Raw genomic sequence first — 57,542 nt, 5'->3', positions numbered from 1 at the left:
AGACCTCGGCCACGGACGGGTTCGTGGCGCACAGCTCGACGATGCGACCGGACAGGTCACCCTCCGGCCAGGTCGCGGACTTGGCGGACGGCAGCACCTCGAGGGTGGCCTCGATCGGAAGGTCGACCTTGGCCTCGGTGCGGCCGTGCGTCAGCGCGTAGGGCCGGACCAGGCGGGGTCCGGCGCTCTCCTCACGCTCCTCGGCACTCATCGCACTACCCCGACATCGGGGTCCGGGCAGCCGCGTCGATCATCTGTCCGACGCGGTCGACGAGGACCGCCATCTCGTAGCCGACCTGACCGATGTCGGAGTCCGTACCGGTCAGCGCGGCGAGGTGGGAACCGTCGCCAACGCTCATGAGCAGCAGGTAGCCGAGCTCCATCTCGATGACCGACTGGAGCACGGTGCCGCCCTGGAAGAGACGAGCCGCACCCGAGGCGAGGCTGGCCATGCCGGAGGCGACGGCCGCCATCTGCTCGGCCCGCTCCGGCGGCAGCTGCTCACTGGAGGCCATGGGGAGCCCGTCGGCCGAGACCAGGATGGCGTGCGACACGCCGGGGGTCTCGGTCGCGAACTTGGCCACGAGCCAGTCGTACTCGCCCTTGGGCTGCGCCATGGCGTCAGTGGTGAACATCGGCTTCCTCTCGGTGTGTTCCGTCTTGTGCCTCGGTGCGTGCGGCGCTCACACCGTTCTTGTGGCGGTTCAGGTTGCGGCGGATGGTCTCCGGGTCGCGGCGCGACCCGGTGGGGGTGACCGTGGGCGTCTCCGGCGCCGGCGCCGGCGCTGCGGCGTCCATGGCCCCGGGGATGAGGTTGCTGCCGGGCCTGCGCATGGGCAGACCTGCCGAGCTCTCCTGCACGGGCTGCTGCTCCTCGATGCGTGCGGCGGCGGACCAGGCCTGGTCGGCCTCGGTCGGCGACCAGTTGTCGGCGGCGGGCTGGGCGCTCCCGTCGGTGAGCCAGTTCGACATCATCGCCCGGAAGATCGGGGTGTCGTTGAGCGGACCGGCCTGGGCGGGCTCAGCGTCGGACGAGGCGTCCTGGGCGACCGGCTGGGCCGGCTGCTCCTCGACGGGCTCGGTCTCGACGACCTCGGCCACCGGCTCGACGAGCTCCGGCTCCGAGAGCTCCGGCTCGGGCTGGACGTCCTCCGCCACCGGCTCGGTGAGCTCCGGCTCGGGCTGGACGTCCTCCGCCACCGGCTCGACGAACTCCGGCTCGGACTGCTCCGGCTCCGACTGGACGACCTCGGCCTGCGGCTGCTCCGCCTGCGCGACCGGGGTCGCCTCGGGAGCGGGAGCGTCCTGGGCCGCAGCCTCCGCCGGACCGCGGCGACGGGCGCCGAAGAACGAGGAGGAGTGGGCCCGCACCGCCGGGCGGCGGGTCCGCGGGCCGGCGGCCTCGTCCGACTCCGGCTGCGCCTGGTCGGCGACGGCCGAGCCGGTCGCGCCCGGGACGCGGGTCGGCAGGGCCTCGCCGGTGTCGGCGGACGGTGCCTCCGTCTCGGCCTCGGTAACGGCCGCCTCGCCGACGGTGGCGTCGGCCACCGGCTGCTCGGCTGACTGGACGTGGGACGCGTCGTCACCGTCGTGGGGGCCGTCGTCCTCGCGGGCGACCGGCTCCTGCTCCTGCGGCTCGGGAGCCGCCGGGGCGGCCTCCGGCGCGAGGAGCTCGGCGACCTGCTCGTCGGCGAGGGCCTCGGCGACCCACTCCTCCGGCACGGTCATGTCCGTGGTCTCCGGGGCCTCGACGGCCGCAGCAGGCGCCTCGGGCGTGGCCGACATGGCCTCGGTCCCGTCGGTCGTGGCTGCCGACGCCTCGGCGCCGTCCTCGTCGGTGGTCCCGTCGACCGTTGCCTCGCGGGCCTGGGCGGCCTCGACGAGCTTGGCGCGGTGGTCGAGCCAGGCAGACAGGTTCGACGGCATCTGGCGCGGCTCGTTGGCCTCGGCCTCGAGCCGGGCGGCCTCCGCCTGGGCCTTCGCCCGGCCGGGGAGCCAGCTCATGAGGCGCGAGCCCTTGGCGGCGCTCGGGGCGGCCGACGGCGTCGCCGGGGAGTCCTGCTCGCCCTCGGGCGCCACGGAGGGCGTGTCCTCGAACTCGCGGAAGGCGGTGATGCCGGTGGCGCCCGAACGGCGGACCGGCAGGCCCGACGGCGAGAGCTTGGGCGCCGAATCCTGGGCCGGCTGCTCCGGCGCCGCGTCGGCGGCCGGGGCCTCGGTGGCCTGTGCCAGCGCCTCCTGCGGCGTGGCGTCGCGCTGGGTGGCGTCGGCGCTGCCGTCGACCTCGGCGCCGTTCGTGCCGGCGCCGTCGACCGCGGCGTGGCCGTTGACCTGGGCGCCGTTCGGCTGCGACCCGTTGGTCTCGGCGCCGTTGGTCGCCGAGCCGTTGGTGGCGGAACCGTTGGCGGAAGCCCTGTCGGCCGGCGGCTCGGCACCCTCGATGACGGGCTTGACCGGAGCGGGCAGGGCGGTCGACGCGTTGGGCCCGTGCGCACCCGGGGTGCGGGTCGGCAGGACCTTCTTCGTCGCGCCGGGCACCGGGCTCGGACCCGCGAGGCTCGGGGCCCCGCTCGCGCCGCGGACCCGGGTGGGCAGGCCGGCCTTCGTGGTGCCGCCGACGGCGGGCTGGGCGGGAGCGGCCGGGGCGGCCTCGACCGGCGCCGGGCTCGGCGCGGCCTTGGCGACCGGGCGCGGTTGGCGCTCGAGGGTCGAGCTGTCGGCGAGGAGGCCGGCGGGCAGGTGGACCGAGACGGTGATGCCCATCTTGTCCTCGCCGTTGCGGCGGAGGCGGACGGCGATGCCGTGGCGCTTGGCCAGGCTGCCGACCACGAACAGGCCCATCCGGCGGGCGGTGTCGGCGGTGATGTCGCCACCGTTCGCGAGGCGGTCGTTGAGCGCCGCAAGCTCCTTCGGCGGCATACCCAGCCCGTGGTCGCTCACCTCGATGAGCAGGCCGCCCTCGGGCGTGCGGGCGCCACGGATCGCCACACGGGTCGTGGGCGGGGAGTAGGCCAGCGCGTTGTCGACGACCTCGGCCACGAGGTGGATGAGGTCGGAGCCGACGGCGCCGAGGACCTTGTCGTTGGAGGTGTCGCCGATGTCGATGCGCTCGTAGTTCTCGACCTCGGACACGGCCGCACGGACGGCGTCGGAGACCGCGATGGCGCCCGAGACGCCACGACGGGTCGACGTGCCGGCGAGCACGAGCAGGGAGTCGGAGTTGCGGCGCATGCGGGCCGCGAGGTGGTCGAGGCGGAACAGGCTCTGGAGGCGCTTGGGGTCCTCCTCGTCGCTCTCGAGGCGCTCGATGAGGGTGAGCTGCTGGTCGATGAGCGAGGTGCTGCGTCGCGAGAGCGTCTCGAACATGTGCCCGACCTGCACCCGCAGGCGGGCCTGCTCACCGGCGAGCGCGAGGGCCTGGCTGTGCAGGTCGTCCACGGCGCGGGCGAGCTGGCCCATCTCCTCGTGCGTGGTGACGGGGATCGGCTCGAATGCCGGGGGCTCCTCGCCGTCGCGCATGGCCGTGACCGCCGCGGGCAGGCGCCGGTTGGCGATGTCGAGGGCACCCGACCGGACAGCGCGGATGGGGGTCAGCAGCGAGCGCAGGAGGCCGATGACGATGACCAGGGCGGCCAGCAGCGCGATGCTGATGAGGCCGGCGTTGACGAGCGCGTCCTTCTGGTGGGTCGCGGCCCGGTCACGCAGGGTGGTCTCGAGGTTCGTGAGCTGGGCGTCGGCGAGGTCGGAGTAGCCGGTGTTGCTGCGCTCGATGATGCTGCCGAGCTGGGCCACCGCGTTCTTGTCGAGCGACTCCTGCTGCAGGGCGTAGTAGCGGCGGCCGTTCTCGTTGAGGAGCTGGCGGACCGCGGTGCCCTCGTCGGCGGGGGCGTTGGAGACGAGCCGGGTGAGGGCTGCGGTCTCGGCACCGACCGAGCCCAGGGCGCGCAGCTTGGAGCTGGCGTCGTCGGAGTTGGCCAGGTTGAGCTGTTGGGCCGTCATCGCGCGCTGGGCCGAGATCGCGTCCTGCAGGTTGGCGACGATCTTGGCGGAGCCGGAGTCGTCGGCGAGGCCGAGGTTGCTGACGGCGCTGGAGAGCAGGGTCGCGGTGCTACCGGACTTGTCGATGATGACGCCGGAGAAGCTCTGCTGGGTCTTGGCCGACCGCACCGACTGACCGAGGGCCAGGGCGGACTCGGCCTGGTTCTTCACGGCCTCGGGGACGCTGGGCGACTTGATGGCGATGCGCAGGTTCGCCGCGGCCGACTCGTACTTGGTGATGGCGGCGATCTCACCGCCACCGCCGATCGCGTCGGCGGCAGCGAGGTGCTGCACGGCGAGGTTGTAGTCGACGATCGGTCGCAGGACCAGGACCGTGTCGGCGGCTCGGGTGAGCGAGCGGGCGGCGTCGAAGTCGGTCTTGACCCGCAGGCCACCGAAGACGAAGGCGAGGATCACGGGCAGTGCCAGCGCAGCGGCGAGCTTGCGCCGAAGCGGCCAGTGACCGAACGACCAGCCGGGGGAGACACGGCCGGCCGCCGACTTCAGTCTGGACACAGACTCACCTTCCTCATCACGACACATATCGGGCTCAGTGCAACCTAGAGCCGCCTACGGGTGGCCGGGGTAGGCCTGCACAGGCACTTGGCACCTTCGGACTCCGCACAACTGACCAAACGGACTAGTGCCTCTCGGTGCGTCCGCTCGCGCCGTCCACGCAGCGCCGAGTATGGAGGTCCGACGGCCCCTGTGGGGGCTTTCGAGGGCGCCGATCTCCCTGCGCGGGAACGCCGCTCGACCCGGCGACCGGTTGCGGCCGCGGCAGGTGGGTATCGTCCGGGCATGGGCCACCTGGACGACGCCGACGCCGACGACGGCCGCCACGAGACGCCGACCGAGCGGCTCGACCGCAACTGGGACGAGCTGCTGCAGGAGCTGCGGGTCGCGCAGACCGGCGTGCAGATCCTGGCCGGCTTCCTGCTGACGCTGCCGTTCCAGCAGCGGTTCACCGAGGTCGACCGCTCCAACCGCGTGGTCTACCTCGTGGCGTTCTCGCTGGCCATCGCCGCGACCGCGTTCCTCGTCGCCCCGGTGAGTGCCCACCGGCTGCTGTTCCGCCGGCGGGCCAAGGCGTCGCTCGTCCGCTTCGGCGACCGGTGCGCGCGGGCGGGCCTGGCGTGCCTGGCACTGAGCGTCAGCAGCGTGACGTTCCTGATCTTCGACGTCGTCGTCAGCGCCTCGGCAGCCGTTGCCGCGGCGGTGGTCGCCTTCGCCCTCTTCCTCACCAACTGGGTGGCCCTGCCGCTGGGCTTCCGGCGCGGGCACCCGGAGCACGGCCCGCGCGGCTGAGCCCGCCCCGGCCCCCGTGAGGCCGTCCGGGAGGTGCGTCGCGCGCCACTAGCATGGGCGTATGCCGCGCCAGGACCCTTCGGAGTCCGGTGGCGAGAGCCGCAGCGAGCGGTTCGCGCGCCTGAGACGGCGTCGACGGCACCAGCACCTGGCGCTCGCCCTCACCACCCTCGTGGGAGTCGGCGCCCTGCTGGCGGACCGGCACGACGGCGGCGACCGGGCGGCCCCGGTGTCTGCGCGGGGGCAGGCACCGGCTGCCTCCCCCTCGATGACGGCCACCAGGGACGGGCACGCGGCCGGGGGCGACTCCGAGGCGGCCTCCGCCGTACCGGCCGCGACCGCGACGACGGGGACGGACGCGTCCTCGACCGCCGACAGCGCACTGCCGATCTCGGCCGAGATGGCCCGGCAGGTACCGGCCGGCACCCGGCAGGTCGTGGTCGTCGCCGGCACCGGCCTCGACAGCAGCACGGCCCGCGTGACGTTCTACGAGGCCGACCGGGACAGCGGCTGGTCGACGCTCGCGTCCTGGCCGGGGCACGTCGGCCGTGCCGGCTGGTCGAGGAAGCACGTCGAGGGCGACCTGCGGACCCCCATCGGGGTCTACCGCCTCAGTGACGCCGGGGGGCGGCTCCCCTCCCCTGCCGCCCGGCTGCCGTACCACCGGTCGGGCCTGTTCCGCGCCCCCGAGTCGGGTCCCGGCTTCGGCGACTCGGCCGCGGACGCGTTCGACCACGTCATCGCCATCGACTACAACCGGGTGGCGGGGCGCTCGCCGCTGGACCGCGAGCGCCCGCTCGGGGCAGGGCGCGGCGGCGGCATCTGGCTGCACCTCGACCACAACGGTCCGACGCACGGCTGCGTCTCGGTGCCCAAGGCCGGGCTCCAGCTCCTCCTGCGCCGGCTCGACCCCGCGCTCCAGCCCGTCGTGGTGATGGGGCCCCGGGACGTCGTCACGGGCTGACCCGCCACCGCGCTCCCGAGCTCGTCACCGACAGGTCGGTCACCAGCGGGCGAGCAGCAGCTCCAGGACGGCGGCCTCGACGTCGCGGTCGAGCTCCAGGCCCCGCAGCCGAGCAGCGGCCTCCGCGCCGCCCTGCGCGGACTGCACCAGCTCGAACGCCGTGCGCTTGGTGTTGTACTCGATCCGCGCGCGGTCGAGGACGGCGCGGACCTGCTCCACCGTGCGGTCCCACCCGAACGGCCGGAGGTCCTCGACCTGCACCGTGAGGCCGTCACCCGCGGTCGCCGCGCCGAGGTCGATCCGCGTGCCGGCTGCGGTGGCCTCGGCCGCCAGGGCCTCCCCGTCGCTCGTGGCACCGGCCTCGCACCCGAGGAGCAGCAGGCTCCAGGTGCGCCTGGCCGGCACCAGGTCGCTGGCGCCGGACGGGCTCGCGACGACCAGCGTGTGGCTCGCGTCGTCCCACGTGAGGGTGGTGACAGCGGTCCGGGGCTGGGTGCTGCCGTCGTCCTCCACGAGGTCGAAACGGCCGTCGGCGCCGGGGGCGAGGACCACCTCGACGTGCTCGGGAAGGTCGGTGCCGACCGCCGCGTCGTCCGCACCCGCCAGGGGCAGCAGACCGCCCGCGCGCAGCAGCACCGGCAGCGTCTCCATCGGGCGGTGCAGCCGGACCTGGCGCCCCCCGCGGTAGGCGGTGCCGGTGAACAGGTCGGTCCACTCCCCCGCGGGCAGCCAGGCGAGGGTGCTGCCGAGCCCGAGGACGTCCTGCTGCGGGCTGGTGACCGGCGCCACCAGCAGCTCGGTGCCGAAACGGAACTGGGTGGGCACGGCATACGCCTCGGGGGCCTGCGGGTCCTCCCAGTACATCGGCTCGACGAGCGGGGCGCCGTCACGAGCGGCCCGAGCGTTCATGGTGTGCAGGTAGGGCACGAGCCGGTGCCGCAGCCGCAGGAAGGCGTCGATGGTGTCGCGGGCCTGCGCCGGGAAGGTCCACGGCTCCTTGCGGATGAACGGGTGCAGCGTCGAGTGCAGCCGCATGACCGGGGAGAAGACGCCGAGCTGGACCCACCGCACGGTGAGGTCGTCGTCGCGGCTGCCGTACCAGTGGCCGCCGATGTCGTGGCTCCACCAGCCGTAGCCGATGTTGGAGGCGGTGCTGGTGAAGTACGGCTGGAAGGCGAGGGAGTCCCAGGTGATGTGCGTGTCACCCGAGAAGCCGACCGGGTAGCGGTGGCTGCCGGGCCCGGCGTAGCGCGAGAACGTGATCGGCAGCCGGCCGCGGCGCGCCGAGTCGTTGAAGTGCTCGAGGTTGAGCACCCACAGCGGGTCCACGCCCGCGGTGCGGCTGTGCGCCCCCTGCTGCCAGTCCAGCCACCAGAAGTCGACGCCCTCGTCCTCGAGCGGGTGGTGCAGCACCTCGAAGTAGGCGTCCATGAAACGGGAGTCGGTCGGGTCGAACGCGACGGTCTTCCCGGTGGCGGGGTCGATCCCCATCGCCCTGGCCATGGCGGGGTAGGCGTCCTCGAACGCCCGCACGCCGTCGGCCGGGTGCACGTTGAGGGTCACCGCCAGCCCCCGGCGGTGCAGCTCGGCGAGGAATGCCGGTGGGTCCGGGAAGAGCTCGCGGTTCCACGTGTAGCCGGTCCAGCCGGTGCCGTACCGGGGGTCGATGTCGACGAGGTGCCAGTCCATGTCGAGGACCGCCACCGACAGCGGCACCTGCTCGGTCTCGAAGGTGTCGAGCAGGTCGAGGTACTCCTGCGCCGAGTAGGGGTGGTAGCGGGACCACCAGTTGCCCAGGGCCCACCGCGGCAGCATCGGCACGGGGCCGGAGACGGCATACAGGTCGCGCACGGCGGCCCGGTAGTCGTGGCCGCGGACGAAGACGTAGAGGTCGACCGAGCCCTCGGGGCGCGGCACCGCGCGCCCGTCCTCGAGGAGGAACGACGTCGAGTCGTCGAGGACGGCGATGCCGGTCCGCGAGACGACACCGGGCCCGAGCGGCACGGCTCCGTCGACGTCGTCGAGCGTGCGCGCGGTGCCGCCGAGGTCCTCCACCGGCTCGCCGAACCGCCACTGCTGGGTGTGCGGGTGGTCGACCGGACCGACGACGGTCACGAGCAGGCCGCTGGGGCTGAAGGGCTGGCCGTCGTAGTCGAGGTGCAGGCACTCGGTGGTGAGCTCGAGGCGGCCGTCGTGCCGCCGGACCTCGACCTCGGGCACGGGCAGGCGCCGGTTGACGGCGAAGACGCTCGCCCGGTCCTCGAACCGGCCGGACTCCGACCACTCCAGGCGCAGGAGGCCGGGGGTCAGGACGGTCACCCGCCACCGGTCCCCCGTGACCACCGCCGCCGGGTCCGCCACGGGGTCGCCGGTCACGGCCAGTCGTGCGCTCACGGGCACCGTCCTTCGTCGTCGGCCGAGCCCGCAGGTGCGCCCGGCGCCGAGGTCACGCTAGCGGCGTCGGCGTGCTGCGCGCGCGTCAGCGGCGCCCGCGGTGCGCAGCGATGGTGCCGCCGTGTGCGTGGCAGTCGGTCGTCAGTGGTTGCGGAGGGCCGCCACCAGCTGCGACTTCGTCATCCGGCTGCGGCCCTCGATGCCGACCTCGGCAGCCCGCTTGCGCAGCTCGGCGACCGTGCGGTCGTCGTAGTCCTGCCCTGCACCGCCCTTGCGCGACACGGCGCTTCGGGACGTGCCGGCGGCGGCGTTGGCGATGCGGGCGGCCTTCTCCTTCGAGGCCCCGTCCTTGCGGACCGCCTCGTAGACGTCCTTGTCCTTGACGCTGGGACCGGGGTCCTTGCGAGCCGGCATGGCCTCTCCTCTGGGTCGGCACGAACTCCTCCTTCCCGCGCCTACCCCCTCGTGGCCGGCGTGAAACCACCACGACGTCGCAGGTGGGGCCCCTGCGACATGCATGCCTCGCCGGGCGGTGGGGGTATGGGGCCGTTGTCGGCCGCGGCCGGCGGGCCGGGGCGGTTGAACCACCAGCTGCCCCGGTCCAGGCCGCCCGGCGACCCGATGCCCAGCTCGCCTCAGAGCTGGCCGGTGTAGACCACGTCGTCGGCGATGTCGGCCAGCTTGCGGTTGGTGTCCTGGCTGCGCCGGCGCAACAGCTCGAAGGCAGCCTGCTCGTCGAGCCGGTGGCTGGCCATGACGATCCCGATCGCCGTGCCGATGCGCCGGCTGCTGCGCAGCGCGATCTCGAGGTTGTCGGCGCGCTGCTGGTCCTCCGCGGCCTGCACCGCGATCGCGGCGTGGGCGGCGAACACCTCCGACACGAGCACGTCCCCCGGGGTGAAGGCGTCCGGCCGCACGGCATACACGTTGAGTGCGCCCACGGTGCCCTCCCGCACGAACAGCCGGTGCGACAGCATGCTGCGCACGCCCGTCTCGGCGGCGACGCGACCGGCGAACCGTGGCCAGCGGCCGTCGTGGCCGAGGTCGCCGGTCGCGTAGGACTCGTGGTCGAGCAGCCCGTCGATGCACGGGCCCTCACCCGTCTCGCCCTGGATCCGGTCCACGGTCTCGGGCAGGTCGCCCGTCGTGGCCAGGGTGCTGAAGACGTCACCACGACGCACCGTGATGGACGCGTGGTCGGCGCGGATGATCTTGACGGCAAGCTCACACACCGTCTGGAGGGTCCCCAGTCGGTCGCCCTCTGCCTGGACGGCGTGCACGAGCTCTGCGAAGTACCGGGCCAGGTCGTGCTCTGGCGCCGGGACGAATCGACTCATCGAAAACGTTCTCCGAAGAAGCGACGGTTCGCCCGACCGGCACGTTGTTTGGCCGCTGGCGCTCCCGCGGGGAGGACTCTACTGAAAGCGGACGACGGCGTCGCAGCAGGTCACCGGCGCGCCCTGGGGAGGCGACTGTCCCCGAGGAGGCTTCCCGAGGCGCGTGGGGGGCGGCGCGGGCGGCAGCGGTGGCGGCCGCTCGGGAGGTCAGGCCCCCGAGTCCAGGGCGGCAGCCTCTGTCGCGTCCTGTGTGTGTCCGTCCTGGTCCCCACGGCTCGGCAGGTCGCCGGTGAGGGCCACCTCGGCGGCGATGTCGCGCAGCTTGCGGTTGAGTTCCTGGCTGGCGCGGCGCAGGCGCTCGAAGGCCTCGTCGGAGGAGACGAGGTCACGCGCCATGAGGATGCCGATCGCCGTCCCCACCTGGCGGCTGCTGGTGAGCGCCGCCTCGAGGTTGCTCACGTCCTGCTGGTGCACCGCACTCTGGACCGCGAGGGCGGCGAAGGGTGCGAAGACCGAGGCGGTGGCGAGGTCGGCGGCCGCGAACGCTCCCGCCTTGTGCGAGTACAGGTTGAGTGCCGCCTCGTCGTCGCCGCCGATAGGCAGGCGCAGCGCCAGAATGCTGCGGACGCCGGTGTCCGCGACGCACCGCGGCGCGAAGTCGGGCCAGCGCTCGTCGGCGCCGAGGTCCTGCACCAGGGTCGCCGCGTCGCCGGTCGCCGCGTCGAGGCAGGGTCCCTCACCCGTGTCGTACTGGATCCGGTCCACCTCGGTGGGCAGCTGGCTGGACGAGGCCACCGTGGTGGGGCGCCGGCCCGGACGCAGGAAGGTCACCGAGCAGGCCTCGCTGTCGGGGACGGCCTTGGCGACGAACCGCACGACGCGGTCGGGGTCGGGCGGGGTACCGGCTCCGTTGCCCAGCGCCGTGGCGAGCTCGGCGAACTCCTCGCCGAGCACCGCGGCCCAGCCCCGACGATCTTCCGTCTGCTCGGCCACCGGTCACCTCTTTCCTCGCTGCCCCCCAACACGACTTGCGCACGAACTCGAGGGCCCAGCCTAATCGGTGCGCGCGACGCCCGATATGGGTGCTTGCGGTTGCCGGATCCCGTATCGGGTGTTTGAGTGGAGGCGGCAGAGTGGTCCAACAGTGGCGCCAGCCTTCCCTGCCGGAAGGACGTCCTGATGGACACCGCCCCTGTTCCCGCACGTCTGTCCCCGGTCGCCAGCGAGCCGCAGGCCCCGGTCCTGCGCCCGGCCGAGCCGTGGGACACCGCCCCTCGCGAGGCACCTCAGCAACCCCACCACCACAGTGCCGCGCACGAGGAGGCCGAGGAGCTGCTGCTCTCCCTCGCGGGACAGCTGTCCACCGAGGACCGCCGCGAGCTGGAGCGCCGAGTTGTGCTCCTCACGCTCGACCTCGCCGACCGTGCCGCCCGCCGCTACCGCGGCCGCGGCCTGGAGTTCGAGGACCTGCGCCAGGTCGCCTCGCTCGCCCTGCTCAAGGCCGTCCGCGGGTTCCGCCCCGGCCGTGGTCCGAGCTTCGCGGCGTATGCCGTGCCGACCATCTCGGGGGAGCTCAAGCGCTTCTTCCGGGACACCGGGTGGGCCGTCCGGCCGCCGCGCCGCCTGCAGGAGACGCGGGCCCGCGTCCTGCGCTCGGAGGAGGAGCTGCGCCAGGACCTGCAGCGCGAGCCGACCCGCGACGAGGTCGCGAGCGCCGTCGGCGTCGACCGCGCCGGGCTGGAGGAGAGTGCCGAGGCGGCCTCGTGGTTCAGCACGAGCTCCCTCGACGCCCCCGCGGGTGAGCACGCCGTCGAGGTGCCCGACGGCGTCGATGCGTACGCCGACCTCGACCGCAGTGACGCCCTCGGCCGCGCCCTGGACACCCTCGACCCGCGCGAGCTGGCGATCGTCCGCATGCGCTACGTCGAGGAGCGCACCCAGTCCGACATCGGCGCCGCGATCGGCGTGAGCCAGATGCAGGTCTCGCGCCTGCTGTCCGCCACGCTGGAGCACCTGCGCACCACCATGGTGGAAGCGGACGCCGTTGCCTGAGGCGACGGTTCCGAGGCAGAGGCTCGCCGTGCAGGCCGACGTGGACCCCGAGGCCGTCGCCTTCGCCAGGGAGGTGGGCCGCCAGCACCGACGGCTGCAGCGGCTGATGCAGGAGGTCCTCCGGGCCGGCGACGGCCTGTGGGAGGGCGCCTGGCAGCAGCTGCGCGCCTACCTCGCCGCCCACGAGGCCGCGGAGCGGCTCGTGATGCACCCCATGTTCCGGGCCAGGGACCGCGACGACGTCTCCGTCATCGACCGCGTGGCCGAGGAGGAGGACATCGCCCGCGCGATGACCACTCTCGAGGGGGTGCCGCGGGCGGACGGCTGGTTCCGGGCGCCGATGCTCGCGCTGTGCGAGCTGGTGACCGCCCACTCGCACCGGGAGGAGCACGACGAGCTGGCCGGCTTCCTGCACCGCATCACCGAGGACGACGCGGTCGAGCTCCTGGAGGTGCTGCTGCTGGTCGAGCGCGTCGCCGGCACGCTGGTGGAGCAGTGGCCCGACCACGCGTTCGCCGCCCTGCTCGACCTCGCCGAGGACGAGCTGGACCGCCTGCTCCTGGCCTCACGTGGCCGGGGGCCCCGCACGCCCTGAGGATCCCGCGTCCGGTCCGGCGTCCCGTCGGCGGGTGCTCAGTCGTCCGACGTGGTCAGTCGTCCGACGTGGTCAGGTCGTGCGGTGCGCCGACCGGCTTGGACTCGGGTGAGCCGCGCTCGCGCAGGTAGATGGCGAAGACGGCCATGGTGCCGACGGCCAGGAGCTCGGACTGCCAGTTCTGCAGGGTCCGGCCCCAGAAGTCGGCGGATGCGAGGTACTGGCCCATCGACAGGGGCTCGAGCAGGTCCCGCAGCCGCAGCTCGTTGGCAGCGACCCGGCCGGCCACGGCCTGCGCCGACCACGACAGGAAGAAGATGACCGCCATCACGAGGGTGAGGGAGTGCGAGTACAGGCTCGTGCGCCAGCCACCCACCCGGGCCCAGGCCGGCGACTTCGCAGTGGCCCACCGGCCGACCTGCTGCTCCCTGTCGCTCTCGCGTCCGCTCTCGCCGGGCTTCTTGGTCTCCGACGAGCCGCGCTGCACGAGCCAGACCGTCAGCAGGATGTAGAGGGTGAACTGCAGGTACTCCGACTGCCAGTTCTCGGCCACGTCGACCGCGAAGGACGAGGACGTCACGTACCGCCAGTAGGACAGCTGCTGCAGGCCCGCGGTCCGCGCCTCCGCGTTGTACCCGACGAGGCCCCAGATCGACTGCCCCAGGAGGGTGAGCAGCAGGAGCACGCCGAAGACGATCGACAGGTTGTTGTCGCGCAGCGGGCGGCGCGGCGCACCCTTCGGGTCGGATCCCGTGGTCACCGGCCCAACCCGCCGATCACGAAGAAGAAGGCCAATCCCGCCGCGATGAACACGGCATACGCCCAGAACGCACCGCGCACGTCAGCCTCCCGAGATCTCGCAGTCGGCGGGCTGCGCGAGGTCCTTCGACGTCCGCCTGCACCCCGCAGCCATCACGCGCCACCCGTCGCGGAAGAGCGACAGGAAGACGACGTCGTCCCGCAGGACGACCTCGGCGCTGTGGCCCTGGACGGTCGTCCGCACCACGTCGGTGTCCTGCCCCAGCTGCACCTTGCCCAGCGCGGTGGCGCAGTCCCCCGAAGGGTCCGTCTGCGCCACCGACTTGCGGGTCGGGTCGACGAGCCGCGCGCAGGCACGGCCCGGGTCGCTCGACGCGTCGCGGACGAAGGACACGGCCGCCTTCCGGGCCGCCGGCTCCAGCGATGTCGCGCCACAGCCCGCGAGGGACACCACGACGGCGCCTGCCAGGGCAACGTGCCGCACACGCGGCATACAGGGAGGGTGCACGGCGCTGAACGTATGCCGTTGCAGGGCAAGCGCGCTCGCGACACGCTGACGCCCGCGGGGCGGGGGGCTGTCGCCCACTGGTGGTCAGTCGTCGTCGCTGTCCTCGGGCACGCCGCCGCTGGCCGTGTCGTTCTCGGCGCCGCCGGACGCGCCCTCGCTGTGCGAGCCGGGGCCGCCGTCGGGCTTCGTCGACTCGGGCGCCGGGGCTCCGGCCTCGCTGGTGGTCTCCTGGCTGTCGGCGTTCTCGTCGTGCGCACCTGTCGATGTGGTCATCGGTCGGCCTCCTTCGCGGTCGGTGCCCGCGGCGGACTCGCCGCAGGCACCTTCACCTACCCGTACCGTCCGGAGGCAAACGCCGTGCCGCGTCAGGGCGGGCCGTCAGGCGCCCCGGGCGACGAACGCCACCCAGTCGGCGTCGTGCAGGTCCTCCAGGCTGTCCGCCACGTGGGCGGCGCCGGCTGCCTCGAGCTCCTCGGCGCCGAAGCCGCCGGTCCGCACCGTGACGCAGGCGGCACCGAGGGACGAGGCCGCCTCGACGTCGTAGGGGGTGTCGCCGACCACGACGGCGCGCGAGCCACCCGCGGACTCCAGCGCTGCGCGCAGGATGTCCGCGGCGGGCTTGGACTCCTGGGCGTCCTCCGACGTCGTGACGGCGGCGAACAGGTCGCGCACGCCGAGCGAGTCCAGCGCCGCGTCGGTGTACTTCGGCTTGCCCGAGGAGCCGACGGCGAGGACGAAACCCTGGCCGTGGAGGCGGCGCACGAGCTCGGCGGCGCCGGGCAGGGGGTCGACCTCGGGGAGCAGCTCGTCGTAGCCGGCCTCCCACAGCTCGCGCAGGCGGTCGCCGTGCTGCTGCTCCACCTCCTCGCCGGCGACCGCGGTGACGAGCCGGTCGCCACCCATGCCGACGGCCCGGTGCACGCGCCACAGCGGGACGTCCACCGAGCACTCCTTGAAGGCCCGGTGCCAGGCGAGCGCGTGGTGGTAGGTCGAGTCCACCAGCGTGCCGTCGACGTCGAAGATGACGGTGTCGCCGGGGGCCGGCCGGGCTGGGTCGGCGGGGCTCATCGGGGGTTCCTCACCCGGCCACGCTAGACCGGGCGGGGCACCGGCGCGCGGCCGCAGGGACCGGCTCCGTCGTCCCGGCCCGGCTGCGCGTGCGCCGCTGCCGGCCGCGTGTCTCGCCGACCCCGACTGCGTGTTTCGCCTGCGCCGGGCGGGGTAGAGCCAGCCACCAGCTGTCCCATCCCGGAGGAGCCCCCTGTGTCGAACGATGCCATCGTCATCCTGCGCGAGGACCACAAGGAGGTCCGCGCCCTGTTCCGCGAGTTCCAGCGCAAGGACGTGACGCAGGCCCGCAAGGGCCAGATCGTGAAGAAGGTCATCGAGCTGCTGACGGTGCACACCTACATCGAGAACGAGGTGATGTACCCCGAGGTGCGCCGGCTGCTGCCCGACCTCGAGGACGACGTGCTCGAGTCGTACGAGGAGCACCACGTCGCCGACGTGCTCGTCATGGAGCTGAGCACCATGCAGCCGTCCGACGAGCGGTTCGACGCCAAGACCACCGTGCTCATCGAGTCGGTCACGCACCACATGGACGAGGAGGAGTCGGACTGGTTCCCCAAGGTCCGTGAGGGACTGGGCCGCACGCAGCTGCGCGAGCTCGGTGAGCAACTGCTGGCCGCAAAGGAACGCGCGCCTCGCTCCCCCGCGCAGCCCAGCGCCCTGAAGAAGGCCGTCGACGCCGTGGTGTCCTGACCACAGCGGGCCCGGGCCACACGAGATGGCCCGGGCCCGCCACAAGCGCGGAAGGCTCAGCGGTCGGCGGGCCGGCTGTCGTCGAGGCGGCCGCCGACGGCGACGGCCCGTGCGAGGTCGGACACCTCGGCGTCCCGCGGGGACAGCGGCGCGAGACCCCACGAGTGCTCGATCGTCGCGAGGATCGACGTGGTGTCGTAGCTCGCGTGGCTGACGCCCGAGTGCTTCATCCCGGCTGACAGGACCAGCGCGGGGATGCGCGTGCCAGGGCCCCACGCGTCGACCTTGGGGGGCGCGACGTGGTCGTAGGACCCACCGAACTCGTCGTAGGTCACCACGACAAGGGTCTTGTCCGCCTGCGGCCCGCTGGTGATCGTCCTGAGCAGGTCGACGAGGTGGTCGCTGCCGGTGTGCTCGCTGGCGTAGCCGGGGTGCTCGTTCTCCGAGCCGTAGGGCTTGACGAACGAGACCTGCGGGAGCGTGCCGTCCTTCGCCGCGGCGATGAAGTTCTTCTCGTCCTGCAGGTGCGAGCGGCCCGGGGCGCCGGCCGCGTAGTTCGCGAAGTAGTTGAACGGCTGGTGGTGGTACTGGAAGTTCCCGCCCGGGTGGCCGGCCACCGCGTCGTCCCAGCCGCCGGAGTACCAGTTCCAGCTGACGCCCTTGGCGCTCAGGCGGTCACCGATGTTCGGGTACTTCGCGTCGTCGATGAGGGGGATCTTGGCGCCGTTGCCGGACGGCACCGACGAGGGCTGGACGGTGTTCACCGCGTAGTCACCGCACGCCGTGACGGAGTCGTTGCCGCCGGTGGCGCACTTCTGGGTGAGCTGGCCGTCGACGACCGTGCCGGTCGGCGTGTAGAGCGGGTACTTCGTCACCATGCCGTTGCTGTCGAGCACCGAGTTCTTGGCACCCAGGCCGCCGCCCGAGGTGTCGAGGGGCGCGCGCGCTGCGACGAGGAACTGGTGGTTGAGGAACGAGCCGCCGAAGGCCGCCTGGAAGAAGTGGTCGGCGAGCACGTAGTTGGGCGCACCCGGGGAGTGGAGGTACTGCCAGATCGGCAGGGCCCGGGTGTCGTAGCGGCCCATCGTGAGGCCGACGGCGTCGGAGCCGGTCACGTACCGGTCCTGCTTGCCGCCGTCGATCTGGTACTGCTCCTGGTAGAAGCGGTGCACCTGGTCGCGGGTGCAGCCGCCCGGCAGGCCGGAGCCCTTGAGGACACCGTTGGGGGCGTAGACACCCTCGGGCGCGCAGGTCGTGTCGCTCGGCTTGATGTAATCGTCGATCGTGAAGGCCTTGTTGGCGAAGTTGCTCGCCGGCACGCCGTGGGCGCCGTCCTGGCAGGTGTTCGGCTGCGGCGGGGTGGTCAGGTTCACGTCGTCCTGCAGGAGGCAGCCGTATGCCGTGCCGTCCTGCGCCACCTGGGGCACCGCGGGCGTGACGGCACCGTCGACACGGTCGCCGCCGACCTTGCCCCACCCGCCGTACAGGTTGTCGAACGAGTGGTTCTCCTCGTAGATGACGACGAGGTTCGTGTAGCCGTCCGGCAGGGCGCCGGGGACGGCGTGGTTCCCCGTCCGCGCGGAGCCGTCGACGGCGGCGCCGCCCGACGAGGCGAGGGCGGTGCCGGGGAGGGCGGCTGCGGCTCCGGCGAGCAGCAGGGCGCCGACCACGGCGGTGGTGCGTCTGGTCACGTGGGTCCTCCTGGGTGCGTGGTGCGCTCGTCGGCGCACTCTGGCAAACCTCTCGGACGCTGCCCGGCCGGCTCACTGACAGATGTCACGGTCGCGGATGAACTCTGAGCGACGAACCGGCTACTCGGCCGCGGCCCGTCGAGCTGCGGGCTCGACGGGCCGCGGGCGGTCACCGGTTGTAGACGTCCAGGCCGAACCGGTTGAGGCCGGCCTGGTCCGCGTAGCCGAGGTGGGGCTGGCCGAAGAGGTCCTCGATGCTGGCCAGCAGGGAGTAGTGGTTGTACGGCGTGCTGCTCACGCTCCCCGGCTTCACGAACGGCGAGAGCACGAGGGCGCCCACGCGCCCGCCACCCATCCCGGTGATGCCCGGCAGCGGGGCGTTCGGGCCGGGGCCCTCACCGCAGCAGGCGGTCGGGTCGCTCTGCGGACCGTCCGACTCGTCGAACGTGATGACCAGAACGCCGTCCTGCTTGTAGGCCGGCGACCCGAGGATGGCCGGCACCGTCTGGCGGAGCCAGGCGTCGGCCGACGCCAAGCCGCCGGGCTCGCCGTCGACGCACGGGGAGTCGTGCCCGTCGTGGCAGAGGTTGGGCGTGATGTACGTGAGGTTGCGCGTCGTCGACGTCGAGGTCAGGTCGGTGGACAGCTGGCCGAGGTCGACGTCGTGGGAGGCGCAGTATGCCGGGTCGTCGACGACCGAGTGGAGGTAGACGAACGGGTTGTGCCTGGCGGCGTACTGGTCGCCCACGCGGGCCTTCTGGGTGTCGTCGGCGGTGTTCAGGGCCGGGTGGCGGCAGGGCGTGCCCATGTCCTCCATGTAGCCCCGCCAGGTCAGTCCGGCCCTGTCGAGCTGCTGCGGCAGGGACGGCACCGAGGCGGGGTACACGCAGCCGTCGCCCACCGCCTGTCCCGGCGGGACGGTCCCGGCCCCCACGAAGTCGCTGTAGACCTGGCAGTCGGCCTGGGTCTGGGAGTCGGGGCCCTGGCCGGTGACCTGGGCGACGTAGTTGGGCAGGCTGTTGTGCGCGGTGCCGTAGTACTGGCTGAGCAGGTTTCCCTTCGCCCTCAAGGTCTGCGACAGGTACGGGGCTGCCGAGCCGGGGCCCCAGGTCTCGTCGTAGCCCTTGTTCTCGAGGTTGATGACGAAGACGTGCCTGGCCGGCGGCAGGTACGAAGACGTCGAGCCGGCCGTCGTCGCGGCACCCGCGGCCGTGGCACCGACGGTCGACGAGGCGACGCCGGCCAGGAGCGCAACGAGCGCGGCCACCACGACGGCCGTGCGCGTCCGGGCACGGGCAGGGGTGCGCGTGGGCAGGGGGTGCGTCATCACAGGCTCCATCCGTTGGCCCTGGCCAGGTCGGCGAGGGCGTGCCAGTCCTCGTAGTCGGCGAAACCCGCCGGCGGGCAGGGCGCACCGACGAAGGGCGGCACGGCATACGTCGGCGCATGCAGGTCCGGCAGGCTGCCGAAGTCGAGGACCTCGGCGAGGTTGCGCGCTGCGGCGTCCCGCGGCGTGAGCGCCGCGAGGCCGTGCCGCCACTCGATCATCTTCAGGACCGAGGTGTGGTCGTAGACGTCCTTGGCGACGTAGCCACGCCGGGCGAGCGGCGACACCACGAGGCACGGCACGCGGAAGCCCCGCATCCCCCACTCCGGGTGGGAGTCGGGCGCGGTGGTCGGCGGCACGTGGTCGAAGAACCCGCCCCACTCGTCGTAGTTCACGACCAGCACGGTCTTCTCCCACCCGGGACCGGTCGTCACCGCCTCGTAGACCTGGTCGAGGAAGTACTGGCCGGCACGGATGTCGGCGTGGGGGTGGTCGTCGGCGCTCGAGCCCGTGCCCTCGTCGAGGAACTTCGGGTCGACGAAGCTCACAGCCGGGAGGGTGCCGGCCTTCGCATCGGCGAGGAACTGCGTGTACGGCTTGGAGATGTCGATGTACCTGCTGCCCCACAACGCGGTGAACGGCGTGTCGTAGAAGTAGTACGTGCCGCTGACGCCGGCGTCGGCCAGGCGGTCCCAGATGGTCGGCATCGTGGCGATGGTCGTCGAGTTGTGGATGCGGTCGGTCTGGGCGGCGTGCTGGTAGAAGCGGTTCGGGTAGGTCTCGGCGAGGATCGCGGAGAAGTAGCTGTCGCACACGGTCCAGTCGCGGGCGGCCCGGCCGTAGAAGGCGAGGTCCGCGTCGGTGTAGTAGCCGATCGCGAATTCGTCGTTGTCGCCTGCCTTGAGCCAACCGTCGCACCGGCCGTCGTTGTACTCGACCCGACCGCCCTCGAAGGAGTGGTCGGGGTCCGGGTGTGCGCAGCCCTGGGTGTCGGTGAGGTGGTGGGTCTGGTGCGGCACGCCGTACCGGTCGACGTAGGTCAGCCCGGCCTGCTTGCCCCGCGCGCCCGGGAGCCAGCCCAGGTAGTGGTCGAAGGACCGGTTCTCCATCATCACGACGACGATGTGCTCGATCCCGCTCCGACCCGGGTCGGGAAGCGAGGTGCTGGCCGCCGCTGCCGAGCTCTCGGGGAGTCCGAGGGCGGCCGCACCTACGGCGGCCCCGCCACCGGCCAGGAGATGTCTGCGTGTGATGCTCATGCTCTGGACAACGATGCCGCGGACCGTCTGTTTCGGGATCTCGACGGAGTTCACCGCACGTTCACGACCCTGTCAGGTGCGAGCCGTCCGGTGCCACCCGCCGGGCGCGGCCATCGAGCGACGAGCTCCTCACCGTGCGGCAGGGTCCAGGACCTGGGTGAAGAGGGCCTTCCCGTCGATGTCCTTCAGGGCAACGGTCAGCTGCTCCGTGTCGGGGTCGATGTCGACCTGACCGAAGTACTGGAACCCTCCAGTGGCGAGACGCCCGGCCGCGGCGGGGCGGCCACGAACACGGCCTCGGGGCCGAAGGTCGCGTCGAGGGCGTTCGGCCCGAACCCACCCGCGTTGAGCGGGCCGGAGACGAACTCCCAGAACGGGTCGAAGTCCTGGTATGCCGCCCGCTCGGGGTGGTAGTGGTGCGCGGCCGTGTAGTGGACGTCGGCGGTGAGCCAGACGTGGTTGCGGACACCGGCGCGCTGGAGCTCGGTCAGCACCCGGGCCAGCTCGAGCTCGCGGCCCCTGGGCGCTCCGGGGTCGCCGTTGGAGATGCTCTCCTGGTTGGGCCTGCCCTCGGTGCCGTCAGGGACGACGAGGCCGAGCGGCAGGTCGTTGGCGATCACCTTCCAGGTCGCCCGGGACCGCTTGAGCTCGGTGATCAGCCAGTCCGTCTGCTCCGGGCCCAGGATGCCGCCGTCGTCCACGGTCTCGAGGTCCGTGGTGTTGGGATCCTTGTGGCTGCGCATGTCGAGGACGAACAGGTCGAGCAGCGGACCGTAGGACAGCTTGCGGTAGACGCGCCCGAGCCGGTCCGGCGACGTGCGGGAGATGGGCAGGTACTCGTGGAAGGCCTGCCGGGCGTTGGCCACGAGGGGGTCGACCGGCGTGCCGTCGGGGTAGCCCGCGCGCCCGACCAGCACCTCGCCCGGGTACCAGTTGTTGAGCACCTCGTGGTCATCCCACTGGGCCACGATCGCGGTGGTGGCGAGGAACTCGCGCCACGTGCGGTTCTCGGGCACCAGGTTGTACTTGAACTGCCCGCGAAACTCGTCGAGCGTCATGGCGGGCCGGCTCTTCTCGGCGGTCACCACGTTGCGCCACACGCGACCGTCCGGGAGCACGACCTCGGGCTTGACCGGACCGTCGGCGTACACGTTGTCGCCGGAGCTGAGGAAGAAGTCCGCGTCGGCTGCCGCCATGGCGGTCGCGATGGGGAACCCGCCGAGCTCGGGGTTGACACCCCATCCCTGGCCGGCGATGTCGCCCGACCACAGGAATCTGATGGGCCGGCGGTCGGACACCGCCGACCGGAAGCGACCCACCGTGGGCTCGCCGGCGAGGGTCGGGTCGTGGGGGTCCACCGGGGTGATCCGGTAGTGGAGGTCGACGCCTGACGGGAGACCACCGACGCGGACCTGACCGGTGAAGTCGGAGGCTGCGGTGACCACCGGAGTGCTGGTGCGCCGCACGATCCGGCGAAAGGACGGATCCGTGGACACCTCGGCGACCAGGCGCGCAGGTCGGTCGGCCCGGCTCCAGAGGCCGACGGCACCAGCCCTGGGGTCACCCGACTGGACGCCGTGCGTCAGGACCGGACGACCACTGCGGACCAGGGCGGCAGCGGGGCGGGCCGTCGTCTGCGCGGCAAGGGCCGCGAGGCCCAGGCCGGCTGATCCGCGGAGCAGGGTGCGGCGGGAGAGGTCCGTCATGGCACCGGACGTTGCCAGCGGACGGCCAACCCCGGATGACGGCACCTGGAACCACCCGCAACACCCACGTGACGGTTTCGGAGCTCCGGGCGGCGACGGACAGGAGGCGCAGTCACCGCCGGCCGGCGTCCCTTGCTGCCGCGCCGGCACCGCCGAGGTGGGGGACACCGTGGCTTCTGTGGGGGTTCATCACAAGTCCGCGAACCCGTCGCCTGGGGCTCTTAGCGTCCGGGGGCATGAGAGCACTACGAGTTGCCCTGACCGCAGCGAGCGTCGCGACGCTGTCCCTGTCCGCGGCTGGAGTCGCCACTGCGGCCACGTCCAGCACGCCGGGGCCGGGCGTCCTGCCGCAGAAGACCCAGTTCGACCTGCAGGCCCACCGTGGCGGCATCGGCATGACCACCGAGGAGTCGCTGCCCGGGTTCGCCAAGGCCCTTCGGCTGGGCGTCAGCACCTTGGAGCTCGACACCCACATCACCAAGGACGACAAGGTCGTCGTCAACCACGACCGCAAGATCAGCGCCCAGAAGTGCCAGGACACCGCGCCCGCTTACCCGGGCGACCCGATGTACCCCTACGTCGGCAAGTACATCAAGGACCTGACCCTGGCCGAGATCAAGACCATGGACTGCGGATACCAGCAGCTGCCCGGCTTCCCCCAGCAGGAGCAGATCAAGGGCTGGCGTATGGCCGAGCTCAAGGACGTCCTGAACCTCGTCAAGGACTACCACGCCAACCAGGTCAAACTGAACATCGAGACCAAGGTGGAGGCCGGCGCCCCCGAGCAGACCGCCCCTCGCGAGCAGTTCGTCCGACGGGTCTACGAAGAGATCCACGCCTCGGGCATCGAGCGCCAGGTGACCATCCAGTCCTTCGACTGGGGCGCACTCAAGCTGATGCACAGCTACGCGCCGACCTGGCCGCTGGTCGCCCTGACCAACTACGACTTCCTGCAGGTCGGCCAGCCGGGAGCGTCGCCCTGGCTCGGCGGGGTCGACTCCGACACCTACGGCGGCGACCTCATCAAGTCGGCCAAGGCCGCGGTGCCCGGCCTGACGGCGGTGTCGCCGAACTACGGCTTCCCCCAGAACGGCAAGATCGGCGACCCGGGATTCCGCTTCTACCCCGACAAGCAGATGGTCACCGAGGCCCACGCGAACAGCCTGAAGGTCATCCCGTGGACGTGCGACGACCCCGCCACCGTCGAGGCCCTGATGGACATGGGCGTCGACGGCATCATCACCAACTACCCCAACCACGTCCGCGACATCATGGCCGAGCGCGGCATGCGCCTGCCCAAGGCCTACCCGGCTCCCTGAGCACCGTCGGATCCCGGTGGGCTCCTGCTGGTTCCGACCTCCGACAACACAGGAAACGCCCCCGGCTCGCCGGGGGCGTTTCGTGGGGTACCTCAGGAAATCGAACCCTTCTCTGTTCATGACGAGCGTCTTCTGGCCGCCACGTCCAACTGTGGCAACCGGGTCACTCGCACCAACGGCGGCAGCTTCGCCTTGCTGCGTGGACCGCTCGAACTTGTGGTGTGCCCAAAATGCGCCCACGGAAGCGGCGCCTTCTGTGCCCACACCACCACGCGGGTCTGCGGTGTGACCATCCCCGAGTCCAGTGGAAGGGCGACCGGCTGCGATGCCAGTACGGACGCCCGCGACACGGGCTTGAGAACGTCCCCTCACCGAAACCTCGGTGGACGGGTGCTCACTGAGCCGGGCCGCGGTCGCGTCATGTTCCGCTGCGAGCGGCGTCGTTAGATGCATGAAACAGGATCCGCGACACCCAGCCGTTGCTCAGAGGGTCGTGCAGCCAGCGGGAGGCGCTCACGCCAACCAAGGTGCTGGTCGGATTGCCACTGCCCAGGCGAGAGCCGAGGTGCCGGGCCGCCACGCCGACCCAGCGCACGAGGCTGAAGGAGGCACCTCCTCGGCGTGTGGTCGCTGGCGCTCCGCTCTTCGCAGTCCCGTTGCGCAGCTGCTCGCGCGCTACTTCTTGGCTGCGTGTTTTATCGCCGCATTGTTGACAGCGGTTGCTCTGTGGGCTCCCGAGTCAGGGTGAAAAACCGCTGCTCCGAGGGACCGGCGCTCCTGAACGACAAGCCGGACGTGTACCACTACGTGGCATCCCTCGACGGGATCACCCATTGTGCTGATCTCCAGAGACCGCGGGGGGAGCATGCTGAATGGAGACGTTGAGTTTCGGCGTGACGGTTCGCATCACCGCAGATGCAGAACTGAGGACCAACTCTCGGTGAATTGGGCGGCCCTGATCGCGGAACTTAGGTAAACCTAAGTTAGGTTGGCGCCATGGCGATGTCGCAAGTCCGAGTCAGCGCTTGGCGGACGGTCCTGATCCCGTCTGCGCTCGTCGTTGCCGCCGCGCACGTTCCGATCACGGAGGACCACTTCCACGAAGCGCCGTACCTGGGGGTGTTGTTTCTGGCGCTCGAAGCGGCCGCGGTGGCTCTTGCGGTCCTGTTGTGGCAGCGCGAGAGCCGGTGGGTGTACACCGCCGCTGGTGTGATTGGCGGGTTGGCGGCATCAGCTTACGGCGTGAGCCGCTGGGTGGGTCTCCCGCAGATCGGCGACGACGTGGGCAACTGGGCCGAACCGCTTGGTGTTGTGGCGATGACCGCGGAGGTCGTGCTCTTCATTGGCGGCTTCGCTGCGGCCTCTGGTCACTCGGGGGTGCTGGTCGCACGCCGCGTCGGTGCAGGCATCGGAGCGGTTCTGCTGACTGCCGGGCTGGGAGCGACGTTCGTGGCGAACGCCGCCGAAACCACCGTGGCGCACGGACATGCATCGGCGACGGCGGGCAGCGGCTACTGGGACCGCCAAGTCGGTGGCGCACCGTTCCGCAGCAACGGTGTGACGCGCACGTACTACATCTCGGCGGACGTGGTGCCGTGGAACTACGCACCGGCCGGCCGCAACGAGATCACAGGCAAGCCTTTCGACTCGGTCGCGAACACCTACGTCGCCGCAGGTCCCGGGCGGATCGGGTCGACGTACGACAAGTGCCTGTACCGCGGCTACACCGATGCCAGCTTCACCCACCCGCAGGCCCGGGCTGCTGACCAGCAGTACCTGGGCATGGTCGGACCCGTTATCCACGCCGTGGTCGGCGACACCATCAAGGTGGTCTTCCGCAACACGTGCCCCTTCCCAGCCGCGGTGCACCCGCATGGCGTGTTCTACGCCAAGGACAGCGAAGGCGCGCCCTACAACGACGGCACGACGACCGGGGACAAGGCCGACGACGAGGTGCCCACCGGCGGCACCTACACCTACACCTGGCAAGTACCTGAGCGGGCCGGCCCGGGCCCCCATGACGGAAGCTCGGTGATGTGGATGTACCACTCCCACACCGACGAGATCGCCGACACCTACGCCGGCCTGATGGGACCCATGGTGGTCACCCGAGCAGGGTGGGCGCGCCCGGACGGCAGCCCCAAGGACGTCGACCGCGAGATCTTCACCGAGTTCTTCATCGACAACGAGACCCAGTCACCGCTGCTCGCCCGCAACGAGCGACGGTACGGCACCCCACCGATGCCCCGGCCTGGTGATGACCTGGATGACGACTTCGTGGAGAGCAACCTCAAGCACTCCATCAACGGATACCTCTACGGCAACATGCCGATGATCACGGTGCACAAGGGCCAGCACGTCCGCTGGTACGTCATGGGCATGGGCACCGAAACCGACCTGCACACCCCACACTGGCACGGCAACGACGTCGTCGTGAGCGGCATGCGCGTGGATGTCGTGAACCTGCTCCCTGCCAGCATGGTCGTCGCCGACATGGTCCCCGACAACACCGGCACCTGGCTGTTCCACTGCCACGTCAACGACCACATCAAGGCCGGCATGCTGACCCGCTACCAGGTGGTCCCGTAACGCTCGGGTCTGGCGCAGGAGCGCCCGGGCGTCTGTCCACGCAGCGGCTCACTCGCTCGACACCAGGTAGCCGGCAGAAGGTCGCTGAAGGGTGCCCATTGGGGGCGAGTGCGGTGTTTCGGCCGGCATGTCAGTGGGAATACATGAGTGTTGTGGCCCGACCGGTCAACCGCACCGCCCTTGCCCGACCTCCGCGGGCCCCGACCATCAGCACGGTCACCGGCCCGTGAGGGATCAGACGGGACGGCGCCCGTGAGGGCGGCGTCGCCGTTGAGCCACCAGCGTCGGCGCCGTCCGAACCGGTCCGTCCGGTTCCAACCACGTCACCCGTGGGCGTAGCCGCCCCACGTCGCAGGGCGCCCCCGGTAAGGGTGATCTTCCCGGGGAGGCGCGCGGAGAGCTCAGGTGGGCAGCAGTTCTTCCCACCCGGGGTAGCGGTTGCGAGAAGGCCTCCCTACGACCGTCGAAGCCACACGGATCCCGGTGCCAAGTGCGTCTCTCATGTCCGCTCCCCGCGCCAGCTCTGCCAGCACGCCGGCGGCGAGGCTGTCTCCGGCTCCGGTGGTGTCCAAGGGATCAACCTTCGGAGCGGGGATACGGATGTTCTGGCCATCGGGACCGCCCGCGAGGAGTCCGCGCTCGCCGAGTTTGACGACGACCCAACCCGGCCCTTCCTTCACCAGTGCGGCCAGTGCTGCTTCGGCAGTGGACTCGCCGGTCAGGGCGAGGGCTTCCGGTTCGTTGGGAAGGAAGACGTGGACCTGCGGCAAGAGGTCGAGGATCTCCTTGACTCCCTCACCAGCCCATTCGCCGGGGTCCCATCCGGTGTCGAAGAAGGTCGTGGCTCCGGATTCTGCGGCCTCGCGCAGCAGTTCCTTGGTGCCTTCGCCACGCAGTCCTGGCAGCGAGAAGTAGCCGGTGAACAGGACCAGGTCGGCGTGACAGGCCTCGTCCGGCACGTCGCGTCGGGTGTAGCCGTTCAGGACGCCATGGGCTGTGAGGAAGGCACGCTCCCGGTCGGGAGCTTCCAACGCGATCGAGATCCCGGTTGCTTCGCCCGGTACAACGTGCAAGTCCTGGCCGAGGCCGAGCTGGTGCAGGTGTGCGGCGACCCACCGGCCGGCGTCGTCGTCGCCGACGGCGCCGAAGAGGCGGTGCTGCGCGCCCAACGCGTGCAGGGCGCGCGAGACGTTCCCAGCGGCGCCTGCGGTTCGCACGTCGATCTGGTCGATGATGGTGTCACCGCCCGGACTGGGCAGCGCGGTCACAGGGCTGGCGAGGACGTCGAGCTGGACGTTGCCGATGACGTGGATGGTCTGGGTCACGGGTCAGCTCAGCTTGATGTCGTCTTGGTGGTGCCGGAAGCCGTCGACGGCAAGGCCGCGGGTCTCGGCCATCGCCCACCCCATCAGCTGGATGGGCAGGATCTGCAGCACGGCAAGCGCCAGCGGCGAAGGGGTCTGGGGCAGGGTGAGTACGGTCAGGTTCGCTTGCGCGGGTACGTCGTGCTGGGTGGTGATCAGCAGTGTCGGGCAGCCCAGTGCGCTGGTATCGCGGGCGAGCCGGACTTCACGGCCGTCGCCGACGACGAGGCAGGCGGTTTGACCTTCGAGGGGCTCCATGGGGCCGTGGAGGTAGTTGTAGGTCTCGTGGGTGGCGGTCAGGACGCGCGCGGACTCACGCAGCATGAGCGCTCCTTCTCCGGCGCTGGCCCACGCTGCGCCGGAGCCGATGACGTCGATGCTGCGCGCGGTCTCGAACGCATCGTGCACAGCCGCCACCACCGGTTCGGCGGCAGCCAGGACCGTGGCTGCCTGGTCGGGCAGCGCGGACCAGTCACCGGCGTGGCCGCTCCAAGCGTCGCCCAGCAGGCCGAGTGCCTGCAGGGTCGCGGTGTATCCGGTGGTGTAGACGGGGCTGTCCGGTCCACTGTCCAGCGGAAGGACGTGCTCGACCAGCTCCGCCAGCGGTGACTGTGGTTCGTTGGTGACTCCGATGCGGGTGGCGCCGGTCACGTGGGTCATCGCGGCGACCGTCTCGGCGCTGCGGCCGGATTCGCTCAGGGCGACGTACACGTCTGCGTGTCCGCTGTCGCCGGTGAGCAGCTCGGAGGCCGAGACCGCGTAAGCGCGGAGTCCTTGGTGACGCCAGACAGGGGCGGCGCTGCGAGCGGCGTGCTCGCTGGCGCCGATCCCGACCAGTGCGGTCACGTCCCGCGGTGCCGGCGGTGGCAGGTCTGGGAGGGCGTCGGTCACGGTCTTGGCGCTGCGGGCCAGGGTGTCGGGCTGGGCGGTGATGCCGTCGGGGAAACGCATGGGGTGGCTCAACCTTTCACGGCGCCGGAGGTGAGGCCTCCGACGATGTAGCGCTGGGCTGCCAGCGCGAGCAGGACAGGGGGGATGGCTGCCAGGACGCCGCCGGCAGCGACGAGGCCGAAGTCGGAGGAGTACTTGCCGGTGAACTCGGCGATCGCGACAGGGATCGTCTTGGCGTTGGTGGTGGAGGTGAAGATCAGGGAGTAGAGGAACTCGTCCCACGCCAGCAGGAACCCGAACATGGCGGTGGTCAGCAGGCCGGGACGTGACAGCGGGAGGATGATGCGGACCAGCGCCCCCATCCGGGAGCAGCCGTCCACCCGGGCGGCTTCCTCTAGGTCCGCGGGCAGGCTCAGGTAGTAGTTGCTCATCGTCCACAGGCAGAACGGGGTCACGATGGAGCAGTAGGTCGCGATCAGCCCGGTCTTGGTGTCCAGCAGCTGCAGGTTTGCCAGGGCGAGGTACAGGGGGATGACCAGCGCGATGGGCGGCAGCATGTAGATCGCCAGGAACGCGAAGAGGGATGTGCGTCGCAGCCGGAACCGCAGGCGGGCGAAGGCGTACCCGCCCAAGGCGCCGACGGTCAGGGAGATGACTGTGGTGAGCCCGGCGACGATGAGGCTGTTGCCCATCGCGAGTCGGAAGTTCGCGGCGACGTTGTCCCCTGCCCCGGCGGAGGAGGTGAAGATCGCCCGGTACCGGGACAGCGTCGGGTGGGCGGGCCACCAGTGGATGCGCGCGGAGACCAGGTCTGTGGCTGGGGAGATGCTGGAGATGATCAACCACGCGAACGGCAGCAGGATGACGAGGGCCATGACGACGGCGGCGACGTGAATGGCCACGATGTAGGTGCGGCTGTGCCTCATTCGATGCCTGCCATCTGTCCTTGGCGCAGGATCCGCAGGTACATCATCGCTAGGGCGAAGACCGCCAGGACGATGAGGTAGGCCAATGCGGAGCCGTACCCGAAGAGCTGGTTGGAGAACGCCTGGAGATAGGTGTAGAAGGCGACGGTCTGGGTGCCGCTGGCGGGCCCGCCGCCGGTCATCACGTAGATGATGTCGAAGACCTTGAACGCCTCGATGGTGCGCAGGATGAGCACGACGGCGATGCTGGGGGCCAGCAGCGGCAGGGTGACCCTGCGGAAGGCGGCCCACGCCCCGGCGCCGTCGAGACGGGCGGCCTCGTACAGGTCTGAGGAGATGGTCTGAAGACCCGCGAGGATGAAGAAGACGACGATGGAGGTGTTCTTCCACACGTCCGCGACGATGACCATGTTCAGCGCCAGGAATGGTGAACCGAGCCACTGGTGCGGGGTGTCGGAGATGTGCAGCGTGGCCAGCAGGCCGTTCAGTGCCCCGTACTGCCCGTTGTAGATCCACCGCCACAGGGCACCGTTGACGATGGTCGGCAGCGCCCAGGGCAGCACCACGAGGCTTCGCCAGAACCATCGTGCGCGTAGGGGCGCGTTGAGCAGCAGTGCGACGGCGATCCCGAGGACCAGCTCGGCCGCTGTGGAGACCACCGTGAAGTACAGGGTGTGACCGACGACCGTGTAGAACCCGGGGTCGTGGAATGCGCGCGTGTAGTTCTTGACGCCGACGAAGGGGTAGGCCCCCGGCAGCGGGCTGTCCACGTCGAACAGGGACACCACGAAGGTGCGTGCGACCGGGTACAGCACGACGCCGAAGACGACCAGGACCGCGGGGGCGAGAAGTGCCAGGGCGAACCGGGCCTCCCCCCGACCCCCGGCGCGACGACGCATTGCCGGTAGCCGGCGGCGCGCCGCACCGGGCGGGGCTTGAGCGACGCTCACGAGCCGAGCATGGACGCAGCCTGGTCGGCCGCCTCGGTCAGTGCCTGCTGGGCCGTCTTCTGCCCGAGCAGCGCCTTCTGAATCTGCCCCTGCAGCAGCTGGGAGATGGGGTTGTAGCTCTTGACCTGCGGTCGCAGGATCAGGTCGCCCAGCTGCTTCTTGGCCTGAGGCACGACCTGCGGGTTGGACTTGATCACGGCGGGGTCGTCGTAGGACGTCTTCCACACCGGCAGCGAGCTGACGGCGAACTGGTTCTGCACCGGCTGGCTGGTCAGGTACGACACGTACTTCCACGCCGCAGCCTGGTTCTTGCTCCCAGCGCTGACCGCCAGCGCCATGCTCCCGTTGACGCCGGGTCGCCCGCCGGGGCCGGCCGGGGTCTGCAGCACCTTGACCTGACCCCCGACCTGGCTCTGCTTGGGGTCGTTGGCCATGCCGTACATGTAGGTCCAGTTCAGGGCCATGCTGGCCTGGCCGGCCGAGAAGACGCGGCGCACGTCCTCCTCGAGAGACTGGGTCGAGGTGGGGTTGCTCAGCCCGTCAACAATGCTCTGTCGCATGAACTCCAAGGCCTGCACGCCTCCGCCCTGGTGGAACGCCGGCTTGCCGGCGTCGTCGAGGAACTTGCCCCCGAACGCGCCCAGCAGCTGGGCGTAGTCGCAGATGAGAGCCTCGGCCTGCTGCCAGGACCAGATGAGCGGGTACTTGGTCACGCCGGAGGACTTGAGGGCGCGAGCGGCCTTGAGCACGCCGTCCCAGCTGTCGAGCTGGGAGGCATCCACCTTGGCCTTGCTCAGGTGGGTGTCGTTGAAGAAGAGGTACTTGGTGTCCAGGATCCAGGGCACCCCGTAGAAGTGGTTGTCGAACTGCGGGGTGGCGACGGCGCCGCCGAGCATCTGGTCCTTCCACGCCTGCGGCCAGCGGGAGGAGACGTCGGCGACGATGCGCTTGCTGCCGAACTCGGCCGGCCAGATGACGTCGATGAGGACCACGTCGTAGGTACCCGCGGGCGCGGAGGCGACGATCTTGTCGTGCAACGCCTCGTAGGCAACGAAGTCCGTGGTGACGGTGACACCAGGATTGGCCGCCTGGAAGGCCGAGGTCATCTTGCGGATGTCGTCCTCGGAGTAGCCGGCCTGCTTCATGAACAGGGCGCGGATGGGACCCTTGCCGTTGCCGGCGCCGCCGGCGGACCCGCCGCCCCCGACACCGCACGCGGCGAGCACCGCGGCGATTCCGGCACCGCCAGCCGCCAGGGCGGTGCGACGGGTCACGTGGGTGGCGGACAGCGCAGCCAGGGCGGAGGAGGAGTTGGACTCCATGACAGCCTCACTTTGTTAGGTAGCCTGCTTTACTTCCGGCGAGTATGCTCAGCGTCTCGGCCGGTCGTCAAGGGAAGGCGCAGGAAAAGATGCAGCTGAGCACGGGGGCGTCGAGCGCGCAGCGGGTCCTTGCCCACCTCTTGGGTCAGGTCAAACCCGTCACTCGGCCGGAGATGGCTTTGGCCTGCGAACTGTCCCGTCCTACCGTCCTGGCCGCCGTGGAGCGGCTCGAGGAGCTGGGTCTAGTCGCTGCCTTGGGTCAGCGCAGTGGGCTTCCCGGCCGGTCCGCGACCTTGTACGAGGTCCCCGTGGCCGCGGGCGTTGTCGCTGCCGTCGACATCGGAGGCAGCAACCTGCGCGTGGCGCTGACCGACGCGCGCGGCAACCTGCTGGTGGAGAGCCGTGACGCCACCTCAGTCAGCGGCGGGCCTGCGATCACTGCCAGGGCCGCGGAACTACTACACAAGGCATATCGGGACCTACTCGACCCGGGGCCTATGGGCATGGTCGCGGTTTCGGTGCCGGGTGTCGTTGCCGCAGACGGGAAGACCGTGCACTACGCATGGAACGTGGGGCAGCCGGAGCCGTTCGACTTCCACACCCCACTGGCGCAGGCGTTGGAGGTTCCAGTGCTGCTGGACAACAACGTGAACCTTGCAGCCATTGGGGAACTGTGGCAGGGCGCCGCTCAGGATCTCGACACATTCGCCGTGATAGCCGTGGGAGCCGGCGTCGGCGCTGGACTGGTGCACAACGGCGACCTGCTGCGCGGTGCGCACGGCGCCGCCGGGGAGGTGGCATCGCTTCCGTTGAGCGCCCACTTCAGACCTCAGCAGGCGGGGTCGCCGGACGAGGCCGGCGGCATCATGCTCCTTCGCGCGGCGCAGGACAGGAAGGACTGGGGTCGGCAAGGACCGCCCGCAAGCGTGGAGGAACTGTATGTGCGGGCCGCTCATGGCGAGGCGCCCGCCCTGGCCCTGGTGGAGGAGGAGAGCCGGCGAATCGCGCTGATCGCGGCCTCCATCTGCGCCGTGATCGATCCCGAGGCGATCATCCTCACCGGTGGCGTCGGAGCCAACGAGACCTTGGTGAAGCGAACTGGTCAGCTGGTGGCGGAGCTTGCCCCGTTTCCCCCGGAAGTGCTGCGCTCCGCATTGGGTGACCGGGCCAGCCTCGTCGGCGCCATAGCGGTTGGCATCCGCGCCGCTCAGGCTGGTCTCATCAGTCTCGCCGGTGAGGCCCCCTCTGGGTCGCATGTGTTAAGCAGCACTCCGACTTGGCCCTCCCCCGTGCGTCGACTACGACAGGACTGACGACGCGTTTCACCGGCAAGCCGGCAGCACATTCGGCTGCCTGACGCCCTTGTCGTCACGAGAGTTGGTCCCCGGACAGCCTGAGTGGCTCCGACCGCGCGCCGTGGCCGCTCAGGGTACGCGGTTCGAGGGGCGCGGACCAGGCAGTACTGCCACGGCCAGTGCTGTCGTGATGGGGACGGCGAGGACCAGGCCAATAGAGCTGGCCAGGGTGCGCACGATCTCTTCGGCGATGTCGTTGCTGGTGAGGGTGAACGACAACGGTTGGCTGTACAGGACGATCAGCATCAGGACGCTCAGGGCGGCCCCCGCGTACGCGAACACGATGGTGTAGATCGTGGAGGCGATGTGGTCCCGGCCGATTCGCATGGCCTTGACGAACACTGCCCTGCGCGTCAGTGACGGCGCCACGTCTCTCAGCTCCCATACCGCTGAGCTCTGGGTGATGGTGACGTCGTTGAGGACGCCGAGACCGGCCAGGATGATGCCGCACAACAGCAGGTCCTGAGCGGACAGTCCCGACACCTGTTGGCGCAGGAGGGCGCTGTCGTCGTTGCTCACCCCGGTCAGGTGTGCCCCACCCACCGACCACGCGGCGATGAGGGCCGTCAGCCCCAGCCCCGCGAAGGTGCCCAGGAGTGCGGTCGTGGTCCGCACCGACAGGCCATGGGCCAGGTACAACACGACGATCATGATGGCCGCCGCAGCGGTCAAGGCGACCAGCACGGGGTCTCGGCCCTCCAGCAGTGCCGGCAGCATGAACTGCACCATGACGACCCCTGCCAGCCCCAGCCCGACCAGCGCGAGAGCACCACGCAAACGGGCCACGAGCAGGACGACCACAGCGAAGATGGTCGCAAGGAGCACAAGGAAGCGAGTCCTGTCCAAGTCCTGGAGCGCGTACGTGGCCCCCTGCCCCGACGCAGCAGGGGTCCGGACCAGCACCACGGATTCGCCGATACCGGCTGCCATGACCTCGGGCGGCACCGTCACTCTCACCACCCGGCCGGTGTCCACACCCTCATCGACCCGCACCGTAGCCTCGCCGCACCCTGCTGAGCCCGAGGAGGTGCCCGGGCAGGTGGCGTCGGTGACATCGGCGACCGTTGCGTGCGGGAAGGTGGCGCCTGGCGCGGCGAAGTCTGGCCGGGGCCTGGCCTCACCGGACGGCCACAGCGCAATCAGACCGACGACGGTCAATGCAACGAGTACGCCGACGGCCGCGCCCAGCACGAGCCTGGTCCGCATGGTGGCACTGCGGTGTTGGCGATCAGAGCGCCGGGGCGCAGTCCCGTGGTGGTGTCCGTGCACGGCGTCATCCTTTCGAGCGAGTGGTCGTCCCCGTCGAGGAGGGCGGCCTGCGGTGTCGGTTTCCGTGTCGACGATGATGGCCGTGTAGCGGACAGTGGCCACTGACCGATGTGTTCATACGCTCCGATTGCCACAGGTGGAGTGGCTACTGCACGAGCACCTTGAGCAACCGCAGTGTCGCCCGCGCTCGCGACGTGCGTGACCGACGCGAGGGCCGCGGCCGAGACCGCCAAGGCGCTCGCCCACGTCAAGCGCAGGGCACCGAGGGCGGGCGGACGCCCCACCCTAGCCGCGCGCGACGCACCAGCGGACGCCGGTTAGCGCGCCACGGGAACAGTTCCGGGAGGCGGCTACCCGCAGCCTCATGGCTCGTTCAGCCCCGCTCCCGCTGGCGGACTGCGGACGTTCACCGCCGCTCCGTAGCGTCGCGCATCGCCCCATATGCCCCCTTACGAGCGAGGAACCCATGAAGACCATGCCTACCCGCGCCGCTGCACTGTCCGCCGCCCTATTCCTTGCGGTCAGCGGCACCGCCGCAGCCGCACGAGCGGCCGCCGCCGAGGCGCCCACCGGCCACCACAGCGCCGACACCGCCCTCGCCGACGACTTCAGCTCGGTCACCCGCACCACCCAGTGGCAGTTGACCAAGGAGGTGAAGCTGAAGTTCCCCACCTTCCACACCGAGGGCATCGCCTACGGCGCCGACCACATCTTCCTGTCCGCGGTGGAGATCCTGCAGCCCACCGTGAAGTACCCGAGCCCGAAAGGCGCGTACGACCGCACCCCCGGCAGAGGCCGCGGGCACCTGTTCGTCATGGACAAGGACGGCAACCTGCAGCGCGACATCGTCCTCGGCGAGGGCGACATGTACCACCCCGGCGGCATCGACTTCGACGGCACGAACATCTGGGTGCCCGTCGCTCAGTACCGCCCGAACTCCAGCGCCATCATCTACCGCGTCAACGCCACCACCCTTGACGTCCACAGGCAGTTCGAGGTCAACGACCACTTCGGCGGCATCGTCATGGACAGGCAGACCGGCCACCTCGTCGGGAACACCTGGGGCTCACGCCGATTCGCCGAGTGGAACCTGGCCGGCAAGCAACTGGCCATCTGGGACAACCCCGACTTCCTCATCGACTACCAGGACTGCAAGTACGTGCCGAACGCCAAGATGCTCTGCGGCGGCGTGACGAACCTGCCGCAGACCCCGGCCGCCGGCAGCGACAGCGCCACGTATGAGCTTGGCGGGGCCGCGCTCATCGACCTGCGCACCCACCAGACCATCCGTGACATCCCCATCTCGAAGTGGTCCACCGCCGGGCACGCAGCGACCCGCAACCCGTTCGCCATGACCGCCACCGGCAACCACCTGACCATGAGCGTGGCCCCGGACAACGGTGACGAGGGCAACGGCACCGAGATCCTCACCTACGACGCCACCACCGGTCAGTAGGCCAAGACCGGAGCGGGCACATCCAGCGGGTCGAGTCGTCGCACCTCACGGCGAGGGTCGGAGTGCCTGCTTGCGGGGCGTTTCACACCTGACCCCGGTCGGCTCACGTCGCGGGCAGCGTCCGCAACCGGCAGCCTTGAGACCCTGGGCCGGCTCCCGTACCGGCCGGCGGCGCCATCAGCCCAATGGGAAGGACCGGAATCCGTGCACAACACCGACGACAGCCAGACATTTCAGCATCGTCCCCAGCTGGTCGTGTTCGACGTCAACGAGACGCTGTCCGACATGAGCGGCATGGCCGAAGCGTTCGAGCAGACGGGCGCACCACCAACCCTCGCCGCGACCTGGTTCGCTTCACTCCTACGCGACGGGTTCGCCCTGACTGTGGTTGGCGCCAACCCTGACTTCGCCGCCCTGGCCCGGACTTCCCTGAGCCGTGTCCTGGTTGCCCAGGGCCTCCCGAACGTTGACGCCGCAACCGAGCGGGTGATGGGCGCCTTCACGTCGCTGCCGGTGCATGACGACGTCGTCCCCGCTGTGCGGGCCCTCGCATCGGCCGGCATCCGCCTCGTCACGCTCAGCAACGGGTCCGCGGCAGTGGCGCAAGGCCTTCTCGAGCGCAACGGCATCGCAGATGCCTTCGAACAGCTCCTGTCTGTGCAGGATGCCCCGGCCTGGAAGCCCGCGCGGGCCGCGTACGAGTACGCCCTCGACCAGTGCGGGGTCGTTGCCAGGGACGCGATGCTGGTCGCTGTGCATCCTTGGGACATTCACGGCGCCCGGCAGGTAGGGATGGCCACCGCTTTCATCGACCGCTCCGGCGCCAGCTACCCCGACCACTTCGATGCGCCGGACATGCACGTCCAGTCACTGGTCGAGCTCGCCGGCACCATCGCCCGCGGGTGAGCGGCCGGTGACTGCCCAAGGGCGACGGACCCGACCCCTGGCCGAGCCAGGCGCAAACCACGACGCGGCAGCGAGTGGGTGGCCGTGAAGTCATGCAGAAGTGGGACCGATCCCAGCTTGCTCACCCGCCAGGACTCCCGCGGTTGGAGTGGTGCAGCGCGCTCCAAGCCCGTGCTCTCTTCGAACGCAGCCAAGAGTGCGCTGCCGCGGGCCACCGTGCACACCGGACGAGCGGCGCCTGCGTGACCTTCTGCGGTGCGACGCGCCCAGCGGGCCCTTCGACACGAGGTGATTGTCCCAGTCGTTGCCGGCGGCGGATGCCTCCCCAGGTGAACACCAGGCGAAGGAAGTCGGGAAGCGACGTCAGGGCAATGGCACAGTTCGGCCTGCGGAGGTCCGTGCTCGCGGTCCTGGAGGTCGGCGCCGTCCATCCGTCTCGGGCTCGAGTCCCGCACGGCTGGGCGCGGCGACGACCGGCTGGTCTTCACGGCGCCGGCCCGTCGGCTCCAGACCAGCAGAAACGCCCCCCGGAGGACCGGGGGGCGTTTTCGTGGAGCCGCCTAAGGGAATCGAACCCTTGACCTATTCATTACGAGTGAATCGCTCTGGCCGACTGAGCTAAGGCGGCAGGTGCCCATCGGGCACGGAGGTCGAGTATACGGATGGTCCGGGCATTTTCCGAACCGGCTCCGGATCACCTCCCGGGGCGCCTCCCCAGCCTCTCGCGCGGCCGCCGCAGCCGTCCGAGCCGGCGACCCTGGCAGCCGCCAACCGGGGGCCGGGGCTCAGCACTTCGTGTTGTCGGCCGGGGCCTTGCCCGAGGTGTAGTAGTCGTTGACGGCGTTATCCACGCAGCTGTTCGAGCGGCCGTATGCCGTGTGCCCGTCGCCGTCGAAGGTGATCAGCCGACCGTTGGCCAGCTGGTCGCGCAGGCGCACCGACCCCTCGTACGGCGTCGCGGGGTCCCGCGTCGTGCCGATGACCACGATCGGGCCGCTGCCCTCCGCCGAGATCTTGTGCGGCTTGGCGTCGGACTTCACCGGCCACTCGCCGCAGGGCGCGCTCCCCCAGGCCATGAACGGTCCCCAGGTCGGCGCCTTCTGCACGAACGACCTCGCCCGCGCCTCGTAGGTCGCCGGGTCGGACGAGTCGGGGTCGTCGAGGCAGGTGACCGCGTAGTAGGCCTCGAGCAGGTTGGACGTGTACCGGCCGTCCTTGTCGCGGGTCGCGTAGGCGTCGGCGAGGTCCATCAGGGCGGTGCCGTCGCCCGCCTGGGCCTTCCCGAGCGCGTCCGTCAGGGTCGACCACTGGCCCTGGTCGTACATCGCCTGAGCCACCCCGGTGGCCGCCCAGCCCTCCGTCAGCTGCGTGACGCGGGCGTCGCCGCGCACGGGGACCGGCTGGGCATCGAGCTGCTTGAGCAGCGCACGCAGCGACGCCATGACGGCGTCCACCGACGAGCCCAGCGGGCAGCCGCCCTCCTCGACGCACGACCCGGCCCACGCGCGGGTCGCCCGCTCGAAGCCCTCCGCCTGGCCGAGCGCGAGCTCCTCGGGCGTCGCGTCCGGGGGCACCACGCCGTCGAGGACGAACCGGCCGACGAGCTTCGGGAACAGGCCGGCATACGTGGCACCGAGGAAGGTGCCGTAGGACTTGCCGAGGTAGTTGAGCTTGGCGTCCCCGAGGGCCGACCGCAGGATGTCCATGTCCCTGGCGGCGTCGACGGTCGAGACGTGCGCGGCGAGCGGGCCGGTGTTGGCCACGCAGGCCTTGCCGAACTCGGCCCCGGACGCCATGAAGGCGCGCTCCTCGGTGGTGTTGTCGGGCGTGGGGTCCTGGCCGAGGAAGGTGTCCATCTGCGGGTCCGGCAGGCACTGCACCGGCTCGGAACGCTGCACCCCGCGGGGGTCGAAGCCGACGACGTCGAACCGCTGGCGCACCGGCTTGCCCACGATGAAGTCGGCCGCCCGCGCGTAGTCCACGCCGGAGCCGCCGGGACCACCCGGGTTGACCACCAGCGACCCGAGCCGCTCCTTGGGCCTCGTGGCGCGCATCCGCAGCACGCTGATCCTGATCGTGTCGCCGTCGGGCCTGGCGTAGTCGAGGGGCACGGTGAGCTCCGCGCACTGTCCGGTGCCGCAGCCCTGCCACGCGAGCGTCTGCGCGTAGAACTTCGCCAGGCCCTCCGACCCCGGCGGCGGGGTGCGCGAGATGGTGACGCTCGGCTCGGGGGCGGAGTTGGGGTCCCCCTCGAGCAGTGAGCATCCTGAGAGGCCGGTCGCCAGCGCCAGGAGGCCGGCGACGAGCGGAAGTCGCCGCACCGTCATGGTGGTGACGCTACACAGGCCCCGCTGTCAGCGCGGAACGCGCAGCGCGATCGCCATCGCCTCGAGCGCCAGCAGCGGCGCGACGTTGAGCCCGATCCGCTCGCGGGCGGTGCCGATCGCGTCCATGGCCTGCAGCAGCTGCTCGGCCGACATCGACCGGGCCAGGGCCTGCACCGCGGGGAGGTTGTCCTGGTTGACCAGGCCGATGCTCGCGCCCGAGTGCAACACCATCGCGTCGCGGTAGACCGACAGCAGGTCGACCAGCGAGCGGTCGAGCACGTCGCGGGAGTGCCGGGTGGCGCGGGCCTTCTGCTCGCGCTCGAGACCGGCGACCTGGCTGCGGATGTGCGGCGGCTGGGTGCGCGCGGTCGGGTCGGCGCCCAGCACCTCCATCAGCCGCTGGCGCTCGGCGGCGTCGCGCTCCGTGGTCGCCGCTGCCGTCTCCTCGTCGGCGATCGACTTGAGGTCCTCGGCGGCACCGATGGCGTCGCCGACGCCGTGGATCTTCCCGGCGAGCGAGACGACGTCCCGACGACGGATGCGGGCGCCCTCGTCGCGGGCCAGCCGCCGGGCGAGGCCGACGTGGCACTGGGCCGCGCGCGCGGCATACAGGGCCATGGGCATCTCGACGCCGTCGCGACGGTGGAGCAGCTCGGCCACCGCCTCGACCGGGGGCGTGCGCAGCCGGACGTGCCGCGACCGGGAGCGGATGGTGATGATGACGTCCTCGACCGAGGGGGCGCACAGCAGCCACACGGTGCGTGGCGTGGGCTCCTCGAGCGCCTTGAGCAGGGCGTTCGCCGGCGCGTCGGTGAACGCGGTGAGCCGGTCGGCGTCCTCGATGATGATGATCCGCCACGCCCCCACCGACGGCCGCAGCTGGGCGAGCTGGACCAGCTCGCGCACGTACGAGACCTTGATCGACAGCCCCTCGGTCGCCACGACGTCCACGTCGGCGTGGGTGCCGTCGAGGGCGGTGCGGCACTCGCGGCACTCCCCGCAGCCGCCCTGGCGGCACTGGAGCGCAGCGGCGAACGCGCGCGCGGCGTTGGACCGACCCGACCCCGGCGGCCCGGTGAAGAGCCACGCGTGCGTCATCGCCGCGGGCGAGTCCACCGCGCGCTGCAGGGTCTCGATCGCAGCCTCCTGCCCGATGACGTCGCGCCACACCGTCACGGCAGGGCCCCCATCGAGCGCAGGCGCTGCACGACGGCCTCGTGGACGTCCTCGGGCGGCAGCGTGCCGTCGACGACGAGGTAGCGCTGGGGGTTGCCCTGCGCCATGGCGAGGTAGTGGGCCCGGATCGCCTCGTGGAAGTCGTCCTGCTCGGACTCGAGCCGGTCGTGCACCTCGCCGCGTCGGCGGCGGCCCTCCTGCGCCGAGACGTCGACGACGACGGTCAGGTCGGGGACGAGGTCGTCGACCGCCCACATGTTGAGGTCGTGGATCTCCTGGGCGCCGAGGTCGCGCCCGGCGCCCTGGTAGGCCACGGAGGAGTCGGTGTAGCGGTCGGTGAGGACCACGTCGCCCGCCGCGAGCGCGGGCGCGATCACCTGCTCGACGTGGTGCGCCTTGTCGGCGGCGAACAGCAGCGCCTCGGCCCGCGGCGAGACGTGGTCGCCGTGCAGCACGAGGTCGCGGATCTCGCGCCCCAGCGGCGTGCCGCCGGGCTGGCGGGTCACGAGGACGGTGCGGCCGGCAGCCTCGAACGCGTCACGGAGCAGGGCCACCTGGGTGGACTTCCCCGCCCCGTCTCCCCCCTCGAAGGCGATGAAGAGTCCGTCGGTCACGTCCCGAGCCTAGGCCAGGCGGCGGACAACCCCCGGACAGCGGTATGCCGCGGCCTGGATCAGTGGTGCGTGGCGCCCGCCTGGGCAGCCCACTCGGCAGCCGTCACGGCATACACGAGGTCGTCGAGGCGCGGCTGGCCGTCGCCCTTGCTCCCGGCGGGCACGTGCGCCACGACGCGGAAGCCGGCCTTCTCCAGCACCCGCTGCGAGGCGCGGTGGGGCGCGAAGACGTCGGCGGTGACCATCGCGAGGTGCAGGTCGGCGAAGCTCAGCCGCAGCAGTGCCCGGACCAGCTCGGTCGCCAGCCCGCGCCCGGCGACGTCGGGGTGGACCGCGTAGCCGAGCACGGCCAGCCACATCCCGTTGTCGTCGGGCTCGAGCCGCAGCGACAGGTCCGCCACGACGCGGCCGTTGAGCTCGGCGACCAGCCCCAGTCCCGGCTCCGGGTGCCCCGGGCGTCCACGCTCGGCGAACCGGGTGACCCGGTCGCGCACGTCCTCGCGACCCAGCGCCGCCCGGGTGAGGTACCTCGCGACGTCCTCGCGCGAGCGGTACTCGAGCACGGCGTCGACGTCGTCGTGGGTGATGGGCCGCAACGACGTCCGCGCGGTGCGCAGGGGCCAAGACAGGGACGCCAGGCTCGGTCCGGTGGTGCTCACCGGACCGAGCCTAGGTGCGCAGCCCGGTGTCAGCGCGTCACGGTGAGCGGGATCGACTGCACGGTCCCGAAGCTGATGACGTAGCGCTTGCTGACGTTGCCGCTGCCCGTCTCCGTGGTGGCCCATGCCGCGGTGCCACCTGCCAGGACGTACGAGCTGGTCGACGTGGCGTTCGTGGACAGGTTCGTCATGGTGACCGTCACGGTCGCCGTGCTCGGCGCCACGTTGCCATAGGTGTCGTATGCCGTGATCGTCGCGCTGGCCGAGTTGTTCCCCTGCCCCGTGCCGAGGGTGACGGCACAGGAGGTCGCCGAGCAGGTCGCGTTCTTGCCTCCGGCGACCGACGCCCACCCGAGCGTGGCGATCGTCGGGGCGCCCGCGACCACCGTCGCGTTGCCCGCGGTGGCGCTGGTGTTGCTCAACGGAGCGCCCGACAGGCTCACGCCGACGGTCTGGGACCCCGACGACACGGGCGTCACGGACAGGGTGGCTGTGCCGTTCGTGAAGGTGGCCGAGGTCGGCAGGGTGGGCGCCGAGCCGTTCGGGCTGGACCTCAGCCCGGAGACCGTGACCGGGTGCGTGCCCGAGTAGCCGGGGTAGGTGGACAGCGTGACGGTGAAGGGTGTGCCGGCCGTGGCCGTGCTGGGCGCGGTGACCGTGAAGGTGTTCCGCAGCGTCACCGGGACCGTCGCGCTCGTGGTGGTGTTGCCCGCCGCGTCGGTCGCGACGGCCTGCAGCGAGTACGAGCCATCGGCAAGGCCGGCGGTCGGCCAGGACGTGCTCCAGCTGGATCCTGACGGCGTGGTGCTGCCGATGGTGGTCCAGGCCCCCGACCCCGCCCGGCACTGGACGACGACGCTCGCGACCCCGGACCCCGTGTCGGCAGCCGTGCCCGAGACCGTGACGGTCCCACCCTGGACCGAGCTGCCGGCCGGAGAGGTGACGACGACCGTGGGCGTGGTGCGGTCGATCTGGACCGCGAGCGACCTGAAGGCCTCGGTGTTGCCGGCGGTGTCCTTGGAGAAGTACCGGACGGTCGCCGACGAGGACACCGTGAAGGGGCCGGTGTACCGCGTCGAGGACGTCGTCGGCGTGCTCCCGTCGGTGGTGTACCAGGTGCCCGCGACCCCGCTGGCGTCCGAGGCGGAGAGGGTGACGACGACGTCGGACGAGCTCCATCCCGCAGCGTTCGGGAGGGGTGACTGGGACGCGGTGGTCACCGGAGGCGTCGTGTCGCCGTTGGGCACGGCCACCGAGGTGGTCGCCGGCACGGGCGACTCCCAGGCGGACCCGGCGAGCACGGCATACACGGCGTAGGTGTTGGTCTGACCGGCGGCGGGGGCGGCGTCGGTGCACGACCCACTCGCACCGGACACGGTGCACACACCGGCAACGGCACTCGGCGCAGTGCGGGCCACCCTGTACCCCGTGGGGGTGGGGCCGGTCGCGGGGGCGCTGACGGTGAACGTCACCGACGTGGGGCCCACGCCCGAGGTGGCCACGCCGGGGGTGCCCAGGGTCGCGACCCGCGCCGCCGCCGTCGCACCCGAGGACGAGACGGAGAGGAACGCCCAGGCCGGGACCGCCAGCGCCACGGTGGTGACGAGGAGTCCGGCGCCCCCGAGGCCGGCGCGACGCGAGAGCCGGCGGACGCGCATGCCGCTCACGACGTCCGCCCCGTCAGCACGACGGGCACGGTGAAGGTGGCACCCTGGCAGCCGGACTCGGTCGAGCTGCCCAGGGTGAGGGCGCCGGAGACGGTCAGGACGGTGCCGGACGCGTCCGCCGGGACCGACAGGGACAGCCCGGTCGCCGACACGGACACCGACGCGGCGCTGCAGGTGCCCGAGGCTCCCGAGACCGTCACGGGTCGGGACGGGTCGAGCGCCACGGAGGTGACCTGGACCGCGAACGGGTTGGGGTTGGACACCGCCACCGCGAGCGCGGTCGCCGGCCCACCGGGGTAGGCGCCGTCGGCCGGTGCGGCGACGGCCGTGGTCGTGAGCGAGACCACCGTGCCCGTGCCGGCCGAGCCGGTCCCGGCACCCGACGAGGACCAGACCGCCCACGCCGTCCCACACAGCGGGGCGGCGACACCGAGGGCCAGAGCGGCGGAGGCGAGCACGCGCCCGACGAGGCCGCGGCGTCGTGCGGTCCCCGGTGGGAGGTGCTCGGCGGGCGTGCGGCGCGTCGGTCGCTCCAGGAGCGGGAGGTCGGCGGTCACCGCGGCGGTGTGCGTGGTCATTGGTTCGTGGCCGATCCGGTGTAGGCGAGCGCGACGGTCACGTCGCGGCAGGCGTCCTGGTTGCGGGCGGCGTCGACCAGGGTCACCGTGGGCAGCGCGGAGAACGGGACGCCGAGGCTCGTGAGCGGGGTGGCGGGTGCGTTGGCCGGCACGCTCAGCGGGTAGGAGCCGGCGTACTGCCGCACGGCGAAGTCGCCCGCGCCGCATCCGGGGACCGCGGCACCGTTGCGGGTCACTGCGCCCACGGTCACGCCCAGGTTCGTGATCCTGATGGTCTGGTTGTTCGGGTTGGCGACGGTGAGGGCCACCGGGCGGCCGGGGGCGCCGGGGTAGAGCAGACCGGTCACCGAGCCGCCCAGCGCGAACGGCTTCGAGCTCTGCTTGGAGTCCACGACGAGGGTCGCCGTGGCCGACGAGCTCGCCACCCCCGTACCCGACGCCGTGACGGCGACGGTGGTGGTGCCGTCGAGGGTCGTGGCACTCGTCGACAGCTGCAGGGTGGCGGTCCCCGAGGAGCTCCCGGACGGGAGGCTGGTCGGGACGAGGGACGCCCTGACTCCTGCGGGGAGCGCGCCCGTCGTGCCCAGGCTGATGGACCCGGTGTACCCGTTGAGCCGGGTGACGTCGACGGCATACGTCGCGGTGGAGCCGGGTGCCAGGGTGACGCTCGCGGGCGTGACCGCGACCGCGACCGCGGGTGGCGGCGAGGACACGACGACCGTGAGGTCGAGGGTGTGCTTGGTCGGCCCGCCGACCCCGGTCACGGTGAACACGTCGCTGCCGAGGACCGTCGAGGCCGTCGTGGTCACGATCAGGGTGGACGTCACGGACGCGGTCGTGGTGACGGTGGGGGTCGCCGGCGAGAAGGTGGCGGTGCTGCCCGTCGGCAGGCCGCCGGCCGTCAGGGTGACCGGGCCGGTGAACCCGCCGGTCGGCGTGACGGTGAGGGTGAAGGTCGCGGCCTGTCCCCGCTGCACCGAGACGCTCAGCGGCTGCGAGGTGACGGCGAAGTCCTTGGTCTTGGCCGCCACCGGGCTCGTGCGCCCCAGCCCGAGCGCGGCCCCCTCCCCCGGCAGCCGGCCGACCGCGAGGAGGGCGACGGCAGCACACAGAGCCAGCAGGGCGGTCGCCCTGGTGATGACCCGAGTGCTCATGTCGTGCTCCGTTGCGGTCGGCCGGCGTGCCGGCGGTGGGACTGGACCTGGCTCAGCTCGAGGCGTCGGCCCGGGGCTGACGCCGTGGGCGTCAGTTCGAGGCGTAGTGCAGCGTGAGGGTGGCGCCCTTGCAGGCGTCCTGGTTGGAGTCGGCCTTGTTGTTGAACTGGATCGTGTTCACGGAGTCCTGCGACGCACCCTTGGCCAGGTCCACGGCGGTCCAGTTCAGGGCCACCGGGCTCGCGGCGCTGGTGCCGTTGATCGAGTAGTCCGAGCCGTCGCAGCCGGTCTTGTCGGTCGTGACGTAGGCGGTGAGGCCGGCGACCTGGGCGTTGTTGTCCGCGTTGTTCGTCACCGTGGCGGTGAAGTTCTGCGCGGCCTGGCCCGGGTAGAGGGCGGTGGAGACGTCACCGGCGATCGAGAGGTTCGACGCGCCGGCAGTGGTCGAACCGGAGCCGGTGCCCTGACCGGTGCTGGTCCAGTACGCGAAGGCGGCGGTGCCGCTGCCGACGAGGACGAGCGCGGTGACGCCGGCGGCGATGCGCTGGCGGCGGTTGAGGTGAGCCATGGGGAGTCCTTTGTCTGTCATGCCGGCAAGCGCGGCGATGGAGGTGGCGACGCCGGTCGAGGGACTCGTCCGGTCGATCGCGGAAAGACTCCGTTGGGGCGCATCGGTGCAAGGCGGACTTGACGGGCACATCACCCGTTCGACGACGAAAGATCAGGAGCGACGTAGATCGCCTCACCCCGTTGCCGTACAACAGATGACGGAGGCGCCGCCCACCCCGTTGGGGGAGCAGCGCCTCCGTCAGGTGGCAGTGGCCACTGACCGCCGCCTCCGGCGCAGCCCGCGTGCGGCTCGGTCAGCCGGCGTGCGGCTCCGTCAGCCGGCGTGCCGGTCGGCGTTCGCGTGGATGGCGTCGCGGACGTACTGCGCCAGCCCCGGCTCGAGGTCCTCGTAGGTCTTGGTGAACCGTGGGTCCGCGACGTACATGTCCGCGAGCCCACGGTGGAACTCGTGCGACAGGTCGTAGAACCGGTCGTGGATGTGCCGCCGGTGCGCCTCGGCGGCGTCCATCGCCTCGGCGCTGTCCGGCGCGTGGCCGCCACGCTTGGCCGCGACGAAGGCGGCGTTGAGCGCGTCCGCCTCCGCCTTGACCTGCACCCAGTCCTCCTTGGAGTACCGGCTCGTGCGCTCCTGCGACTGCTTCCACGCATCGCTGTCGCCCCACCGCTCCTCGGCCTCGGCGGCGTACTCGTCGGAGTACCCCTCGCCGAACAGCTCCTTCTGCTCCTCCGTGGTCAGCCTCATGCCCGACCCCTCCCTCTCCAGTGCCTTGTCGATGGCCGCCACGAGCTCGCGCATCTCCTCGAGCCGGTGTGCGACCGCTGCCCGCTGGCGGCGCAGGTGCTGCTCCACGCCCTCGGGGTGGTCCAGCAGCAGCCGGACCTCCTCGAGCCCGAACCCCAGCCGCCGGTACACCACGACGTGCTGCAGCCGCGTCAGGTCGTCCGCGGTGTAGAGGCGGCACCCCGCCCGCGACCGCTCGCTCGGCTCGACCAGCCCGATCTCGTCGTAGTGGTGCAGCGTGCGCACCGTGACGCCGAGCTCGTCGGCCACCTGGCCGACCGTCAGCAGCTCCTGCCCCGTCCTCGTGCTCATGGCACCACTGTGGCGCCTGACGCCGCGTGAGGGTCAAGCGCGTTGCGGGCGTATGCCGTGCGGCCTCCGCAACCGCTCGACGGACGACCAGCTCGCGTGCGCTCCGGGCGCGTCGCCGCCGGCACGCCGGCCGGCCCTCCCCCGTGGTCGTCGCCACGGCGGCCGGGGTCAGACGTCGCGGGCGTGCCGTCGCTTGCGCATCAGCGCGACGAGGCCGTTGCGCGCCGTGCCCCAGATGCCGTGGCGGAAGGCGAGGACGATGACCACGAAGATCGCGCCGGTGATGATGCCCGTGCCCTCGAACCCGGACGACGCGAGCTGGTCCTCGAGGATGACGACGAGGGCTGCGCCGACGGCCGGTCCCCACAGGGTGCCGATGCCGCCGAGGACGGTGATGAGCACGACCTTGCCCGACGTCGTCCAGACGAGCTCCTGCAGCGAGGCGAAGCCGTGGCTGATCGAGAAGACGCCGCCCGCGAGCCCGGCGAGCCCGGCCGACAGCACGAACGCCATGATCTTGTACCGCTCGACGTCGTAGCCGAGCGCCCGCGCCCTGGCAGGGTTGTCGCGGATCGCGACCAGCACCCGGCCGAACGGGCTGTTGACCGCCCGCCAGGCGATCAGGACGCCGATGAGGATCAGCGGCAGCGCCGCGTAGTAGAAGTAGAACGCGTCGGAGTTGATGAGGTCGGTGAGGCCGCCGAGGTTCTTCGGGATCCCCTGCAGGCCGTTCTCGCCGCCGGTGACGTCACGCCACTGGTTGGCGATGAAGTAGATCATCTGCGCGAACGCCAGCGTCACCATGGCGAAGTAGATGCCGGTGCGCCGCACCGACAGGTACCCGATCGGCACGGCCAGCACCATCGCGACGACGGCACCGCCGAGGACCGCGAGCGGGAACGGCACGCCGAGGTTCGTGGCGATGAGCCCGGTCGTGTATGCCGAGGTGCCCCAGAACGCCGCGTGGCCGAAGGACAGCAGGCCGGTGTAGCCGAGCAGCAGGTCGACCGAGATCGCGAACAGCGCCCAGGCCGCGATGTCCATGGCGACCGGCGGGTAGATGAACCAGGGCAGCGCCAGGGTGACGACGAGCCCGACGGCGAGCACGACCCACCGGACGACCGGGCGCCGCTCGCCGAGGACCGGGGTGCCCGGCAGCTCGACGTCGACGCGCTGCTCCAGCTGCGAGCTCATTCGGGGTCCCTTCGAAGTATTCGGAGGAGCGGAGCGGGGGAGAAACTTCGTGGGGTGCCCTTCATGCTGACTCCTCCCGGCCGAACAGGCCGCTGGGCCGGACCAGGACGACGAGTGCCATGAGCACGAAGATCAGCACCTGGGAGATCTGGCCGTAGTAGCCCTGCCCGTACGCCTCGACCAGGCCCACGAGGAAGCCGGCGACGACCGCGCCGAGGATCGAGCCGAGCCCGCCGATGACGACGATGGCGAACAGGATGATGACGAAGTTCGACCCCATGTCCGCGTTGATCGCGCGGTAGGGGGCGGCGAGCACGCCGGACAGGCCGGCCAGGGCGATGCCGAAGCCGAAGACCGGGGTGACCCACCGGGCGACGTTGATGCCCAGGGCCCGCGACCGCTCGGCGTCCTCGGTCGAGGCGCGGACGATCATGCCGACGCGGGTCTTGGTGAGGACCAGCCACACGACGGCGCAGACGAGCAGGGAGAACGCGGCGGCGAACAGCTGGTAGCTCGACAGGTCGACGCTGCCGAGGCTGAGCCGGCCGCGCAGCCCCGCGGGCACCTCGTACGGCTGGGAGGAGACGCCGTAGAGCCGCTTCATCAGGTCGACGGTGAACAGCGTCAGGCCGAAGGTCAGCAGGAAGTTGTAGAGCGGGTCGAGCTTGAGCAGCCACTGCACGAACAGCCGCTCGATGACCACGCCGAACACGAACATGAGCAGCGGCACCACGACCAGCGCGGGCCAGAAGCCGAGGTCGAGGTTCTTCAGCAGCAGGGCCGAGGCCATGGCGCCGAGCATGTAGCAGGCGCCGTGGCTGAAGTTGACGACGCCGAGGACGCCGAAGATGACGGCCAGCCCCAGCGCGGCGAGCGCGTAGAACCCGCCGGCCGCGAGGCCTTGGAGGGTGTACTGCAGGAACTGGCTCACCGGGAGGTCCTCTCGTGCAGGTCGGTGGCGGTGGAGGTGGTCGGACGCCGGCGGTGTGCCGCCCGCCCGGGTGGGCGGGCGGCATACCTCAGGATCTCGAAAGGCGTTGCGCCTGTTGGTGATCGATCAGGGGAACGGTCACATGGTGCAGTCGGGCGACGGCGGCGCGTAGGCCTCGGAGGCGGGGATGGTCTTGACGACCTGCTCGAGGTCCCACTCCTCCTTGACCTGGTCCTTGCTCTTGACCTTGACCTGGTAGACGTCGTGGATGACGTTGTGGTCGGCCGCGCGGACCTCGCCGTTGCGCAGGAACATGTCGTTGATCTTCTTGCCCTCGAGCTGCTTGACCACGGCGTCGCTGTTGTCGGTGCCGGCGGCCTGGACGGCCTCGAGGTAGTTCAGCGCGGCGGAGTAGTTGCCGGCGTGGGCGAACGACGGGCGGACCTTGGTCTTGGCCATGAACTTGTCGGCCCAGGCGCGGTTCTGCGCGTCGAAGTTCCAGTACCAGGCGTCGGTGAAGGTGGTGCCGTTGAACTGGTCGACGCCGAGGTTGTGGATGTCCGTGATGAACATGAGGCCGACGGCGAGCTTGGTGGTGCTGGCGATGCCGGACTGGTTGAACTGCTTGATGAAGTTCACCAGGTCACCACCGGCGGCCATGATGCCGATGACGTCGGGCTTGGACGCGGCGGCCTTGGTGATGAAGGTGGCGTAGTTGTCGTTCGGGAACGGCGTGGCGATCTTCTGCTGGACCGTGCCGCCCGCGCGCTCGACGGCGGCGCTGTAGGACTTGGTCATGTCCTGGCCGAAGGCGTAGTCGGGGTAGACGATCGACCACTTCTTGCCGCCGGACTGGACGGTGGCGGCGCCGTTGCCCGAGGCCAGCATGTAGGTGTCGTAGGCCCAGTGGAACGTGTACTTGTTGCACGACTTGCCGGTGAGGGCGGTCGTGCCGGCGCCGATGTCGATGAACAGCTTCTTCTTCGCCTTGGCCTGCGTGGCCACCGCGAGTGCGGCGGAGGAGGTCGGGACGTCGAGGATGATGTCGGCCTTGTCGCGGTCGTACATCTCCTGCGCCTTGGTGTTGGCGATGTCGGGCTTGTTCTGGTGGTCCGCCGACACGATCTCGATGTCCTTGGCGACGGCCTTGTCGCCGTACTTCGCCTTGTAGTCGTCGATCGCCATCTGGATCGCGACCTTGGAGTTGGGGCCGGACAGGTCCTTGTAGACGCCGGACTGGTCGTTGAGCAGTCCGATGACGACCTTGCCGTCGCTGATCTTGCCGCCGGCCGAGGCCGGGCCTCCCCCGCCGCAGGCGGCGAGCACGAGGCTGCCGGTGACGGCGGTGGCCACGAGGGCCAGGGTCTGGGTGCGCTTCATGTTCCCCTCCGGGGGTCGAGGTGGTGCCGTGGTTGCCGGGTGGCGGGTGCTACATGCCGAGGTACTCGAGGAGCTCGGTGGTGCGGGACTGGAACGAGTCGTTGTCGAGCGACTCCACGACCCGGCCCTGCGCGAGCAGGTAGTGCCGGTCGGCGACGGTGGACGCGAACTTCACGTTCTGCTCGACGAGCAGGACCGAGACGCCCTGCTCCTTGATCTGGCGGATGATCTCGCCGATCCGCTGCACGATGACCGGGGCGAGGCCCTCGCTGGGCTCGTCGAGCAGCAGCAGGCGCGAGCCCATCCGCAGGACCCGGGCGATGGCCAGCATCTGCTGCTCGCCGCCGGAGAGCTTGGTGCCCGGGAAGTCTCGCCGCTCGTGCAGCACCGGGAACTGCTCGTAGACCTGCTCCAGGCTCCAGGCCGCGTCGGAGGTGACCGGGGGGAGGCGCAGGTTCTCGGCGACGGACAGGGTCGAGTAGATGCCGCGGTCGTCGGGCACCCAGCCGATCCCGGCCTTGGCCCGGCGGTCGGGGCTCGTGCGGCCCAGGTCCCTGCCGTCCCACGACACGGTGCCCTGGACCTGGCGGTGCAGGCCCATCACCGAGCGCAGCAGCGTGGTCTTGCCGGCGCCGTTGCGACCCACGAGGGTCACGACCTCGCCGGGTCGCACCTGCAGGTCGACGTCGGTCAGGACGCGCGCCTCGCCGTACCAGGCGGACAGGCCGGAGAGCTCCAGCGTCGGTCCGCTCGCCGGCCCGGTGGTGCCCACGGGCCCGCGCACGTCGTCGGTTCCGGTGTCGGTCATGGGGTCACCCGGCCTGTCCGAGGTAGGCGGTGATCACGCGCTCGTCGTTCCGGACCGCCTCGTAGGTCCCCTGGGCGAGGACCTGGCCGGACTGGAGCACGGTGACGGTGTCGGCCAGGGAGCCGACCACGTGCATGTTGTGGTCGACGAAGACGACCGTGCGGCCGGCGGAGACCTTCTTGACCAGCGCGATGGTGCGGTCGACGTCCTCCAGACCCATCCCGGCGGTCGGCTCGTCGAGCAGCAGGAGGCGGGGGTCCAGCGCGAGCGCCAGGGCGAGCTCGAGGGCGCGCTTCTGGCCGTATGCCAGTGAGCCCGCCGCTGCGCCGGACCGGTCGGCGAGGCCCACCTGGTCGAGCAGCTCCATCGCGCGGTCGCGGAACTGGCGCATCTGGCGCGAGGAGCGCCAGAACCGGTAGCCGAGCCCGGTGGGCGAGGCGAGCGCGAGCTCGACGTGGTCGACCGCACTCATCTGGTCGAAGAGGCTGGTGATCTGGAAGGACCGGGCGATGCCGCGGTGCGCCACCTGCTCGGGCTGCAGGCCGGTGATGTCCTGGCCGCCGAAGGAGATCGACCCGGACGTGGGGGACAGGAACCCGGTCAGCAGGTTGAACAGGGTCGTCTTGCCGGCACCGTTGGGTCCGACGAGCGCGTGGACGGTGCCCTCGGTGACCTCGAGGCTGACGTCGGAGACGGCCCGGAAGCCGCGGAACTCCTTGGTGAGCCCGCGGGTCTCCAGCAGCGTCTGCGCGGAGCCGTGGGTGGCCTCGGTCGGCACCGGCACCTCCTCGTGCGGGCTGGCGACAGGCGGGGGTACCCGTCGCGGTTCCCGAAACCCTAGGGCCGCCCCACCACCCGGGACATGGCCGGGTCATCCACACAAACCGGGCGCGACATGTCCTCGCACCACATCGAGGGGCGCAGGCGCCGTCGTCCCGTTCCGCCCTGCCGGGAACGGTTCAGCACCCTCCGGACGGCACGCCCCGGCTCAGTGCCAGCGGTCGGGGTGCACGTCCCCGGGAACGTCGGCCGTCGGGTCGTAGGGCGTCCGGGTGAACCGGAACGACCCCAGGTCGAGGTGCCCCACGCCACCGGAGGCGTCGCGCACCGCCACCAGCGGCTCGCCCTCGTGGTACCCGTCGAGACCGACCCACCCGGCCCCGGTGGGACGGAACCGCGACCCGCGGTGCACCCCCGGCTCGCCGAGGACGAGGTGCCCGTCGTCCGCCAGCCGCAGCGTGTATGCCGTCGTGCCCCAGTACCAGTCGCCGACCAGCTCGAGGCCGTCGACCTGGGTGGCGTCGGCCGACCACGGCGCCGGCGGGACCGGCTCGCGCTCGGCGAGCAGGGTGAGCAGGTCCTGCGAGAGCGCGGGCGACATCCCGGACGTGGCGTTGGCGAAGAGCACGCAGCCGTCGCCGCTCTCGCGGTCGACGCGCAGCGACGCGAGGAAGCCAGGCATCGAGCCGCCGTGCCCGGCATACCGGCGTCCCTCGAGGTTCCACACCTGCCAGCCGAGCCCGTGCGCGGCGGTCCACGCCTGGCCGGGGCCGTCGTTGACCACGATCGGCAGGCACATCTCGTCGAGGGTGGCGGGGTCGAGCAGCCCCTCGGTGCGGCCGGCCAGGAAGGCGGCCCAGCGCGAGAGGTCCTGTGCGGTCGACCAGAGCTGGCCGGCCGGGGCCATGGCGCCGGCGTCGTGCTCCGGCTCGACGTGGAGCAGGTCGGCGAGCGGGTGGACGCCCCAGCCCGGCGCTGCCGGCGGCTGCGGGCGCGGAATCGTCCGGGTCATGCCGAGCGGGTCGAGCAGCGAGGTGCGGACGGCGTCGTGCCAGGGCACGCCGCGCAGCCGCGCCACGACCTCGCCGAGCACGGCATACCCGACGTTGGAGTAGTGGAAGCGGGCGCCGGGGCGGAACCGCAGAGCGGGCCGGCTGGCGACCAGCGCCGCCCAGTCGTCGCCCGCGGTGCGCTCCCACCACGGGCCGCCGGTCTCGGCCTGCAGGCCCGAGCTGTGCGAGAGCAGCTGGGCCACGGTGACGCCGGCGAAGTCCGAGCCGGCCACCTCGGGCAGCAGCGCCACGACGGTGTCCGACAGGTCGAGCCGTCCCTCGTCGCGCAGCCGCATCACCTCGACCGCCACGAAGGTCTTGGTGATCGACCCGATGCGGTACTGCGTGCCGGTGGTGGCCGCCTCGCCACCGCTGCGGCCGTCGAGCGTGCCGACGGCGTCGGACCAGACGACCTCACCGTCCCGGACCAGGGCGGCCGCGACCGACGGAAGCCGTTGCTGTGACTGCTCCTTCGCGAGGCGCAGTGACAGCTGCCGGCTGGTGGCCGGGTCGAGGGGTGGCGCCATCGGTTCTGCCCGTCAGGACTTCTTGGCCGCGGTCTTCTTCGTGGCCGCCTTCTTGGTCGCGGCCTTCTTGGTCGCGGTCTTCTTCGTCGTCTTCTTGGCAGCCCGCTTGCGGGTCGTCGGGCCCTTGGCGCGCTTCTCGGCGAGCAGCTCGGCTCCGCGCTCGGCCGGGATCGACTCGGGGTCGTCGGCCTTGCGCAGGGTCGCGTTGGTCTCGCCGTCGGTGACGTACGGGCCGAAGCGGCCGTCCTTGACCAGCATGGGCTTGCCCGACACCGGGTCCGGGCCGAGCTCCTTGAGCGGCGCGGCGGCGGCGCGGCCACGCTGCTTGGGCTGGGCGTAGATCGCCAGCGCCTCCTCGAGCGTGATGTCGAAGAGCTGCTGCTCGGTGGTGAGCGAGCGGGAGTCGGTGCCCTTCTTGAGGTAGGGCCCGTAGCGGCCGTTCTGCGCGGTGATCTCGACCTCGGTTCCGTCCTCCTCGGTCGTCGTGCCGACGACCCGGGGCAGGCTCAGCAGCTTGAGCGCGGCGTCGAGGTCGATCGTGCCCAGGTCCATGTCCTTGAACAGGCTGGCCGTGCGCGGCTTGGCCTTCGCCTTGCCCTTGCCCTTGGTGGCCGTCTCCTCCTCGGGCAGCACCTCGGTGACGTACGGGCCGTAGCGACCCGCCTTGGCCACGATGTCGCGGCCCGTCTCCGGGTCCTGGCCGAGGACGCGGCCGTCGTCGGCCGACTGCTCCAGCAGCTCGCGGGCCTTCTCCGGCGTCATCTCGTCCGGGGCGATGTCGTCGGTGATCGTCGCGCGCCGCGGGGTGTCGCCCGCGCCGTCGGTCATCTCGCCGGTGGCTGCATTCACGCCCTGGGGCACGGTCTCCTCGACGTACGGGCCGTAGCGGCCCACGCGCACGACGATCCCGTCCCCGATCGGGATGGTCGAGATCTCGCGGGCGTCGATGTCGCCGAGGTCGTCGACGAGCTGCTTGAGGCCGAGGTGGGCCGATCCAGCGTCAGGGAGGCCGGGCTTGCCTGCCACGAGGGCACCGTCGCCCTCGCCGAAGTAGAACCGCTTGAGCCACTCGGCCCGCTGCTCGTCGCCGCCGGCGATCCGGTCGAGGTCCTCCTCCATCGAGGCGGTGAAGTCGTAGTCGACGAGCTCGGTGAAGTGCTCCTCGAGCAGCCGCGTGACGGCGAAGGCGAGCCAGGTGGGCACGAGGGCCGACCCGCGGGTGTGGACGTAGCCACGGTCCTGGATGGTGCCGACCGTGCTGGCGTAGGTCGACGGGCGCCCGATCCCCTTCTCCTCCATCGCCTTCACGAGCGTGGCCTCGGTGTAGCGCGGCGGCGGGGTGGTCTCGTGGCCGTCGGCCTCGGCGCGGACGACGGTGAGCGCGACGCCCTCGCTCAGCTTGGGCAGGCGGCGCTCGTCCTCGTCGGCGTTGCGGTTGCGGTCCTCGTCCCGCCCCTCCTCGTAGGCCGCGAGGAAGCCCCGGAACGTGATGACCGTGCCGGACGCGCTGAACTCGACGGTGCGGCCGTCGCCCAGCGTGCCGCCGAGCTTGACGGTCGCCGTGGAACCGCGCGCGTCGGCCATCTGCGAGGCGACCGTGCGCTTCCAGATCAACTCGTAGAGCGCGAACTCGTCACCGCGCAGCTCGCCCGCGACCTGCGCCGGCGTGCGGAACCGGTCACCCGCGGGGCGGATGGCCTCGTGCGCCTCCTGAGCGTTCTTGACCTTCTTCTCGTACAGGCGAGGCGCCTGCGGGACGTACTCCGCGCCGTACAGGTCGCGCGCCTGCTGGCGGGCCGCGGTCAGGGCGGCCTCCGACAGCGTCGTGCTGTCGGTACGCATGTAGGTGATGTAGCCGTTCTCGTACAGGCGCTGCGCCACCCGCATCGCGTTCTTCGACGACAGCCGCAGCTTGCGCGAGGCCTCCTGCTGCAGCGTGCTCGTGGTGAACGGGGCGCTCGGGCGGCGGGTGTACGGCTTCTCCTGGACACCGGTGACGCTGACCTGCGCCTCGAGCACCTGGGCGGCGATCGAGGTCGCCAGCTCCTGGTCGAGGTGCACGACCTCGCGGGACTTCAGCGTGCCGTCGTCAGCGAAGTCGCGGCCCACGGCGACGCGACGCCCGTCGACGGCGGTCAGCCGCGCGGCGAACTGGTTGCTCTGCCCGTCAGGGGTGAAGTCGCCCTCGACGTCCCAGTAGGACGAGCGCACGAACGCCATCCGCTCGCGCTCACGCTCGACGACGATCCGGGTCGCGACCGACTGCACGCGGCCGGCGGACAGGCCCGCCTTGACCTTGCGCCACAGGACCGGGCTGACCTCGTAGCCGTAGAGCCGGTCGAGGATGCGCCGGGTCTCCTGGGCATCCACCAGTGCGGTGTCGAGGTCGCGGGTGGCACTGGCGGCACGCTGGATGGCCTCCTTGGTGATCTCGTGGAACACCATGCGCTTGACCGGGACCTTGGGCTTGAGCACCTCGAGCAGGTGCCAGGCGATGGCCTCGCCCTCGCGGTCCTCATCCGTGGCCAGGTAGAGCTCGTCGGCGCCCTTGAGCAGCCGCTTGAGCTCGGCGACCTTCTTCTTCTTGTCGCTGTCGACGACGTAGTACGCCTCGAAGCCGCTGTCGACGTCCACGCCGAAGCGGCCGAACGGGCCCTTCTTGATCTCGGCGGGCATCTCCGACGGGGTCGGGATGTCGCGGATGTGGCCGACCGACGCCTCGACGTCGTAGTCCTTGCCCAGGTAGCCGCCGATGGTCTTCGCCTTCGCCGGCGACTCGACGATGACGAGCTTGCGCCCCGTGCTCACAGATGTACCTGCCGTCCTGCTCCCATGTGCAGCGGATTCGTCGCTGCGTGGACATGGCAACGCAAGAGACGGTAGCCGAGGCGGTCAAGTCGGCTCCCACGGGTCTCGCCGAGCGTGCGCGAGCGCCCACCGGCAGCCACCCCACGCGGCGCCCGGCGGTCCGCGCACCCGCGCCCCACCGGCATACTGATAGTTGAAACTTAAATTGTCTCGAGCGTATGCTGGGCCCATGAGCACCTCGACGCAGGAGCGCCAGCCGGTCCTGTACCTCAGCCACGGCGCCCCGCCGCTCGCGGACGACCCGGTGTGGACCCGGCAGCTGGCCGACTGGTCGGACCGGTTCGGCACGCCGGCCAACATCCTCATGGTGTCGGCGCACTGGGAGGAGGCGCCGCTGTCGCTGTCCGCGACGTCGGGCGACGTCCCGCTCGTCTACGACTTCTGGGGCTTCCCGCGCCACTACTACGAGGTGACGTATCCCGCGCCGGGTGCGCCCGAGCTCGCCGCCTCGGTGGAGAAGCTCGTCCACACCGCGGAGAACCCCGTCCACCGGGACGAGTCCCGTGGCCTCGACCACGGCGCCTACGTGCCGCTGGTCGAGATGTACCCCGACGCGGACGTGCCGGTCCTGCAGATGTCGATGCCGACCCTGGACCCGCGGACGCTGTTCGAGCTCGGCCGCAGGCTCGCCCCGCTGCGCGACGAAGGGACGCTCATCGTCGGGTCCGGGTTCACCACCCACAACCTGCGCTGGTTCAACCCAGGCGGCGGCCCCGACGGGACGCCCCCGGCTGCCTCGAGCGAGTTCGACCACTGGGCGGCCGAGGCGCTCGAGCGGCAGGACGTCGACGCGATCCTCGACTTCGTGCACAAGGCCCCCGCAGCCCGGGAGGCCCACCCGCGGACCGAGCACTGGGCGCCGCTGTACGTCAGCCTCGGCGCGGCGTACGAGTCGGGCTCGCTCGAGAACGAGAGCGTCATCGACGGCTTCTGGTTCGGCCTGAGCAAGCGCTCCTGGCAGTTCGCCTGACGCCGAGCCCCTCCCCACTTCCGGTTTTGGGGGTCTGAGGGTGACGCACTGCTCACCCTCAGACCCCCAAAACGTGTCCACAGGCGCGAGGGCCCCGGCCCGGCGTGCACAGGCTCATGCCGGGGGCGTCCTCCGACGGTGGAGCAGCCCGCACCCTGAGCCGGTGACCGAGAGAGGATCGACCCGTCGCCGGGTGGCGGCCGCCCTGGCGCAGAACCATGGCGGGGTGGTGTCACGGGCCGACCTGGCTACCGCCGGGATCGACCGGTGGGCCATCAGGAGTGAGGTGAACGCCGGCCGATGGTCCCTGCACGGCGCCCGGACCGTCGCCGTGCACACCGGCCCCCTGCCGTCGGAGGCCCTGCTCTGGCGTGCGGTGTGGGAGGTCGGACGCGGCGCGCTGCTCGACGGGGTGTCCGCCCTTCTCGCCGGCGGCCTGCAGAACTTCGAGTCCCCGGTCGTGCACGTCTCGGTCGACCACGAGGTCCGCCTCCTCGGGAGGGTCGACGGCGTGCGTGTCCACCAGGTCCGCGAACCGCTGGCACGGGACACCTGCTCGGTCGGAGTGCCTCGCGTCCGAGTGGGGGTGGCCGCGGTGCGGGCGGCACAGTGGGCCGCGACGGACCGGCAGGCCGCCCTGCTCCTGTGCATGTCCGTGCAACAACGCCTCGTCCGTGCCGACGACCTGTGCCCGGTGCGATGGCCGGGTGCGCACTACGGACGCACCGCCTTCGTCCGCCAGCTCGTCCGGGACGTCCGGGACGGGGCGCAGTCCCTCGGCGAGCTCGACTTCGCCGGACTCTGCCGACAGCGAGGTCTGCCGGAGCCTGAACGTCAGGTCGTCCGCGCCGGGGCCAGGGGCCGGATCTACCTGGACGTCAGGTGGCGCGAGTGCCCTCTCGTGGTCGAGGTCGACGGCGCACAGCACCGACTGGGCCTGGCGATCAGCTCGGACAACCTGCGCCGGAACGCGCTGGCCATCAGTGGCGAGACGGTCCTGACCATCGACCTGGTCGGCCTCCGGCTGTGGACCGACGACTTCATGACCCAGGTGGCAGCCGCCCACCGCCGACTGAGTGCCGCTTTGGGGGTTCTTGAGTGACGGACTGCTCACCCCTGAGACCCCCAAATGCGGAGGAAGTCGGGGT

Annotated in this window: 49 protein-coding genes and 1 tRNA gene (1 of these 50 only partly in view); 12 read left to right on the top strand and 38 right to left on the bottom strand. The window is 71.2% G+C overall.

The genetic code is table 11. From position 1 onward, the window contains the following. The 3 genes in view from J2X64_RS10300 to J2X64_RS10290 are tightly spaced (at most 4 nt apart) and all read right to left on the bottom strand, a layout consistent with a single transcriptional unit that may run on beyond the window. Nucleotides 1–211, bottom strand: the 5' portion of a protein-coding gene (locus tag J2X64_RS10300; protein WP_310153489.1) for a DUF742 domain-containing protein. Its footprint begins 161 nt before the window's first position; only the first 211 of its 372 coding nucleotides appear in the window; it begins with the start codon at nt 209–211; its stop codon lies off the left edge, out of view. A gap of 4 nt (nt 212–215) precedes the next feature. Then, entirely contained in the window at nt 216–617 is a 402-nt protein-coding gene (locus J2X64_RS10295; protein WP_171244902.1) for a roadblock/LC7 domain-containing protein, read from the bottom strand. A gap of 4 nt (nt 618–621) precedes the next feature. Continuing rightward, complete coding sequence (locus J2X64_RS10290) at nt 622–4,554, bottom strand: ATP-binding protein (RefSeq protein WP_310153486.1); 3,933 nt, start codon at nt 4,552–4,554, stop codon at nt 622–624. Between the two features lie 285 nt (nt 4,555–4,839). On the opposite strand from J2X64_RS10290, the gene J2X64_RS10285 reads away from it, so the two are divergent. After that, the gene (locus J2X64_RS10285; protein ID WP_310153482.1) at nt 4,840–5,346 is read left to right on the top strand and encodes a DUF6328 family protein; all 507 of its coding nucleotides are present in this window, start codon (nt 4,840–4,842) and stop codon (nt 5,344–5,346) included. Nucleotides 5,347–5,407: 61 nt separating this feature from the next. Next, entirely contained in the window at nt 5,408–6,310 is a 903-nt protein-coding gene (locus tag J2X64_RS10280) for a L,D-transpeptidase family protein (RefSeq protein ID WP_310153479.1), read from the top strand. Nucleotides 6,311–6,349: 39 nt separating this feature from the next. On the opposite strand, the gene J2X64_RS10275 is transcribed toward J2X64_RS10280, so the two are convergent. The 4 genes from J2X64_RS10275 to J2X64_RS10260 form a co-directional block, all read right to left on the bottom strand. Beyond that, nucleotides 6,350–8,704 (bottom strand): TIM-barrel domain-containing protein, encoded by a 2,355-nt coding sequence (locus tag J2X64_RS10275; RefSeq protein ID WP_310153476.1) that lies wholly within the window; start codon nt 8,702–8,704, stop codon nt 6,350–6,352. Nucleotides 8,705–8,845: 141 nt separating this feature from the next. After that, nucleotides 8,846–9,118 carry a Rho termination factor N-terminal domain-containing protein gene (locus J2X64_RS10270; RefSeq protein WP_310153472.1) on the bottom strand — a complete coding sequence of 91 codons (273 nt, stop codon included), beginning with the start codon at nt 9,116–9,118 and terminating at the stop codon, nt 8,846–8,848. A 221-nt stretch (nt 9,119–9,339) separates the two neighbouring features. Continuing rightward, nucleotides 9,340–10,041, bottom strand: coding sequence for a GAF and ANTAR domain-containing protein (locus J2X64_RS10265; RefSeq protein WP_310153469.1), 702 nt, complete (start codon nt 10,039–10,041; stop codon nt 9,340–9,342). 207 nt (nt 10,042–10,248) lie between these two features. Then, the gene (locus J2X64_RS10260) at nt 10,249–11,034 is read right to left on the bottom strand and encodes an ANTAR domain-containing protein (RefSeq protein WP_310153467.1); all 786 of its coding nucleotides are present in this window, start codon (nt 11,032–11,034) and stop codon (nt 10,249–10,251) included. A gap of 186 nt (nt 11,035–11,220) precedes the next feature. Here J2X64_RS10260 and J2X64_RS10255 point away from each other — a divergent pair, with 186 nt between their 5' ends. Next, a complete protein-coding gene (locus J2X64_RS10255) occupies nt 11,221–12,093 on the top strand; it encodes a sigma-70 family RNA polymerase sigma factor (protein ID WP_310153464.1) in 873 nt (290 codons plus the stop codon). A 28-nt stretch (nt 12,094–12,121) separates the two neighbouring features. Beyond that, complete coding sequence (locus J2X64_RS10250) at nt 12,122–12,688, top strand: hemerythrin domain-containing protein (RefSeq protein ID WP_310153460.1); 567 nt, start codon at nt 12,122–12,124, stop codon at nt 12,686–12,688. Between the two features lie 55 nt (nt 12,689–12,743). On the opposite strand, the gene J2X64_RS10245 is transcribed toward J2X64_RS10250, so the two are convergent. From J2X64_RS10245 to J2X64_RS10230, 4 genes are all read right to left on the bottom strand, one after another. Continuing rightward, nucleotides 12,744–13,448 carry a DUF6766 family protein gene (locus J2X64_RS10245; RefSeq protein ID WP_310153457.1) on the bottom strand — a complete coding sequence of 235 codons (705 nt, stop codon included), beginning with the start codon at nt 13,446–13,448 and terminating at the stop codon, nt 12,744–12,746. An 81-nt stretch (nt 13,449–13,529) separates the two neighbouring features. Then, nucleotides 13,530–13,940, bottom strand: coding sequence for a hypothetical protein (locus tag J2X64_RS10240; RefSeq protein WP_310153454.1), 411 nt, complete (start codon nt 13,938–13,940; stop codon nt 13,530–13,532). 99 nt (nt 13,941–14,039) lie between these two features. After that, nucleotides 14,040–14,228 carry a hypothetical protein gene (locus J2X64_RS10235; RefSeq protein WP_310153452.1) on the bottom strand — a complete coding sequence of 63 codons (189 nt, stop codon included), beginning with the start codon at nt 14,226–14,228 and terminating at the stop codon, nt 14,040–14,042. A 105-nt stretch (nt 14,229–14,333) separates the two neighbouring features. Beyond that, nucleotides 14,334–15,023 (bottom strand): HAD family hydrolase, encoded by a 690-nt coding sequence (locus tag J2X64_RS10230; protein ID WP_310153449.1) that lies wholly within the window; start codon nt 15,021–15,023, stop codon nt 14,334–14,336. A 195-nt stretch (nt 15,024–15,218) separates the two neighbouring features. Between J2X64_RS10230 and J2X64_RS10225 the strand changes: the two genes are divergently transcribed. Then, nucleotides 15,219–15,716, top strand: a complete 498-nt coding sequence (locus J2X64_RS10225; protein WP_310153446.1) for a hemerythrin domain-containing protein — start codon at nt 15,219–15,221, stop codon at nt 15,714–15,716. Between the two features lie 56 nt (nt 15,717–15,772). Here the strand turns inward: J2X64_RS10225 and J2X64_RS10220 are convergent, their stop codons facing one another. The 4 genes from J2X64_RS10220 to J2X64_RS10205 form a co-directional block, all read right to left on the bottom strand. Further along, nucleotides 15,773–17,407, bottom strand: a complete 1,635-nt coding sequence (locus tag J2X64_RS10220; RefSeq protein ID WP_310153443.1) for an alkaline phosphatase family protein — start codon at nt 17,405–17,407, stop codon at nt 15,773–15,775. 169 nt (nt 17,408–17,576) lie between these two features. Next, nucleotides 17,577–18,734, bottom strand: coding sequence for an alkaline phosphatase family protein (locus J2X64_RS10215; protein WP_310153439.1), 1,158 nt, complete (start codon nt 18,732–18,734; stop codon nt 17,577–17,579). Then, on the bottom strand, nt 18,734–19,993 hold the full coding sequence (locus J2X64_RS10210) for an alkaline phosphatase family protein (RefSeq protein ID WP_310153437.1): 1,260 nt from the start codon (nt 19,991–19,993) through the stop codon (nt 18,734–18,736). Before J2X64_RS10210 ends, J2X64_RS10215 begins: the two co-directional genes overlap by 1 nt. Before the next feature lie 197 nt (nt 19,994–20,190). Beyond that, nucleotides 20,191–21,699: an alkaline phosphatase D family protein gene (locus tag J2X64_RS10205; RefSeq protein ID WP_310153433.1), complete on the bottom strand. Its 1,509-nt coding sequence runs from the start codon at nt 21,697–21,699 to the stop codon at nt 20,191–20,193. A 236-nt stretch (nt 21,700–21,935) separates the two neighbouring features. Here J2X64_RS10205 and J2X64_RS10200 point away from each other — a divergent pair, with 236 nt between their 5' ends. Both J2X64_RS10200 and J2X64_RS10195 read left to right on the top strand, forming a co-directional pair. Continuing rightward, a complete protein-coding gene (locus J2X64_RS10200; RefSeq protein ID WP_310153430.1) occupies nt 21,936–23,018 on the top strand; it encodes a glycerophosphodiester phosphodiesterase family protein in 1,083 nt (360 codons plus the stop codon). A gap of 996 nt (nt 23,019–24,014) precedes the next feature. Then, nucleotides 24,015–25,607 (top strand): multicopper oxidase domain-containing protein, encoded by a 1,593-nt coding sequence (locus J2X64_RS10195; protein WP_310153427.1) that lies wholly within the window; start codon nt 24,015–24,017, stop codon nt 25,605–25,607. 401 nt (nt 25,608–26,008) lie between these two features. Here the strand turns inward: J2X64_RS10195 and J2X64_RS10190 are convergent, their stop codons facing one another. From J2X64_RS10190 to J2X64_RS10170, 5 genes are read right to left on the bottom strand one after another with little or no spacing between them, the layout of a single operon-like run. Next, entirely contained in the window at nt 26,009–26,932 is a 924-nt protein-coding gene (locus tag J2X64_RS10190; protein ID WP_310153425.1) for a carbohydrate kinase family protein, read from the bottom strand. A gap of 3 nt (nt 26,933–26,935) precedes the next feature. After that, nucleotides 26,936–27,922, bottom strand: a complete 987-nt coding sequence (locus J2X64_RS10185) for an SIS domain-containing protein (RefSeq protein ID WP_310153422.1) — start codon at nt 27,920–27,922, stop codon at nt 26,936–26,938. 8 nt (nt 27,923–27,930) lie between these two features. Continuing rightward, nucleotides 27,931–28,788: a carbohydrate ABC transporter permease gene (locus J2X64_RS10180; protein WP_310153420.1), complete on the bottom strand. Its 858-nt coding sequence runs from the start codon at nt 28,786–28,788 to the stop codon at nt 27,931–27,933. Continuing rightward, nucleotides 28,785–29,738 (bottom strand): sugar ABC transporter permease, encoded by a 954-nt coding sequence (locus tag J2X64_RS10175; protein ID WP_310153418.1) that lies wholly within the window; start codon nt 29,736–29,738, stop codon nt 28,785–28,787. Before J2X64_RS10175 ends, J2X64_RS10180 begins: the two co-directional genes overlap by 4 nt. Next, nucleotides 29,735–31,060 carry an extracellular solute-binding protein gene (locus tag J2X64_RS10170; protein ID WP_310153417.1) on the bottom strand — a complete coding sequence of 442 codons (1,326 nt, stop codon included), beginning with the start codon at nt 31,058–31,060 and terminating at the stop codon, nt 29,735–29,737. The genes J2X64_RS10175 and J2X64_RS10170 overlap by 4 nt, the downstream gene beginning before the upstream one ends. An 89-nt stretch (nt 31,061–31,149) precedes the next feature. Between J2X64_RS10170 and J2X64_RS10165 the strand changes: the two genes are divergently transcribed. After that, complete coding sequence (locus J2X64_RS10165) at nt 31,150–32,373, top strand: ROK family protein (protein ID WP_310153414.1); 1,224 nt, start codon at nt 31,150–31,152, stop codon at nt 32,371–32,373. Between the two features lie 111 nt (nt 32,374–32,484). Here J2X64_RS10165 and J2X64_RS10160 read toward each other — a convergent pair whose 3' ends face one another. Then, nucleotides 32,485–33,621 carry a YibE/F family protein gene (locus J2X64_RS10160; protein WP_310153411.1) on the bottom strand — a complete coding sequence of 379 codons (1,137 nt, stop codon included), beginning with the start codon at nt 33,619–33,621 and terminating at the stop codon, nt 32,485–32,487. Nucleotides 33,622–34,150: 529 nt separating this feature from the next. On the opposite strand from J2X64_RS10160, the gene J2X64_RS10155 reads away from it, so the two are divergent. Together J2X64_RS10155 and J2X64_RS10150 are read left to right on the top strand one after the other, a co-directional pair. After that, nucleotides 34,151–35,140 carry a DUF6454 family protein gene (locus tag J2X64_RS10155; RefSeq protein ID WP_310153409.1) on the top strand — a complete coding sequence of 330 codons (990 nt, stop codon included), beginning with the start codon at nt 34,151–34,153 and terminating at the stop codon, nt 35,138–35,140. Between the two features lie 204 nt (nt 35,141–35,344). Continuing rightward, a complete protein-coding gene (locus J2X64_RS10150) occupies nt 35,345–36,046 on the top strand; it encodes a haloacid dehalogenase type II (protein WP_397444037.1) in 702 nt (233 codons plus the stop codon). Between the two features lie 551 nt (nt 36,047–36,597). Here J2X64_RS10150 and J2X64_RS10145 read toward each other — a convergent pair. The 17 genes from J2X64_RS10145 to topA all read right to left on the bottom strand — a co-directional run bounded on the left by J2X64_RS10145 (nt 36,598) and on the right by topA (nt 55,364). Further along, a tRNA-Thr gene (locus tag J2X64_RS10145) sits at nt 36,598–36,674 on the bottom strand. 157 nt (nt 36,675–36,831) lie between these two features. Further along, nucleotides 36,832–38,373 (bottom strand): alpha/beta hydrolase, encoded by a 1,542-nt coding sequence (locus J2X64_RS10140; RefSeq protein ID WP_310153407.1) that lies wholly within the window; start codon nt 38,371–38,373, stop codon nt 36,832–36,834. A gap of 27 nt (nt 38,374–38,400) precedes the next feature. Next, nucleotides 38,401–39,549 (bottom strand): DNA polymerase III subunit delta', encoded by a 1,149-nt coding sequence (locus J2X64_RS10135; protein ID WP_310153405.1) that lies wholly within the window; start codon nt 39,547–39,549, stop codon nt 38,401–38,403. Then, entirely contained in the window at nt 39,546–40,163 is a 618-nt protein-coding gene (gene tmk, locus J2X64_RS10130) for a dTMP kinase (protein ID WP_310153402.1), read from the bottom strand. The genes J2X64_RS10135 and tmk overlap by 4 nt, the downstream gene beginning before the upstream one ends. A 59-nt stretch (nt 40,164–40,222) precedes the next feature. Continuing rightward, nucleotides 40,223–40,822 carry a GNAT family N-acetyltransferase gene (locus tag J2X64_RS10125; RefSeq protein WP_310153400.1) on the bottom strand — a complete coding sequence of 200 codons (600 nt, stop codon included), beginning with the start codon at nt 40,820–40,822 and terminating at the stop codon, nt 40,223–40,225. A gap of 29 nt (nt 40,823–40,851) precedes the next feature. Then, the gene (locus tag J2X64_RS10120; protein WP_310155817.1) at nt 40,852–42,480 is read right to left on the bottom strand and encodes a chitobiase/beta-hexosaminidase C-terminal domain-containing protein; all 1,629 of its coding nucleotides are present in this window, start codon (nt 42,478–42,480) and stop codon (nt 40,852–40,854) included. Between the two features lie 5 nt (nt 42,481–42,485). Next, entirely contained in the window at nt 42,486–43,067 is a 582-nt protein-coding gene (locus tag J2X64_RS10115; RefSeq protein WP_310153397.1) for a hypothetical protein, read from the bottom strand. Continuing rightward, complete coding sequence (locus J2X64_RS10110; RefSeq protein WP_310153395.1) at nt 43,064–44,221, bottom strand: hypothetical protein; 1,158 nt, start codon at nt 44,219–44,221, stop codon at nt 43,064–43,066. The genes J2X64_RS10115 and J2X64_RS10110 overlap by 4 nt, the downstream gene beginning before the upstream one ends. A 91-nt stretch (nt 44,222–44,312) precedes the next feature. Further along, nucleotides 44,313–44,789 carry a hypothetical protein gene (locus J2X64_RS10105; protein ID WP_310153393.1) on the bottom strand — a complete coding sequence of 159 codons (477 nt, stop codon included), beginning with the start codon at nt 44,787–44,789 and terminating at the stop codon, nt 44,313–44,315. Between the two features lie 315 nt (nt 44,790–45,104). Then, nucleotides 45,105–45,884 carry a MerR family transcriptional regulator gene (locus tag J2X64_RS10100; protein WP_310153390.1) on the bottom strand — a complete coding sequence of 260 codons (780 nt, stop codon included), beginning with the start codon at nt 45,882–45,884 and terminating at the stop codon, nt 45,105–45,107. A 168-nt stretch (nt 45,885–46,052) separates the two neighbouring features. After that, nucleotides 46,053–47,078, bottom strand: a complete 1,026-nt coding sequence (locus tag J2X64_RS10095; RefSeq protein WP_310153387.1) for a branched-chain amino acid ABC transporter permease — start codon at nt 47,076–47,078, stop codon at nt 46,053–46,055. A 61-nt stretch (nt 47,079–47,139) separates the two neighbouring features. Further along, nucleotides 47,140–48,009, bottom strand: a complete 870-nt coding sequence (locus J2X64_RS10090) for a branched-chain amino acid ABC transporter permease (RefSeq protein WP_310153383.1) — start codon at nt 48,007–48,009, stop codon at nt 47,140–47,142. A gap of 138 nt (nt 48,010–48,147) precedes the next feature. Beyond that, nucleotides 48,148–49,389, bottom strand: coding sequence for an ABC transporter substrate-binding protein (locus J2X64_RS10085; RefSeq protein WP_310153381.1), 1,242 nt, complete (start codon nt 49,387–49,389; stop codon nt 48,148–48,150). 49 nt (nt 49,390–49,438) lie between these two features. Continuing rightward, the gene (locus J2X64_RS10080; RefSeq protein WP_310153378.1) at nt 49,439–50,197 is read right to left on the bottom strand and encodes an ABC transporter ATP-binding protein; all 759 of its coding nucleotides are present in this window, start codon (nt 50,195–50,197) and stop codon (nt 49,439–49,441) included. 4 nt (nt 50,198–50,201) lie between these two features. Continuing rightward, entirely contained in the window at nt 50,202–50,975 is a 774-nt protein-coding gene (locus J2X64_RS10075; protein ID WP_310153375.1) for an ABC transporter ATP-binding protein, read from the bottom strand. Between the two features lie 210 nt (nt 50,976–51,185). Next, nucleotides 51,186–52,556 (bottom strand): serine hydrolase domain-containing protein, encoded by a 1,371-nt coding sequence (locus J2X64_RS10070; RefSeq protein ID WP_310153373.1) that lies wholly within the window; start codon nt 52,554–52,556, stop codon nt 51,186–51,188. Between the two features lie 12 nt (nt 52,557–52,568). Then, on the bottom strand, nt 52,569–55,364 hold the full coding sequence (gene topA, locus J2X64_RS10065; RefSeq protein WP_310153370.1) for a type I DNA topoisomerase: 2,796 nt from the start codon (nt 55,362–55,364) through the stop codon (nt 52,569–52,571). Nucleotides 55,365–55,593: 229 nt separating this feature from the next. Here topA and J2X64_RS10060 point away from each other — a divergent pair, with 229 nt between their 5' ends. Further along, nucleotides 55,594–56,394: a class III extradiol ring-cleavage dioxygenase gene (locus tag J2X64_RS10060; protein ID WP_310153368.1), complete on the top strand. Its 801-nt coding sequence runs from the start codon at nt 55,594–55,596 to the stop codon at nt 56,392–56,394. Between the two features lie 163 nt (nt 56,395–56,557). After that, a complete protein-coding gene (locus J2X64_RS10055; protein ID WP_310153366.1) occupies nt 56,558–57,496 on the top strand; it encodes a hypothetical protein in 939 nt (312 codons plus the stop codon). Nucleotides 57,497–57,542 lie beyond the last annotated feature (46 nt).

The sequence above is a fragment of the Phycicoccus sp. 3266 genome, from assembly GCF_031456495.1.
GTDB lineage: Bacteria > Actinomycetota > Actinomycetes > Actinomycetales > Dermatophilaceae > Pedococcus.
Note: the sequence above shows the minus strand (reverse complement) of the source record. Positions and strands in the feature narration are given on the sequence as shown.

Bases quoted from the DNA above. Each gene is read 5' to 3' on its own strand.
- J2X64_RS10295 (WP_171244902.1), bottom strand. From the start codon at position 617: ATGGCGCAGCCCAAGGGCGAGTACGACTGGCTCGTGGCCAAGTTCGCG.
- J2X64_RS10285 (WP_310153482.1), top strand. From the start codon at position 4,840: ATGGGCCACCTGGACGACGCCGACGCCGACGACGGCCGCCACGAGACG.
- J2X64_RS10280 (WP_310153479.1), top strand. From the start codon at position 5,408: ATGCCGCGCCAGGACCCTTCGGAGTCCGGTGGCGAGAGCCGCAGCGAG.
- J2X64_RS10270 (WP_310153472.1), bottom strand. From the start codon at position 9,118: ATGCCGGCTCGCAAGGACCCCGGTCCCAGCGTCAAGGACAAGGACGTC.
- J2X64_RS10265 (WP_310153469.1), bottom strand. From the start codon at position 10,041: ATGAGTCGATTCGTCCCGGCGCCAGAGCACGACCTGGCCCGGTACTTC.
- J2X64_RS10255 (WP_310153464.1), top strand. From the start codon at position 11,221: ATGGACACCGCCCCTGTTCCCGCACGTCTGTCCCCGGTCGCCAGCGAG.
- J2X64_RS10240 (WP_310153454.1), bottom strand. From the start codon at position 13,940: ATGCCGCGTGTGCGGCACGTTGCCCTGGCAGGCGCCGTCGTGGTGTCC.
- J2X64_RS10235 (WP_310153452.1), bottom strand. From the start codon at position 14,228: ATGACCACATCGACAGGTGCGCACGACGAGAACGCCGACAGCCAGGAG.
- J2X64_RS10230 (WP_310153449.1), bottom strand. From the start codon at position 15,023: ATGAGCCCCGCCGACCCAGCCCGGCCGGCCCCCGGCGACACCGTCATC.
- J2X64_RS10215 (WP_310153439.1), bottom strand. From the start codon at position 18,734: ATGACGCACCCCCTGCCCACGCGCACCCCTGCCCGTGCCCGGACGCGC.
- J2X64_RS10210 (WP_310153437.1), bottom strand. From the start codon at position 19,993: ATGAGCATCACACGCAGACATCTCCTGGCCGGTGGCGGGGCCGCCGTA.
- J2X64_RS10205 (WP_310153433.1), bottom strand. From the start codon at position 21,699: ATGACGGACCTCTCCCGCCGCACCCTGCTCCGCGGATCAGCCGGCCTG.
- J2X64_RS10200 (WP_310153430.1), top strand. From the start codon at position 21,936: ATGAGAGCACTACGAGTTGCCCTGACCGCAGCGAGCGTCGCGACGCTG.
- J2X64_RS10195 (WP_310153427.1), top strand. From the start codon at position 24,015: ATGGCGATGTCGCAAGTCCGAGTCAGCGCTTGGCGGACGGTCCTGATC.
- J2X64_RS10185 (WP_310153422.1), bottom strand. From the start codon at position 27,922: ATGCGTTTCCCCGACGGCATCACCGCCCAGCCCGACACCCTGGCCCGC.
- J2X64_RS10180 (WP_310153420.1), bottom strand. From the start codon at position 28,788: ATGAGGCACAGCCGCACCTACATCGTGGCCATTCACGTCGCCGCCGTC.
- J2X64_RS10170 (WP_310153417.1), bottom strand. From the start codon at position 31,060: ATGGAGTCCAACTCCTCCTCCGCCCTGGCTGCGCTGTCCGCCACCCAC.
- J2X64_RS10165 (WP_310153414.1), top strand. From the start codon at position 31,150: ATGCAGCTGAGCACGGGGGCGTCGAGCGCGCAGCGGGTCCTTGCCCAC.
- J2X64_RS10160 (WP_310153411.1), bottom strand. From the start codon at position 33,621: ATGCGGACCAGGCTCGTGCTGGGCGCGGCCGTCGGCGTACTCGTTGCA.
- J2X64_RS10155 (WP_310153409.1), top strand. From the start codon at position 34,151: ATGAAGACCATGCCTACCCGCGCCGCTGCACTGTCCGCCGCCCTATTC.
- J2X64_RS10140 (WP_310153407.1), bottom strand. From the start codon at position 38,373: ATGACGGTGCGGCGACTTCCGCTCGTCGCCGGCCTCCTGGCGCTGGCG.
- J2X64_RS10120 (WP_310155817.1), bottom strand. From the start codon at position 42,480: ATGCGCGTCCGCCGGCTCTCGCGTCGCGCCGGCCTCGGGGGCGCCGGA.
- J2X64_RS10115 (WP_310153397.1), bottom strand. From the start codon at position 43,067: ATGACCACGCACACCGCCGCGGTGACCGCCGACCTCCCGCTCCTGGAG.
- J2X64_RS10110 (WP_310153395.1), bottom strand. From the start codon at position 44,221: ATGAGCACTCGGGTCATCACCAGGGCGACCGCCCTGCTGGCTCTGTGT.
- J2X64_RS10105 (WP_310153393.1), bottom strand. From the start codon at position 44,789: ATGGCTCACCTCAACCGCCGCCAGCGCATCGCCGCCGGCGTCACCGCG.
- J2X64_RS10100 (WP_310153390.1), bottom strand. From the start codon at position 45,884: ATGAGCACGAGGACGGGGCAGGAGCTGCTGACGGTCGGCCAGGTGGCC.
- J2X64_RS10095 (WP_310153387.1), bottom strand. From the start codon at position 47,078: ATGAGCTCGCAGCTGGAGCAGCGCGTCGACGTCGAGCTGCCGGGCACC.
- J2X64_RS10085 (WP_310153381.1), bottom strand. From the start codon at position 49,389: ATGAAGCGCACCCAGACCCTGGCCCTCGTGGCCACCGCCGTCACCGGC.
- J2X64_RS10080 (WP_310153378.1), bottom strand. From the start codon at position 50,197: ATGACCGACACCGGAACCGACGACGTGCGCGGGCCCGTGGGCACCACC.
- J2X64_RS10070 (WP_310153373.1), bottom strand. From the start codon at position 52,556: ATGGCGCCACCCCTCGACCCGGCCACCAGCCGGCAGCTGTCACTGCGC.
- J2X64_RS10060 (WP_310153368.1), top strand. From the start codon at position 55,594: ATGAGCACCTCGACGCAGGAGCGCCAGCCGGTCCTGTACCTCAGCCAC.